Source organism: Vibrio sp. S457-15, from assembly GCF_000960545.1.
In the GTDB taxonomy this organism is placed as follows: Bacteria; Pseudomonadota; Gammaproteobacteria; order Enterobacterales; family Vibrionaceae; genus Vibrio; species Vibrio parahaemolyticus.
In genome coordinates this window covers 115,344-173,014 of record NZ_JYOQ01000121.1, presented here as the reverse complement: position 1 = coordinate 173,014, position 57,671 = coordinate 115,344, and the positions used below count along the sequence as shown (strand labels likewise).

Genomic DNA, 57,671 nt, shown 5'->3' with positions numbered 1-57,671 from the left:
AACATGAAGATGGCGCTAAACGGTGCCCTAACTATCGGTACGATGGATGGTGCGAACGTTGAAATTCGTGAAGAAGTGGGCGATGAAAACATCTACATCTTCGGTCTAGATGTTGAAGGTGTGAAAGCGCTGAAAGCTCAAGGTTACAACCCATTTGATTACTACAATGCGGATCACTTACTCAAAGCGTCCATGGACCTACTACTGGGTGAAGAATTCACTCCAGGTCAACCGGGCCTACTACGTGCAACGTACGATAGCCTACTGGATGGCGGTGACCCATACCTATGTCTTGCGGACTTCGCATCGTATGTGAAAGCGCACGAAGAGATGGGCAAACAATATAAAGACCAAGCTGGCTGGGCGAAGAAAGCCATTCTTAATACCGCCCTTGTTGGTAAGTTCACCTCAGACCGCTCAATTCGCGACTACGTGAACAATATCTGGAAACTAGAAGCGGTTCACCGTTAATAGAACAGAGTTAAGACCAAGGTAGCCAAGCGCTACCTTTGGTCATTTGCAAACTTACGTTATTGATAACAATAAAACCCTACATGGAAGGTGTTGGTATTACCTTCGGAGAAAGCGATGAAAGAACAAACAGCATTAAAGAAAGTCGCGGAAATGGCGAGATTGGCTGATAGCTATGTCAGCGCGTGGGGAGACGAGGCAAAAGTTTCTGACGAGACTCTACGCCGCTTGCTCACTTCACTAGGCTACGATACTAGCAGCGATGAAAAACTATTGGCTTCTGCTGAAAAGAAACATAAGAAAGACGTACTAGCCCCTGTTCTTGTTTTACGCGACGGCGAACCAGTCGAAGTGGAACTAAACCTAGGTACGAGTGCTCGTGAGAGTGAATTCAGCTGGCGTTTAGAAACAGAACAAGGAGAGGTACTTGAAGGCTATCTTCAGTCTCAAATTGTTCGTGATGAGCGTGCTGAGGGTGGCCCTCTAGTGTTTGCATTGCCAAAGAACTTGGCATGGGGTTACCACAAACTGATCATCAGTCGTAAGCGTCGTAAAACGCCTTACGAGATGTCATTGATCATCACACCGAAAGCGTGTTTCAAACAAGAAGACCTAAACCAACACAAAAAACTGTGGGGTCCAAGCATTCAGCTTTACACACTGCGTACTCAGCATAACTGGGGCATCGGTGATTTTGGTGACCTAAAACAGTTGGTGAGTGACATTGCCTCTCGTGGTGGTGACTTCATTGGCTTGAACCCAATTCACTCACTTTTCCCAGCAAACCCAGAAGGTGCGAGCCCATACAGCCCGTCTTCTCGTCGCTGGCTGAACATCATGTACATCGACGTAAGCTCTGTACCTGAGTTTGCGCTAAGTGCAGAAGCACAACAGCGAGTGGGCAGCGCAGAGTTCCAACAACGTCTACAAAAAGCGCGTGACTCACATTGGGTGAACTACACCGAAGTTTCTCAACTAAAAATGAGCGTATTGCCGCTGCTGTTTAGTGAGTTCAAGGCTCGTCATCTCGATAAAAACACGGACCGCGCTCGCGCATTCTTAGATTTCGTAGAGAAGGGCGGCGAAAGTTTATTGCACCAAGCGGCATTTGATGCGCTTCACGCAGATTTGCACGCTGAAGATTCTGGCGTTTGGGGTTGGCCTGTATTCCCTGAGAAATACCGCACATTCGACGCGGCTGGCACTCAGAAATACATCAAAGACAACCAAGATCGCGTTCACTTGTACATGTACCTACAATGGATCGCAGACGATCAAATCAAAGAAGCGCAAGCCCTAGCTGAAGAAAAAGGCATGGCTGTGGGTCTGTACCGCGACCTTGCTGTAGGTGTTGCAGATTCTGGCAGTGAAACATGGGCGGATGAAGGCAACCTAGTGCTGGATGCAAGCATCGGTGCGCCACCAGATATTCTTGGCCCTCTAGGTCAAAACTGGGGTCTGCCACCGCTTAACCCTCAAGTGTTGGAAGCGACAGGCTACGATGCGTATATCAAGTTGCTACGTGCCAACATGAAGCATTGTGGCGCACTGCGTATCGACCACGTACTTGGCCTATTGCGTCTATGGTGGATTCCAAAAGGCGAGAAAGCGACAGAAGGCGCGTACTTGTACTACCCAGTGGAAGACATGCTCGCAATCCTAGCGCTTGAGTCGCACCGTCATCAGTGCTCTGTGATTGGTGAAGACTTAGGTACTGTACCAGATGAAATCGTTGATATCCTACGTGATGCGGGCGTGCATTCGTACAAAGTCTTCTTCTTCGAAACCTCAAAAGAGGACGGCGGCTTTATTTCTCCGAAGCATTACGCAGAGCAGTCTATGGCGGCATTGTGTACGCACGACATGCCAACCCTACGCGGTTTCTGGCACTGCGATGACTTGAAAATGGGTCGTGAGATTGGTTTGTACCCAGATGAAAAACAGTTGGAAGGCTTATTCGCTGACCGTTTGAAGTGCAAACAAGGCATCCTAGACAGCGTTCGTTGGCACGGTTACTTGCCAGAAGGCATTGGCCATGATGCGCAGTTCGTACCAATGGATTCATACCTAAGCGAAGCGCTTCAATTGCACGTTGCTGCGGGTGATTCTGCACTGCTTAGCGTTCAGCTTGAAGACTGGCTAGAAATGGATCAACCGGTCAACATTCCTGGCACGGTTGATGAGTATCCAAACTGGCGTCGTAAGCTGTCGATGAACCTAGATGAAATCTTCAGTCGTGAAGACGTGAATCGCATTTCTAAACGCCTTACAGAAGTTCGCGCACAGGCGAGCAAATAAGATGCGTAGAGTGACGTAGATGAATGAGCGGATTACTAATTTTGTTAGCTCAGAGGTACGAAAGTTCCGTCTAGGTCACTCATTCAACCCACACAATCCGTTAGGATGAAGTACCGTTATTATGCCCGCGACAATAGCGGGCATTTTTGTATTTTGACGCCGTTTACGCGACGAACGTGAGAAGCGGAGTCTTTTGTGAGTTCACAACGTTGGCTGTGGAGAAACCAACATTCGGTTCAAACGAATATTGGCTCTAGGGAGAAAGATTTGAAAATCACCAAAACAAAGAAAATAAAGAAAAAACACGAACGCGCGTACGAACTGCTTGCTGAGGCGGCTTACTCAGATCCATTTGCGGCGTTGGGCCCATTCATTGATGACGGCGAAGGTTCGCTGCGAGTGTGGATGCCGGGCGCAAACAAGGTTGAACTGCTTGTTAATGGTGAACCTCGCGTGGCGCTTGAACGCGATGGCGACAGCGGTTTTATCTTAAAAGAGCAACGCGATTTACACCTGACCCACTACCGTTTAGCGGTCGATTGGAATGGTGTTGAACAAATTATTGATGACCCGTACCAGTACCACAATATCTACCAAGAGTACGAGCATCTGCATACGCCAAAAGACATGTATCACTACATGGGCGCACACTTTGTCACGCTAGAACGTGGCGGTGAAAGCATTTCCGGTGTTCGTTTCCTTGTCTACGCTCCGCATGCATCGGCTGTTAGCCTTGTGGGTTGCTTTAACCAATGGGATGGTCGTCGTCACCCAATGCAACGTTTAGATTATGGCATTTGGGGTTTGTTCATTCCTGGCTTAGAAGAAGGCGTTCAGTACAAATTTGAGCTCAAAGGGCCAAATGGGGAAGGGCTGCCACACAAACAAGACCCTTGGGGTTTCTATTCTGAGCAATACCCATCGTTCGCATCCATCACTTACGATCACAAGCGTTACCAATGGCAAGATGCGAAATGGCAAAACCGCGCAGTGACACAAAAGCGTGATGAAGCGTTATCGTTTTATGAGCTGCATGCTGGATCATGGAAGCGCGACGGGAAAGGTGATTTCCTCAACTACCGCGAACTCGCGGAGCAGTTGGTGCCATACCTTGTGGATATGGGCTACACCCATGTTGAGCTGATGCCTGTGTCTGAGCATCCATTCTATGGTTCATGGGGCTATCAACCCGTTGGCTTATTTGCTCCAACTAGCCGTTACGGCTCTCCGGATGATTTCAAATTCTTCGTGGATGCGTGTCACCAAGCAGGTATCGGTGTGGTGCTGGATTGGGTTCCGGCGCATTTCCCATCGGATGACCACGGTTTAGCAAACTTTGACGGCACACCGTTGTTCCACGACCCGGACCCGCGTCGCGGTTGGCACCAAGATTGGAACTCATACATCTATGATTTAGGCCGTGAACATGTGCGTCGCTTCCTTGTATCGAATGCGCTGTACTGGTTTGAACAATTCCATATTGATGGCATTCGCGTGGACGCAGTCGCATCGATGCTTTACCTCGACTACTCACGTAGCCACGATCAGTGGGTACCGAACGTCGACGGTGGCAATGAAAACTACGACGCAATCGCAACCTTAAAATGGATGAACGAAGAAGTGTACAAGCACTTCCCGAATGCGATGACGATTGCGGAAGAGTCAACGGCGTTTCCGGGGGTGTCTGCGCCAACCTTTATGGGTGGTTTAGGTTTTGGCTTCAAGTGGAATATGGGGTGGATGCACGACAGTCTTTCATACATCAAAGAAGATCCTGTTCACCGCAAATACCACCACAATACCATCACATTCCCGCTGGTTTATGCGCACAGCGAGAACTACGTCTTGTCTCTCTCTCACGATGAGGTGGTGTACGGCAAAGGCTCTATCCATAACAAGATGCCGGGTGATGAATGGCAGCAAACCGCAAACCTACGTGCATACTACGGTTACATGTATGGTCAACCGGGCAAAAAGCTGAACTTCATGGGCGCGGAAATCGGCCAAACGGCGGAGTGGAACCACGATGATCAGTTGCAATGGTTCTTGCTGGAATATGAGCGTCATCAAGGTGTCCAAAAGCTGATGCGAGATTTGAACCATTTGTACCGAAATGAAGCGGCGATGCACGATCAAGATTGTGTTCCTGCTGGTTTTGAGTGGCGTCTACAAGACGAAGCGGATGCGAGTATCCTAGCGCACGAGCGTATCAGTAAAGAAGGTGAGCGTATTCTCATCATCACCAACTTTACGCCCGTACCACACGAGCGTTTCCGTTTAGGCGTTCCAAATGCAGGTCAATACGAACTGCTGCTGAACACGGACGACAGCAAATACGGCGGCAGCGATTTTAAAGTGCTGACCAGTGTGAAAACGGAAAAAGTCGAAAGTGAAGCACTGCCTCAATCACTTGAGCTTCGTTTACCACCACTTTCAACCGTGTTCTACAAGCTGAATAAATAATTCAGTCTAATCAAATTCTAAGCCCGTTTTACATTGTAAATCGGGCTTTTTTTGACCTGTTTTTTACCTCAAAAACTTGTTGTTCCTGATTGAATCAGGCAAGCTCGCTGGTTTGTTTATCATCAATCGCTAATGCATTGGGGAACCACTCATGTTGAAAAGGCTTAAGTCATTTCTATTTAAAATGGTGTTGATATTACTGACCGCCCCAGTCGTTTTGGTGGGTGTGGTGAAATATGTCGATCCTCCAATATGGGGATGGAAGTTAAGCCGCATGGTTGCGCCACCAAAGAACTATCCAGACAGCAGTCAACACGAATGGGTATCCTTGTCGCGTATTTCAAAAAATATGCAGTTAGCGGTGATTGCGACCGAAGACCAAAAATTCCCTCATCATTATGGTGTCGATTTCGAGTCGCTATTCGACGTGATTTCCGAGGCTGGTGATAATGGTCCGTCGAGAGGCGCGAGCACCATTACCCAACAAGCCGCGAAAAATGTGTTTTTGTTTCCTTCTCACTCCTACGTTCGCAAGGCTTATGAGCTTTACTTTGCCTTGCTGATGGAGCTGATGTGGAGTAAAGAGCGCATTCTCGAAGTGTATCTAAATGTGGTTGAATTTGGTCCCGGTATTTACGGCGCTGAAGCGGCGGCGCAGAATTATTTTGGTGTCAGTGCAAAGCAACTCTCGAAGTGGCAAGCAGCGCGTTTAGCCGTGGTGTTGCCAAACCCATATCGAATCAAAGTCTACCCACAAAGTGAGTACACTGCTCGCCGCACAAGATGGGCGATGAATCAAATGAGCAATCTTGGCAGCGTGCAACTTTAACTCCCTCAATCTATTGCGCTTAAATAGAACTACGCCCCTATATCAATAAAATGTGAAGCGTCACGACCTTTGGGGCGTAGGCAGTTAGAATGATGTGTTCAGTTTCTTATCTAGGCACAATTAGTGTGAATAAAACTAATAAATGTGCATGGTTACCATGTGCTGCCAATGGACTGAACGATGAAACTGAACCTGATTACCACTACTTTATTGCTTGCGTCGGCAAGTGCCATCGCCGAGCCTAACATCACCATTTCTACCACGACCAACAGCCGTGACTTCCCGCTAAGTGCAGAGCAGCCTTTGGTTGTGCCTCTAACCAAAGACGGATATACGCTTAAAATCACGGGCGTTGAAGGCGACTGCGTTGCACCCGATGGTCAGAAAGTGAAGTTCAACAAACCTATCGCGCTAAATTGTGGCAAGCCGACCGAACTGCCACTCAAAGTTCGCTTTACTGGCGACTATTCCTTCGCGTATGACGACGCGGCTAAGACGTTGCTGTTTAAGCGAGAGCCAAAAAAAGCAGCAAAAACCGAATTTAAACGCCCGATCCCGCAAGTGCAATGTGAGGTTTACCAAGGCGGAGAAGTGACGATCGCTCTGGGGGATAGCTTTCCTGAAGGCACCAAGTTACGCGATGCTTATTCAGGTCAAATGGTTGAAGTGAAAGAGCAGAAAGTATCACTGACGCCAAGTAAAGACTCAGGCGGCCTAGTGCTGCTAGAGCCTGTGCAGAAAACCAAAGAGGCGGTGCCATTTGATTACCGAAACGCGAACATTTACTTCGTGATGGTTGACCGTTTCAACAACGCAGACGCAAGTAACGACAACAGTTATGGTCGTAAAAAAGACGGCAAAGATGAAGTTGGCACGTTCCATGGCGGTGACCTTAAAGGTGTAATTGAGAAATTGGATTATATCAAGAGCCTAGGTACAGACGCGATTTGGTTGTCGCCAATCGTTGAACAAGTGCACGGCTTTGTCGGTGGTGGCGATAGTGGCTCATTCCCGTTTTATGCTTACCATGGCTACTGGACGCGCGATTTCACCAAGATTGATGAGAACTTCGGTAACGAAGAAGATTTAAAAACGCTGGTGGAAGAGGCGCACAAGCGTGGCCTCAAAGTCTTGATGGATGCGGTTATCAACCATTCTGGTTACTCAACATTGGCGGATCTACAGTTTGATGGTATCGATGTGTTAAAGCCTAATGCCGAACTGCCCAAGAAATGGGGCGACTGGCAACCAAAAGCAGGCGAAAATTGGCATAGCTACCACCAGAACATTGATTATCAGAGTCCGAACTGGGCGAAGTGGTGGGGCGGCGATTGGGTAAGAACCGGCTTGCCGGGTTACCCAGCTCCGGGCAGTAGCGACATTACGATGTCTCTTGCTGGCTTGCCAGATTTCATCACTGAATCAGACAAAGCAGTGAAGCCCGCGCAGTGGCTATTGGATAACCCTGGTACTCGCGTTGAGGCGCGTGACAATTACACCGTCTCGGATTACTTGATTGAATGGCAAACTGACTGGGTGAAACGCTTCGGCATTGATGGTTATCGCGTCGACACGGTGAAACACGTCGAAGGTGAAGTTTGGAAGCGTCTAAAAGAGGAAGCATCGAACAGCCTAGAACAGTGGCGTAAAGAAAATGGCAAATCAGGCCAGCCGTTCTGGATGATGGGCGAAGTCTGGGGACACACCGCGTATCGCAGCCCTTATTTCGATGATGGTTTTGACGCGTTGATCAACTTCGATATGCAGAAGAAGCTAGACAAAGGCGCGGCTTGCTTTAGCCAAATGGCAGACACTTACCAAAGCTATGCGGACACTATCGCGAACGAGAAAGACTTCAACCCAGTCAGTTACATGTCTTCTCACGATACGGAGTTGTTCTTCTCACGTTTTAAAGATTACGGCATGCAACGTAACGCCGCGAACGCATTGCTCCTTAGCCCAGGAGCGGTTCAGGTTTATTATGGCGATGAAGTAGGCCGTAACATTGGCCCTTACGCGGATGATTTCCACCAAGGCACACGTTCAGACATGGTTTGGAAGCTATCGGATGACAAACAAGCTTTGCTGAAACACTGGCAAACCCTTGGTCAGTTCCGTCAAGCACACCCTGCCATTGGCGCAGGTCAGCATCAAGTGATTGAACAGGAAGGCGCGTACGTTTTCTCCCGTTCGCTTGGCAATGACAAAGTCGTCGTGGCGTTTGTAGGACGTGATAAGTAACTAAACGCTCTTTATATCGACAAATATAAAGCCCTTCCTTGAGTTATCAGGGAAGGGCTTTATTGTTTTAGTTCGCCAGTTCTTGGTCGATGACTTTTTCTAGCTCGTCAAACGGCACATAGCCAGGAATGACCTGATCATTAATGATCAACGCGGGCGTACCGCGTAAACCAAGTTGCGTGAAATACTGATAGTTTTTATCAAGCAGCGCTTTGGTCTCTTTGTCGTCGACAAGCTGCGCTTCTGTCCCCGTTTTCTTCGCGATCTGTTTTAACGAACGTGCATCATGTGCGCCCGGTTTTTTCACCAATAACTCATGCACTTGTTCGTACTTATCTCGCTGGTTTTGCCAAACATTTAATGCGTAACTTGCCGAGTTGTAGCCGTTTTTCTCGTATTGTTCTTTAAAAGAGACATTGAGGTTAAGCACTTTTATCTGCGGATATTCCTTACCAACTTTGACCAGTTCGCCTTCTAAACGTTTACAAAAAGGGCAACTGTAGTCCGTTACGTTAATAATGGTTAACTCAGGGGTTTCAGCACCAAAAGAGGAATGTTTACCATCATTTAGATAGTGACGAACCTCCTTCAAGGTGTCGCCAAATGACTGTTGATACGCAATGTACTCTTGCAGGTTTTGGTGCAATGAATCAAGAATTTGAGGGTTCTCTTTTAGTATCTGAGTAATTTCCTCTAGCTTTTGTTCTGAGGTCTTTTCTGATGCGAAAGATACGGCAGGTACGATAGCCATCGTTAACGCCAAAAGTGTACGAGTGAATGTCATAATATTTCCTAAAACTTTTAGATTTCGTTGTTTGTTATGTGAAGTGAATAAAATACGTACAAAAGTCAGGCGAGCGGGTTTCTCGCCTTGCTGGGTTTATTCTCTAAACACGCAAAGTTTTAGGTGAACCCGATACTTTTCCCGTATCGGTTCTGTGTATTCCAGATAACGAATTGCTGTGGATGCCATCGGCAGCGCCACAATCAAAGCAAACAGAAAAAATGGAATAAGAATATGATCAAACTGGTGTTGGTACGCTTGAACCAGCTTCTCTGAAAGGTCGCAAGATGGTGATAAATTCACGCTTTCATCTTGCTGACTCTGTATTTGGTGAGCCTTAGGGCAGCTTTTCGAGAAGCCGGAGTTTTGGCTTAAACATACCATCACCACCCAAAACACGAGGGCGAGTGTCCACTTGGCTATTTTAGGTTGTGAGCGTAACAATGGGCTGCCTAGTCCTGTCGATTCTGGTTTATGCCGTTTGCATATGACCGGACAATCCTAACCTAAATTTCATTATGGAATGTTACTTTCGAGTTAATCGATATCGCCTCAATGCCAAAGTATGAAGTACGTCATAAATGTTGTAGAAAGCAATATTCGTTGGAATCATTGGTCGGATTGATGAAGAAGTCCTGAGGTATCGATATAGATTAATATACCTAATTGTTAGCGCAAATTTTTATTATCTTTCAAATGTGATTAAAATCATAAAACAAAACTTCATAACTGAGTCGCCAGAATGTTCGGCAGGCGGATTGATTTTGATCATCTCTCTAGCACATTATTCGGGTGAACATATGTGTCCTGTCCCACATGTGTAGGTAATGTTATGAAAAATCCTGTTCAAACCGAGCGCAAGGTTACGCTGGGGTGCTACGTTGCACTGGCGTTTGCGGTCGTCTTCTTTTCTGGTCTCATGCAATCGAACGAATGGTATGGCGTATTTGATTTCACCACGTTGAATGGCTCTTTTGGCAAGGTGGCTTATGGTGTCACCGAAACGGCTGACGGTGTGCAAGTTGCAACAACGTCGCTTCGTGGTACTGGTGGTAGCGGTGCACGTGACGGTTTCATTTTTGCACTTACTTTGATTCCTACCGTTATGTTCGCACTGGGTATGATCAATGTACTTGAGCACTATGGCGCACTAGAAGCAGCACGCAAACTGTTAACGCCGCTTCTTCGTCCAATTATGGGTATTCCGGGTAACTCTGGTTTGGCTCTTATCGCTTCGCTGCAAAGTACCGACGCGGGCGCTGCGATGACTCGTCAGCTTAAAGATGAAGGCCATCTTACCAAACGCGAAACCGATGTGTTCACTATGTTCCAGTTCACCGCTGGTGCCACCATTGTTAACTTTTTCTCCTCAGGGGCGGTGCTGTTTACGTTGACGATGGCGGATGGCTCGCTTGCCGTAACGTCTTCTATTGGTTTGGCGGTTGTGGTGATGTTCTTGTTTAAAATCGTGGGTGCGAACTTATTCCGTATCTATCTAAACATCACAGAAGGTAAAGAAGACAAGCAAGAGCAAAGCAAATCTGAGAACTTAAAAGAGGAGACGGCGTAATGAGTGACGTAAAAGTAAGTAAGCCGATGGTGACGGATATTTTCGTTGAAGGCGCTAAAAAAGGCTGGGTTATTGCGACAACATCAACCGTGCCTAACGTTCTTATGGCGTTTGTCATCATTAAGGCGTTGCAGATCACTGGCACGTTGGATTTGATGGGCTCGGTGTTTTCTCCAGTAATGGCGGTTTTTGGTTTGCCAGGTGAAGCAGCTGCGGTGTTGATTGGTGCTTGGATGTCGATGGGCGGCGCAGTTGGCGTGGTTATCACATTGTTTGACCAAGGCATCTTGAATGGTACGCACATCGCGATTCTTGCACCTGCAATTTACCTAATGGGCTCACAGGTTCAGTACATGGGGCGAATTATGGGACCTATCGGTACTGAAGGTCGTTACATCCCAATCATGATTGCGATTTCCGTATTGAACGCATTTGGCGCAATGCTAGTCATGAACTTATTTGTTTAGGGGGCAATCATGCAGTTTTCTCTCAATGAATATCTCGAAGAACTTCGTCCTCTCATCAATGTCGATTGTGGCACGTACACCACTGATGGCATTGAGTTCATCGCTTCTCAATTTGAAGAGAAGTACCAAGCGATGTCTGGTTGGAGCGTAAAACGCATCGACTGTGGCAGAGCGGGCATCGGTCTTGAAGTTCGAAACAAGCCTGAGGCTGAGCAAGTTGACGTGATGCTGATTGGTCACATGGATACAGTGTTCCCTGTCGGCACCGCTGGATTACGTCCTATGTCTCAAGACGCTGAAAAAGCGTACGGTCCGGGTGTCTCGGACATGAAATCTGGCTTGCTGAATATTGTGTACGCGATGCGTAACCTCGACCAAGCGGTGTTGGATAAACTGTCAATTTGTATCTGCATGAACCCAGACGAAGAAACCGGATCGTTAGATTCGGTCGACTGGATTCAATCTGTTGCAAAAAACGCGAAAAACGTATTGGTGGCAGAAGCAGCACGTGCAGACGGTGGTTTAGTCAAAGCGCGCAAAGGCATGGCGCGTTATAAAATCACGTTTAATGGCATTGCAGCTCACGCTGGCAACGAGCCAGAAAATGGCCGCAGTGCAATTACCGAGATGGCGAACTGGATTCTCGCAATCAATGCTATGACGAACTTCGAATCTGGCACCACATTAAACGTGGGTATTGTGTCTGGCGGTAACGGCGCAAACATCGTCCCTGAGCACGCTGAAGCGATCGTGGATGTGCGTTTCTGGAGTAATGAAGAATACGATGATGTCGATAGCAAGCTAAACGGCATGCTGGAAACACCATTCGTTGATGGCGTTAGCATCGAGTTGGTTCGTGAAGCTTACAAACCTTCTATGGTGCCAAGCGCGCAAACTGAAAGCTTGATGGCATTAGTTGAAGAAGCAGCAAGTGAACTGTCTATCGACATCAACTGGAAAGAAGTAGGTGGCGGCTCTGATGCAAACAATACGGCAATTCTTGGAGTTCCAACTTTGGATGGTCTAGGACCTATCGGTGCAGGTTTCCACAGTGACCAAGAGTACTTGTTGCTTGAATCTATCGAACCACGTATCAAAATGCTGATGCGTGTACTGGAGAAGATAGCTCAGTAGCGCACTCGACAACTTAGTTCCCAACATCACGATCCCCAGACTTCGGTTTGGGGATTTTTCTATCTGTGTTTTTGTTTCACTTTACTATCATTTCTTGTTATTAATCTTGCGTTCAGGTTCGATTTATTAATATGTTGGCCACAGTCATAAATTTCGGAGGCAACGATGACCACAACAATGTCTGTAAAATCGGCGCCGAAAGACGCCAAAGATCAAACGATGCAAGCGCCAGATGAGAAAACCTTCTGGCGCAAAATGAAAGGGTCGGTTAAGAAAGCGGGTGAAGAAATTGCCGTTATGGGCATCAAATCATGGCTCGCGATGACAGATTCCAACACCGCCATTCGGCATAAGGCGATTTTAGGTGGCGCGTTGGCTTACTTCGTATTACCAACTGATATGGTGCCTGACGTACTAGCAGGCGTCGGCTTTACCGATGACATGGCAGCGCTTACCTTAGCCGCTAACTCTGTCGGCAATGCCATCACTAAAGAACACGAAGCACAAGCTAGAGAAAAACTGAATTCGATGGCGGATTAGAAAGAGCATTTCTAGACGCGGAGAAAACAAAAGCCCCGATGTTTCCATCGGGGCTTTCTTTTAGACAGGACTATATAATTTCAGAATGGTAATCGTAGAACGATTTAGGCGTCAGCGCGTTTAAGATGCACTTCTTCTTCGGCAACGCCTGCCATTGGGTCGTTGAAGCGAGCTTCATCCAATGCACCTTCTGATTTCGCAACGATGACGGTTACTGCACTGTCACCAGTGATGTTTACCGCGGTACGAATCATATCAAGAAGACGGTCAACACCCATGATGAGCGCGATACCTTCAAGCGGCAGACCAACTTGGTTCAATACCATAGCAAGCATGACAAGACCTACCCCAGGAACACCCGCAGTACCAATAGACGCAAGTGTTGCGGTCATGATAACCATCATGTAATCGCCCATGCTCAAATCAATATTGAATGCTTGAGCAATAAATGCGGTTGCGACACCTTGCATGATGGCTGTGCCGTCCATATTCACGGTTGCACCTAGAGGAACAGTGAATGATGAAATACGGTTATCTACGCCCATGCGGTGTTTTGCTGTTTCCATTGTCACTGGAATGGTCGCGTTTGATGATGCCGTTGAGAAGGCAAACATGATTGCGTCTTCCATCTTACGTAGGAACGTAATTGGGCTAAGGCCAGTAAAGCCTTTTAGCATTAGACTGTAAGTCACTAGGCCGTGAAGCAATAGTGTGCCCGCTAACACAACAAAGTACTCGGCTAGGTTGACGATGGCACTTAAGCCAAGACCAGTAAACAACTTCGCCATCAAGAAGAACACGCCATATGGAGCTAGGTTCATCAAAATTGCTACAAGCTTCATGATCACTTCGTTTAGATCAGAGAAGAATGCAGCAATTCGTTCACCAGGCTTACCTGCTGCGCTGATCGCGACACCAAACAGAACCGCAAACACGATCACTTGCAGGGTTTTACCTTCTGCCATCGCGCTGATTGGGTTGGTTGGGAACATATCGATGATCACTTGACCCAAAGAAGGCGCCTCTGCCGACTTAAATGAGCTTGCTGCTGTCAGATCAGCGCCAGCTCCCGGTTGGAATAGCGTGCCCATTGTAAGCGCAAGTGTGATAGCGATAGCGGTCGTTGCTATATAGAAAGCAAGGGTTTTACCACCCATGCGACCCAATGTAGAAAGGTCTTTTAGAGAGCTCGTGCCGCAAACCAGTGAAACAAACACTAGTGGTACGACAAGCATTTTTAAGCTGGCGACGAAGATCTGCCCACCAACTTCAAATAATCCATTAACGATGTATGCGTCGACAAATCCGTTGTAGGCAAAAAGTGTGCGAATTGCAAATCCTGTCAAGATACCCGCTACCATACCTAAAATTACTCGGCTGGTGAGCGACATCGGTTTCTTGGTATTCATGAGAACACTCCTTATAGTTATGCACCTTGAGTTCACTTCAAAGCGGCGAGCAGAGTAGCAGTGGAGTGAGAAAATACGAAAGAATAATCCTCTGATTGATTAATAGATGTGAACCTTGTCACTATAAAAAATAGAACTTTAACTAAATTGCAACGAAATGGCTGGTTGAAAACTTCAAGTTTTAACACTTTTATCGAACATACAACCGATAGAAATGAATTCTTACATTTCGGTTAAATAAGGAATGATGTGCATATCTTCGAGGCGGAAACTGATTTTTGCATAAATAGTTACGGTTTATGCAGTGTGAAATAGGTGATAGGTCGTAATAGGATTTGGATCCAGACGGCGATGCTAATGCTCAATACAGTCAATAGCATCACAGCTCAAGGTTGCGTAATTACGATTTTTTGTAGTGAGATAGTGAGGAGATGCGTTGGTGATCCCAACGCCAATGATTATGTTCGTTTATTCGCATTCCGCCCACCCAGTAACATTGCTTTGCTCGCTTTTGGCCTGCTAAACACGCTTTGCCAAATTCGGTCAGCGTAACTTTTTGTTCCCACCAATTTTTCTCTAATGAGTCGATAGCGAAAAGCGGCACTTCGGATTGAGTAAGTGGTAACAGTAGGGCGTAAAACATGACATCACCTAAAAAAGGTAGCGGTTCAATTTGCTGATACCGCTTGAACCACTCTGTGACAGAGATGGGTGAACGCTGTGAACTCAATACATTTAAAGCAAGCTGTTGAGTCATGCTCAAACCGCTATTGGTATGAGGCAGTTCTTGCAAGAGACGCCTAAGCACATCGGACATGTTCGGTAAGCAATCCAGTTGATGTTGCTCTATCAAACTGACGATAGCTTTTGGTGAGGAACATGACACTGCTTGCCAACACTGCTTTGCTTGGCTCAATAACTTAGCAGATACGGGTTTACGGTATCGCCAGCAAGAACGAATAGCTTCTTCAGGCAACTGCCCAAAACCAATAAAACGCTCAGTGCCCGGGAACTGGTTCAACTCAATGATCTCTATCACTTTATTCTCTACATTCTCTAACTGTGTTAGAGCACGAATTAGCATCAATTGATCATAGCTGTCATGTTCGACCCAAAAGACGATTCGTTCAAATACATCACTTTGCAACAGATCGAGGTTTGATTGTTCCAATGTGACTATATCTTGCACCGAGTCTTCACGCTTCATCACGGGCAGCAGAGTCTCTACGACATATTGGGCACGAATGGCAAGGAAGTTCTGCGGTGTTGCTGGTATGGGGCCAATACAAAGCGGATCGATCAGGGCTAAAAATGTCCCTTCAAATCCGCTGGCTTTAAGTTGTTGTTGAATGTCGTGGCCACAACGAACGTGTAGCGTTTTTACTTTCGCATCTAGGGGCGGTTTTTGTTCTTTGATGGCTCGTTTGTGCGCTTCTAGCTCTTCGACATGAGCTTTTAGTTTACTCCAACTGGATAAGCCCAGTTCTCTTGCGAGTGCATGTTGAACGTCAGCCAATTGAATTGTATTGGGAGTCAATGACTCTGGTTTGGAGTGACATCGCTTAACTAACTCCAACGTAGCGTCATCGTATAGGCGGATAGCTTTGAGCCTTTTTTTAGCAATGGATTTTTGCTGATTGATATTGATCGAGAAGCTATTTGTAGAGTTCATATTTCACCTTTCTTATTTCTTCCACACTCGCCTAAATAGAAGCTAAAAAGAAGGTAAAAACAGATTGTGCCTGCTAAACCAAGCAGGTGAGGATATTGCCGTGAACCGAGTTCTTTCCGCGAGTGTTGGGTGCTTTAGGCATGAGCAGAGTGATAGTAGGTGGTCGCTATCCTTCGTGCAACCTTTTGTGAGAGTGTAGCGTCACAAAATGGCCGTTTCTCTATACTTAGGGAGAATCAATAGGCGATAACACTAGCGATTCAACTCAATACCACTGTCGCTAGGCTCGAGTTTCTACACTTTTGAGTAAAGTACGATAAAGCGCTTGAGTCGCAGGACCACTTTTGGCTCCTTTGGGCAAAGTGAGGTGCAGCGCAACTTGATATTGATGGGAGTGTTCGATCTCCAATACTTTAATTTTATCGCTCTTGCGGGCTGCGACTAAGTGCGCTGGTAGCCGACAAAATCCAGCGCCTTGCTCTACGGCGTGAAAAGCGTGGTCGAAGTTATCGACGGTAATACGCTGACGTGCGCGTAACCAACCCACATCTCTTTTCGTTTTGTCTGAATTGCCTAAGTCACGGATGACAATTTGGCTGGTGGTTGCAAAATCGTCGATGGAAACATGCGGCTTTTTAGCGAGTGGATGGTGTGCTGCTATTACAGGCAGCATGGTTGTTACGCCAAACGCTTCGGCAGGGTAGTTGGTTATCGGTAAGTTGATGATTGCGATGTCAGCAATCTCATTTACGACCATTTCGGTTGTTTTGCTCAGTGACGTTTCAACCACTTGAACGGAGGTCGTGTTGTTGTCCTCCAAAAATTGACTGAGTGGTGCATAAAGCCAACAAGGGTCACAAAGATGATCTACTGCGACCGTGATTTGAGATTCCACCCCACTTTTTAACTGCTCGCTGATGACTTCCAGTTCCCGCGCTTGTTCAAGCATGGATTGTGCACGACGCAGTATGGTTTTGCCGTGCTCAGTCAAACCTGCTTTGCGCCCTCGTACTTCGATAAGTTGAATACCAAGTTGGTCTTCTAACTTCCTCACCGAGTAGATCAATGTGGTATGGCTCTTGTTGAGCAGCAAAGCTGCAGATTGAATGCTGCCTTCTTGATCAATCGCTTGTAGCGTTTGCCATTGTTCTAAGGTCGTTTTTAGTCTCATGAGTCAATTTTTTAAACAGTTAATGGCAAAATTATGAACTTTTTTGTCAGTTTTATAAAGGCAATAATCTTGTCATCGAAAGCGAGTCAATTAAGAAGAGGAGACTCAAGATGGCGAAATTATTGCAAGTTGATTTTGAATTTCATGGTCCGTTTGGTGAAGAGATGTCGAATACTTTGGTCGACTTAGCTAAGTCAATTAATCAAGAGCCGGGCATGATTTGGAAAATTTGGACGGAAAGCGAACAAGACAAACTTGGCGGTGGCATCTATCTTTTTGAAGATGAAGCAACGGCGCAAGATTATCTCAAAATGCATGCCGCACGCTTACGAAAAATGGGCGTAGTCGAAGTACGAGGTCAAATCTTCGATATCAATGTGCCGTTAACGACGATCAATCAAGGGCCTATTAGAGGATAAGGAGATGATGACCAACCGCACTTTTCTAACCGTTCATGGTGTCATATATACGGTATTCGCTTTTGCGTTGTTTTTTGTACCAACCATGATGTGGCCGATGTATGGCGTACAAATTAACGACCAATACGCGCTGTTTTTATCGCAACATACGTCGATCTTTTTAGGTGGAATCGCTGCGGTGAGTTTGATGCTACGTGATGTGGAATCTGGTAAGACTGCGAAACAGCTGTTTAAGGCATTATTGATTACTAATGGGTTAGGGGCAGTGATTACTACCTATGCCAGCATTACAGGAGTATTTTTCGGTTTTGGTTGGAGTGACCCAATATTCTTTGTCTCGCTCAGTTTGTTGACGTACAAGCAATTAAGAATGCAATAGAAAAAGCCCTGCTGTTTCTAGCAGGGCTTTGTAATATTTGGTCAAATTAGCGATCTAGATTAATTCATGATTCGCTTTTGTACGCGTAGTTGTAGTAGCCGTATCCATAGCCGTATGAGTTAGATGCTTTTTTCTCAACCGCATTGAGAATCACACCTTTAACTTCTACACCTGATTGCTCGAAGCGACCACGTGCTACCTCAATTTCTTTCAATGTCGTTTGGTCGAAGCGAGCTACCATCAATGTGGTGCCAGCAAGTGCACCAACGATGCTTGGATCCGTTACTGCAAGTACAGGCGGTGTATCGATGATGACTAGATCGTACTCAGCGGACATATCATCAATAAAGCTCTTAAAGCGAGGGTGCATAAGAAGCTCGGAAGGGTTTGGTGGAACCTGACCGCGAGTAACTACATTTAGATTGTCTATTGACGTCGATTTAATGATGTTGCTAGGTGCTACTTTACCGCTCAGGTATTCTGAAAGACCATTATCCCAACGTAGGCCGAAGCATTGTTGTAGGTAACCCTTACGCATATCTGCATCAATAAGAAGCACTTTTTGACCTGTTTTCGCAGCAACGGCTGCAAAGTTGGTCGAGACAAATGTCTTACCAATAGAAGGCGCTGGACCGGAAATCATAAGCACGTTGTTTTTCGCTTCCATCATTGCGAAGTGCAAACTGGTACGTAGGCTTCGAAGAGCTTCGATAGATAAATCTGCAGGGTTCGCTTCAGCAAGTAAAACCAACTCATTGTTGCCTTTACTTTTATTGCGCTTCAGTTTGCTTGCAAACTCTAGCTGCTGAATAGATTTAGGGACGCTTGCATATACCGGAATGCCCATTTGCTCGATTTGGTCAGGCGTTTCTACACCACGGTGGAAGGCTGCGCGAATCAATACGAATGCAACGCCAGCCATACCGCCTAGCAACGTCGCCAAAACAACGATGAGTGCTTTTTTCGGTTTTATTGGTTTAGAAAATGACTGAGCACTATCAAGAATACGAACGTTACCAACGGTTCCTGCTTTGATAATGTTGAGTTCTTGCACCTTGTTCAATAGCTGGATGTAGATTTGTTGGTTAACTTCTACATCACGTGTCATACGCAATACTTCACGTTGAGTTTTAGGTAGTTTTTGAACTTGTTTGTTTAGGCGCTCTTTTTCTTTAAGCAAGGTTTGACGCTTATCAAGCAGCGATTTGTATGCCGGGTGATCCTGAGTGAAGCGTTGGCTGATCTCACTTTCTTTGAATGTCAGCTCGTTCAACTGCGCTTCTAATTCAACCATCACTTTCAATGTTGATTGAGCTTCTAAGCCTAAATCGATGGATTCATTTTCTTGACGGAATCGATTAAGTACATCTTCAGATGCCGTCAGTTTAATTTTGATATCTGGTAGATGGCCTTTCAAAAACTCAAGACTTTGTTCTGCTTCTGCGGAATTACGTTGTACATTTTGTAAGAAGTAGTTTTGGCTAATATCGTTCAGGATGGCTTGAATTTTAGTACGATCTTCGCCAGAGAAGCTTAAAGAGATAATTCCCGTTTGCTTGCCACGCTCGCTGATTGAAAGGTTTTCTTGAAGTTTGTTAATTGCATCTAGTTTGCTGATTTTGCTGACCGTGAATGAGTCACCAGTTTGAGCCACTAATTCAGTTGCTAAAAATTGGTATCCATTCTTCTCAAGCAGTTCACCAACTTTTCCTTCAAGTACGACACTGCCATTATCCTCAGTTAGCTTGAATGCTTTCTGCTCTGCATCTACAACTTCTAATGTTAGAGGAATTCCGACCGCATAGGATGGAGCGTTAAAACGAGTAACGTTAATGCTAATTTGCTCGCCTTGGATTCGTGCTAAGCCTTTGCCAATGATAGGCATATAGTTAGGAGATGCAACGGTTGTTAAGTTGAACTTATCTACAGTGCCACCCAAGATCATACGAGATTTAATGATTTCAATTTCAGTAGTGGCAGATGATTCGGCGGAGAACAATTCTCCCATATCACCAACCATTGCAGAAATACCACCTGAACTCTTACTTTCAATTTGAATCAGAGCATCAGCTTTGTAGATAGGTGTAGATAGAATGGCAACACCGACACCTACAATAGAAAATAGGACGACGGTACATAAAATGAGCCACTTAGCATCAAGAATGATACCAAAGAGCTTCCCCAAATCGATTTCATCGTCGACTTGACGTGATTGTTTAATAGTTTGTGTTGTCATTACTTTAACTTCTTGAATACCTTGCCATTAGCGTTTGTGTATAGTCTTTCGACTTATAGTTTTTTTGACCATGCCAATGCCGCTTTTTCTATCAGCGCATAAGCATGCTCGAATGCTTCCCTGCTTTGTCTGTATGGGTCAGGGATATTTTTTTCTTCGATCCATTGTCCAAATAGCATGGTTTTACCACGAGCCTCCGGAGCAATTTTTGTTAAGGCTTCTACATGGCCTTTTTCCATTACCAGTATAAGATCGTACTGAGCACAGAGCTCTGGTGTTAATTGCTGTGCTTCATGCCCGTCTAAACTAATACCGTGTTCACTGGCGAGGTTTGCAGCCATTTGATCTGCGGGCTTTCCTGATAGATGACTTTTGTGGACAGCTAAGCCTGCTGAAGCCACTTGCTTATTAGGAAGCAAAGATTGTAAAAGTCTTTCCCCGGTCGGGGAGCGGCAAATATTGCCTACACAGACAACGAGAATATTAGAAAACAAGTTCTCACCCTATTTAAGCTATTGCTAAATAATCGAATCTACATGCTCTATCTTGTTCTGAAGAGCAACAACGGTTCTTTTGGTATTAGAAAAGAGCACAAGGTTCAACTCTTGTGCTCATGTTAATTCTATGGCCAAGTGCGAATGCGTAGCACACCTTCTGTTAGCTCATTAAAGCCTGAAATCGTAGGCACTAGCTGTGTAATTACACGATTCCAACGGCTAATCGGAGCGGTGGTAACATACACAATATCATATGGATTTAGATCAAACTCGGTACCAATAACGAGTGCAGACGCATCAGACACATCTAACTGGTAGATGTCTGCCATTTTAGATTCTTCTTTTGAACGTCTAATGACAAAAACACCCGTGGCGTCTGCCGAAATTTGATTAATACCACCGACGTTACTCAGTGCTTCAGTAAGGCTCATGCCACTGCGATCAATTTTCAGCAGTTTTGGATCATTGACTTCACCCATCACGAATACCTTTTGTGCGTCATTACGTGGGATGTGGACAATGTCCCCCGGTTTTAGAAGACGGTTTTGAGTGAGATCACCTTGTTGCATTAGTGCATAAAGCGAGATGTTTTCAACCACCCCATTGCGTGTAAGAGTTGCATTGCGCCAGTCTGCCTCTTGAGCAAGTCCACCTGCGCGGTTTACTGCGTCTAGAAGTGTTAGTGGAATGTTAGTGATCGCTTGTTGGCCTGGCTTGTTCACTTCACCTGTAACATAGGTTTTTTTAGAGCGAAAAGCTGCGACGCTAACGTCTACTTGAGGACTTTCGATGTATTTTGCTAAACGGCTTGCTATATCAGAACGAATTTGTCGAACGTTTTTGCCTTCCACTTTTACAACGCCAATGTATGGGTAAAAAATGGTGCCGTCAGAATGCACCCAGTTCCCAGCTTCCGCAGAACTACGGTACGAACCCGCAGGAATAGTGAGCTCTGGATGATCCCAAATCGTGATGTTCAGAATATCACCGGGGCCAACCTCATACTCATATTTGGCTATTTCCACATCTAGCTCTGGGTTTGGTTTCGAGAAAGGCTCAATAGAGTTTAAAGAAGTGACTCGCTCCAAAGTTAGGGGATAAACGGTAACTTGAGACTCTATGTCACTGGATTCGGTAGTCATTACCGTTTTATCGCTGATAGAAAGATGGCTACCAGGAAGTGTACAGCCTGAAAGGACGATAGGAAGTACAGTTATCCCCAAAAATTTATTAAGTGTATTCATTGGTTTATAGCTACCGAAAGAAATTTGCCGACTGAAATTGAATCATTCTAGTTGAGCTGCATGTCATCAATATTGATGTTTTACTGCAGTTTAAGCCTGTAGAAAACGAGTCCATTCAGAATTATTTATGTAATAAGCACTCCAAATGGCTGCTTGCGACTTAGAGCTTTAGTTTTATTAATGAAGGTTGAAAACTGACCCACAAAAAATAGACAACTATTATCCATCTGGTTGCAATAAAGGCAACTAGATACTTAAAAAAATACTGACAAATATATGACAAAAATGTGTCTATCTAGAGTTATTGAGACGAATGCATGATTTTGCACAGGTAAGCAGAGATTAATGTGAAAAAACTCATGCCAAAGTTGTATGCATCCTATTTACACCATATGCAACTGCCGTTATGCTTCCTGTTGCGGTCGGATATAACAACAAATTATTGGAGCTAATTTTGAAAATCAAACTTTTAACGGCAAGTGTGGCTGCGGTTCTGCTGGCAGGTTGTGGTAGTGACAGTGACCCAGTAGTGAAAACTTACTCAGTTCAGGCTTATGATCCAGCTGTTATTGGCATGAAAGTTACCTACACGTGTGGTGACTTGACAGGTGAAGCTGACGAGTTAACAACTAATTACGAGACGATGGTTGGTTATGCTCGTATTAGTCATATTGATGTGGTTAGTGCACCACAAGATTGTGAGTTTGTACTAAGCCCAACAGCAACAAGTCGTGATGCATCTAATAGTAAACCTATTACAACGACGTACAAAATCCCTAAAGGCCTTGCACAGGCAGATTCTCGTGTAACAGGTTCTCCGTTCACGACTCTTGTGGCGGATTCTTTGGAAGAAGGTGGGGTTTACTCTCCGGAAGTTGCAGAGCAAGTTTTTGCTGACTTGGGTATTGATATTAATGCGATCGGTGTATCAGTAGACGATTTACTACGTAATACTGAAAATGTCGTAAAAGAGCTAGATAAGAGCACTGATGCTGCGACTAAAGCGTTGGCCACTAAGCTTGTGGCAACTGCAAACGTAGTTTCTGATGTAATCAAAGCGAACCCAACAGCGACGCCTAAGTCGATTTCAGTAGCTGCTAAAGCGATCACTGAAGAAGTCATTGTGAAAAACCCGCACTACCCGAAAGCGGGTGCTGATTCTGAAGATGTTATCTATGTAGAGATCTCTGCTGAAGATACGAAGAATGTTGTTGACCAAGTTGAGAAAGACGTTGCAGCAGGTAAGCCTGTTGACGAAATCAAACCAACTGTTCCAACAATTCCTGATGCAAAACCTGGCAAACCAGTCAAGCCTGATCCACTTCCGGGTGGCGGTACTGGTGCTACGGGCGGTAACTAGTAGTTAAGTTATCTCTGTATAGTTTATAAGGCCTCTAATGAGGCCTTTTTTGATCCAGTTGATGACAACTGGATTTTATCTTCGCGCTAACCCTTTCCCATTCAAATACGGAAGAATATGCGGACGAGACTCACCAGCTAGCTTGCTCGTAACTTCTTGTGACCACGTACTTTGTTTTTTATTGCTTGAGCGGTTTGCATAGTAGTTCTGCATCGTTTGGTCGTATGCTTGAATGTCATCTAAGTTGAGATCTTGGTACTGGTTCTCGTGCACCACCACGTGCGCAGGTAGGCGAGGCTTAACTTCTGGGTTTTGATCTGGGTGGCCCAAACACATACCAAATAGGATGGCGGTATTCTGGGGTAGCCCCAGTAGCTCATCCACTTGCTGAGCATTATTTCTTAAACCGCCAATGTATACGCCTCCCAAGCCCATCGATTCTGCTGCCAATAAGCAGTTTTGAGCCATGATTCCAGAGTCTACGGCACCTATTAGCGTTAACTCTGTGAAATCGGCTTGAACATCAGGATTAATACTGGTGTGACGCTGGTAGTCGATACAGAACACCAAGAACTCTGCCGCGCTTTCAACGTATGCTTGATTCCCTGCAAATTTCGCTAGTTGTGATCTCTTCTCTGTGTCCGTGACTCTAACAATTGATACTACCTGCAACATACTAGATGAGGATGCGGCAAGACCCGCTTGAAGGATGGTTTCCAGTTGCTCTTTATCGATAGGCTGTGAGGTAAATTTACGAATGGAACGGTGGCCAAGAATGGTTTGGATCGTACTGTTCATGATGACTTAACATCCTTTGTTCTATTTTTAGGCTGAGCGTTCACCTTAGCGGTATTTAATGAATGGGTAAACTATCGCGAAAGAAAAACTGTGCCTTAGAGCATAAGTTTGAGTTCAGACTGGGGAAACGGCGCGCATTCTGTTTGTGAAGGTATATACTGTTTTTAGAATCAATAGTTTATCTACGTTGGAAAGATGAAAGAGCTGATACTTCATACCGTCACAGTGTTCATGGGGTTCTTTGCGATCATGAATCCCATTGCCAATATTCCTATCTTTTTGAGCCTCACGGCGGATGAAGATAAAGAGACCGTTAGATCAATAGCACTTCGCTCGGTGTTTATTGCTTTTGTCATCGTGGCTATTTTTGCCATCGCAGGAAAAGTGATTTTCGACCTCTTTGGTATCACCCTTTATGCGCTGCGCATTACTGGGGGGATCTTAGTCTTCATGATTGGTTTTAATATGTTGCAAGGAGATTCCACGCATCAAAAAACCAAGGAAAAAGCGTATTCGCCTGCGCAGCAACAGGCAGCCTTGAGTATTGCCGTATCACCGTTGGCGATGCCAATACTCGCGGGGCCGGGTACGATTGCGACAGCGATGAACTTTGCGACCACAGGTGGTTTTGACCAAACCATTATTACCATCGTTTCATTTGCGGTTCTTTGTATCATCACCTACATATTGTTCCTGTTTGGGGACAAACTGGTCAAAGCGGTAGGGCCTAGTGCTTTGAATGTGGTGACAAAAATGATGGGCCTGATTTTGGCAGTTATCGGCACCCAAATGTTCATCGATGGTGCTGGCGAAGCCTACAAAACCGTATTTGCCTAACCCTTCCTATATTTCCCAAATCCACACTTGTGTTGCGTCACAAGTGTGGATTTTTTGATCTTTAGTTTTCATTTTCTAAGCTCGAAATACATAGACTTCACCTATCTCAATAATAAGAATAACCAATTGTTGCTAATGCACGAATTTCATTACTCTTTTCCGAGAAATTAATGGGGGAAACATGGCAACGAAAGCAATTGTAGTGGAAGGTGGAGCGATGCGCGGCGTCTTTGCCAGTGGCGTGTTAGACGCATTTCTAGAGCGAGATTATAAGCCATTTGATTTTGCGATTGGCGTATCGGCAGGCGCATCTAATTTGATTGGTTATCTGACCGATTACCCGCACCGCAGTATAAATGTGATTACAAAGCTCGCGACCAGCAAGCGCTTTTTCGACCCGACCCGTTTCCTCAAAGGTGGCGATTTGATTGATGTAAAATGGCTGTTTGAAGAGTCCAACCGTTTGTATCCCGTCGATGAGAAAAAGCTTTTTGAAGGCATTCCTTTTTTTGCGGCCACCACTAATGTGGACACAGGTAAAGCGGACTACTATCGAGTGACGCGAGAAAATTTCCCTCATGCGATAGAAGCGACAACAGCATTGCCGATTGCTTACAAACATACTCCGTGTTTTTCTGGTGGTTGTTATACCGATGGTGGTGTGGCGGATTCTATTCCGGTTCGAGAAGCTTACCGAAGAGGAGCGCGAGACATCACGGTTGTGCTATCACACCCGCTGAATTACTCCAAAAAACCAGTAAAAAATACTTGGTTAATGAACAAGTTGTTTGCTGAACATCCCAAAATGGCAGAAGCGATGTTGCATCGTTCAGAGAACTACAATGAGTCCTTGGAATTTATCCGCAATCCACCACAAGGAACCCGCGTGAGAGTGATTGCACCGCCGGATGAATTTCATGTGCAACGCTTGTCGATGCGCCAATCCGTTCTACTCGAAGGGTATGAAATGGGGCTTCAAGAAGGCAGAACTCATATCACCAATCTGTCTGGTGGTCATGGTTTAAGTCGAGAAAACTGCCACTTTTGTCTTTAACTCGCAGTGATTGATAAAGTAAAAAGAACCCCGCGATTTGCGGGGTTCTTTACGTCTATCGTCTGCGAGATTAGTTCAGTTTATCCCAAGCCATTTCCCAGTGTGAGCCTGTCGCTGGCTCAAATTGTGTTGCACTCTCACTCCACTGTACGCAGTAGCCAGAGTAAGGGAATGGTTTACATTGATAAATCGCGCCGTCGCTTGCTAACACTTTTGTACCTGCTGTGTAGCTAGAAAGCCCCTCAGGGAATACAAAGTCGTATTCGCCTGATGGTGGTGGGGTGACTTCCTCACTTTTTAGATGGAAATCCAGAGTTTGCTGATCGACAAGGTTGCCATCGGTATCTTTAATGCGGGTCACTAACATGTGGTGCCCCGGTTCTGATTTGCTCAGCGTGAGTTCTACTTGTTCGCTTGCACCATCTTGAATTGAACCCGTCCAACTTGCTAGTGGTTCGCGATGATGATTGTAAACCGTTAACTCGGCGGTTAAGTCGCCCTCTGCGGTAAGAGTGAGGTCTAAAGAGGTTGGTTCTGTAGCAATTATGTACTCACTGGCAAGACCATCAACCGTGAGTGAATAGTCAGGTACTGGCGTTTCAATATTGTAGCCAATTTCAACACGCTCAAGGCCACTGTTTGATTGCAGGTAAATTGGGTTCGTGCCGTACACTGGCGTGAACTTGTCTTCCGAATATTGACCAGCTTGAAGCTTAGTTTGCTCTTGGTTGACTTTACTCGCCAAGGCGTAAGACCAGTTTTTCGCTTGAGTGAGTGCGTCGTTACTAATTGCTAGTTCAGTGCGGTATGCAACGTTCTCTCCAGATTGATCAAACACGCGAGTGTAAACCGAATCGCCAACCTTTAGATTCATAGTAGGGATGATTTGGCCACCTTGAGTCCACTCAGGAATCACAGGGTCGTCACCATCAAATTTGACATCGATAACGTTGTAGAATGATGCTGCGGTATCACCCACATCCCATACCGCAAGGATGACATGGTGCCCTTCGCGTTCAGGCACGTTACATTGGTGGCTCATCTGTTTTGGTGGTTGAACCATATTGCCGTCAACTACACAGAAAGGGTTGAGATCGAACGAGTCGCGTGACAATGAAGCGTTCGGGTTCCAATTCGGTTTTGTGATGTAGTATTTCCAATCACGAGTCACGTGGTTTGCTGTAAAAGTCCATTCAAACGTTTGTGTACCAGATTTTATCGGACGTTTTACCCAGCGGTCGGCGGTTTGTTCGTCTAGTGCAGCTGCTAGAGCCGTTTCTGCGCTGGCAATTTTACCGTCGCGAGGGCCAGTCTCTGGGAAGCCATCAGGGCCTTCGACGCTTTGTGGTTCATATTGAATTGCGCCGCAGTTAGTGTTTCTTTCATTGGTATCCGATGTTGGGTACTTACACAGCGCTGCACGACTTGCTGCGACGCCATCGTTGGATTCCGATACGTAACCGTGTGCTAAGACACCAGAGCTCATGCTTGCGATAGCAAGGGCAACGAGCGATTTATTAGGGAATGATTTCATTACACGTCCTCTTGTTTGGCTGACAAATGAATGCCACAACTCGGCGCATGCAGAGCACTCTCATCCATATCTGATTGGAACTCATTAGATACAGATAGAAAGTGGCAACCCCGCTATCTTAAGCACTAGTGTTGACTAGTTAAGCAGTGCTGGAAGACCGGAAGCTTTGCGTCCCATCCTTTCGAATGGTTTGCCGAAATGTGATTGAGCACTCGGAATGTAGCGTATGAATATGCGCAAATAAAAATAATTCATCTCCTTGTGGAATCGTTCTCGCAATTTAATATCTATTTGCTAAATAAACGAATGACCTTTGTAATTGTGTGTAATTTAACTATCTGAAAATATTTGTTTTTAGGTGTTTTTGATTGATTTTGTGAATGAAATTCTGGGCGTTCTATTGGTATGATTTTTGAGTTTTTTTGCTGCTAACACTGATGAGGGGGGAGTGCTCAGGGCTATGTGCGACTGTGCTCTTGGTGAGGTTTTTTAGGTGCGTTTACTGTTGTCGAGTTCGATTTGAAACGTAAATGTTTTGCTTGAATGTTAGTGGGGAAGTGAATAAATAGTGATTGTAAAAAAAAGAGGGCGAGCCGTATGGGTTACGGCCCGCCGAAAGCCTATTGAGTCACTTAAGCTTGTTTACGTTGAGCTGCTTTTTTCGCTAGCTTTGCTTCGCGTCGCTGCGCACGTTGCTTAGCACTTTCACCACCAACGTGCTGCTCGCCTCGTTGATCGGCTAATGAAACTTGCTTTTCGCGCTCGCGGAATCGCGCAACTTGCTCTTCTGAATGTTTGCCGTGACATTTCGGGCAGCTCACGCCTTGCTCAAACAATTCAGACTGCTTGTCTTCTTCTGTGATCGGTAATCGACAAGCGTTACACAAATCGTAATCGGCTTTCTCAAGCTGGTGGTTGACAGCCACACGACCGTCAAACACGTAACAATCGCCTTCCCACATGCTCTCTTCTTGTGGAACTTCTTCAAGGTATTTAAGAATGCCGCCTTCTAGGTGGTAAACTTCTTCAAAGCCTTGCTCTTTCATGTAAGCGGTTGATTTCTCACATCGGATACCACCTGTACAGAACATCGCAACTTTCTTGTGTTTTGCCGGATCCATGTTTTCTTTCACATAGTCTGGGAACTCTCGGAACGTTTCAGTATTTGGGTTTACAGCCCCTTTGAAGGTGCCGATTTCGATTTCGTAATCGTTGCGAGTATCCACCACAAACACTTCTGGATCGGCGATCAAATCGTTCCAATCTTGAGGTTTCACATACGTACCCACCACATGGCGAGGGTCGATGCCTTCAACACCCAATGTCACGATCTCTTTTTTCAGTTTCACTTTGGTGCGGTTGAATGGTTGCGTTTCAGAGTAAGATTCTTTGTAGACCGTGCCCGTTAAACGAGGCTCAGTATTTAGCCACTCAAGCAGCGTATCAATACCCGCGCGGTCAGAGGCGACCGTACCATTAATACCTTCCCCAGCCAGCAGTAACGTGCCGCGAATATGGTGTTTTTCCATCAACGCAAGTAATGGCTCGCGTAGCTCTTGATAGTTATTCAGCTCCACAAACTTGTACAGCGCACAGACTACATACTGACTCATGAGATTTCCTTTATAAAAACAGGTGGTCGATGACCTTTAAATTTTAGCGGCTCGGAGTATACCTGAGTAAATTAGTCGGAAATACGGACAAAATTTACGGATATTCTTGTCAGAAGAGAGGCGATGCTGGATGGGTAATCGCTCGGCAGCGAGACAAATCCGGTATGTGTTCAAACTCTTGGCAAAAACAAAAGGAGGAAAGGGAAATCAAACTCGACATGGTTGGTTGAAATTTGTACTGTGGCTAGGCTTTATATTTCTACCTAAATAGGTGATGAGCGAAAGCCAAAATGACAATAAAACCATCAGTTAGCAGGAAAAGGACATGCAGCAGTTTCACATCAGAAGGCTGAGAGAAGAAGATATCCCTTTACTCAAAGGATTATTGGTAGAGCTCGATACCTCTCACTATGAAGCCGAGCCTAACTTCTACCGATCACCCGAGGAAATGGCGCAGCTAAGGGAAGAACGTGGCGTCTTTGACAAGTATTTCGATGACAGCATGATCGCCTTTATCGCTTGCTCACATCGACAAGTCGTTGGATTTATCTCTGGTACCGTTCGAGATATTGACTCGATGGTTTCTGTTGCAAAGCGCGTTGGCTTCGTTAACGAGTTGGTGGTCTCGGAAAGTCACCGCAACTTAGGAATAGGCTTGTCGCTCATGGATAAAATCGAAAGCGATTTGTGCAATCAAGGTATTGAAGAAATTGGTTTAACCGTCGCATCGTTTAATCATGAAGGTGAAGATTTCTATCATAAGATGGGTTATCGCGTGATGACCAAAATGATGAGCAAAAGAGTGAAAGACTGATCGCTATAGTTCATAAGCCTCTATAAACGCCTTTTCACCAAATACTGAAAAGGCGCATTTCTAACGTCTGCCGTGCTTACTTCAACGTAGCTGCGGTCTGTTTACCCATGGCAATGAGTCTGTCGAGAATGCGTTCACCGTCGGCACGCAAACCGTTGTGCTCGTACTCGTTGGTGATCCACGCTTTTGAATTTGGGATTAACGCGAGCGTCTCTCGGCTGATATCCATTTCAACAAACATATCATCGGCGTAAACGGCGCAACTGACAGGCACTTTATTTTGAGCCAGTTGAGTTTGATCGTACAGCGCAGCCCAATCGTCTTTCGCGGCCAATATTTCTGCGGCGTCTTTTAGTGGTTTAAGGTTGACGTATTGGTCGAACATCCACGGGAAGACCATTTCCCCCGTAAAGTAAAATGGCTGGTCAGGTTCATAATTAAACTCTGGTCGGGTTTGGCGAACACGGTGTGCACTCCAATTCGACGCAAAGCCTTGGCAGTAAATCGATTCATGCAAAATGGCGTAGATCGGGTTGGTTTGGAAGTTTTGCTGCGCCAACATATCGTTCAAGAACTCATAACGAAGTTGTGGTTTGCCGTTCACTTCAATCAACGCGCTTTCTAGCCAATAGTAAGTTGGCAAGAAAGTATCACTCACACCAAAGTTGATGCCGATTTGTTGAAATTGCTCCACCGTGAAGCGTTGACCATTTGGTAGGTACTCTTCGTTTTCCAGCAAGTGATTCGCAATGTTTTGGCAAAGTTGTTGCGCACTTGGAAATTGTTGGAAGAACGCTTGGTTTTTCTCCATGGTGCGTTTGAAGGTGGCTTCATACACATCGTCGGCATGACGCGAGACTGATGGCACGCCACCTGTGATGTAGCTTTGTAGCAAGCTGTCTGGGAACAAAGACAAATAGGTGAGGGAGCAAAAACCACCAAAGCTTTGACCTAAGATCGCCCATTTTTCGACGCCAAATTGCTTACGAATGTATTCCGCGTCGCGCACGATGTTATCCGCTCGGAAGTGGCTCAAGTAGTCTGCTTGTTGCTGCGGTGTGAAATGAGCCAGAGTCTGATGATTAATCACCGAACTATTGCCCGTACCGCGCTGGTCGAGGAGCAAAACTCGGTACTCTTGCAGCGCGCGCTTTACCCAGCCGCTATTGCCGTTTTGACGCGGAGAGGGAAAGCCCGGCCCGCCCTGAAAGTAAACCAACCAAGGTTTGGTCGATTCTTCATCGCCGACTAGGCAAACCGCACGGGCGAAGACTTCAATGGTGCCTTTACTCGCGTCTTGGTAATCCAGAGGAACGGTAAAGCTGTGGGGAGTGTAATGCAATCCTGCGTCGATAAATGATTGAGCGTTCATTGTTATCTTTATTTCCTTATTGAGGGGTAGCGCTACTTTACTGCGAATGGCATGAAGAACCAATGCTATTTCCCAATCGCCTCTTCAGTTCTATACCTTGGTCAAATCAATGTAAGTTCAAGAAAATGAAACGATTAGCGACTGGTGCAACTGGTTGAGTGAGCTATGCTCAATAGAGTTGCGACAAAGTGAGAGCATGGAGGAAGTCGGATGAAAGTGTCACTGGCTCGATGGATTATTGTGACTTGTTTAATAAGCGTACCTACTTTTGCCGTTGTTACGCCCAACCCACCTCAATTAAAGGCGAAAGGTTACGTATTAATGGACTTTCAATCCGGTGCCATTATTGCCGAGCATAACGGGCGAGCAGGCCTTGCTCCGGCGAGTTTAACCAAGTTGATGACCGCTTATGTAGTTGGACAAGAAATCAAAGCGGGGCGTTTGAAATGGGATGACGTTGTCACCGTGAGCGAAAACGCGTGGTCGGCCAAGTTTCCCGGTTCTTCTAAAATGTTCATCAAACCGAAAGATGAAATTAGTGTTGCGAACTTAATGCGCGGCGTGATCATCCAATCAGGAAATGACGCGTGCGTTGCACTGGCTGAGCACGTTGCAGGCAGTGAACGCGGCTTTGTCGCCTTGATGAATGGTTGGGCGGAGAAATTAGGACTGCAAGACACCTATTTTGTGAACTCCCATGGTCTTGATAGTGATGGCATCCAAACCTCACCAACCGATATGGCAAAACTCATGCAGTCGATCATCAGCGATGTTCCTGATGTGTACGCGCTATACAGTGAGAAAGTCTTCAAGTGGAACGACATTACGCAGTACAACCGCAATAAGTTGTTGTGGGACAATTCCATTGATGTCGACGGGGGAAAAACCGGCTACACCAGCAATGCCGGATACAGCTTGGTGAGCTCGGCCAAAGAAGGAAGAATGCGACTTATCTCGGTGGTGATGGGTACGCCAAGTAAACAGGCTCGGATCAGCCAATCGAAGAATCTACTCAGCTATGGTTTTCGCTTTTATGACACCAAGCAAGTTGCTAAGCAAGGCCAAGTTGAGTCTAAAGTTCGCGTTTGGAAGGGAAATACCAATCAAGTTGAGGCGATCTTTGCTAAAGATGCCTATCTCACTCTGCCTCGTTCAATGACGGCTGGGCTTGAAAAGAGTGTGGTGTTAAATGAACCGTTGATTGCGCCGATCGCGCAAGGGGATGAGATTGGCAAGGTCGTTTGGAAAAGCGATGACAGTACCGTGGCGAGTTATCCCTTGGTCAGCAGCCAAGCGGTAGAAGAGGGCTCGTGGTTCGGTCAGCTTTGGGACAGTCTGGTGCTGTGGGTGAAATCGTTCTTTAACTAGAATAAAAACGAGCAGAAGTGTCTTTCTGCATTCTTTTGTTGATGGCCGCCCAGCTAAACGCTGGGCGGTGTCTTATTTTACGGTTTATTCCGACAAGGTGATGATTGGTAAATCGTCCCAAATCTTACTTTCATCCGATGCGCCACCGGAGAAGTTCCAAGGGCCTTTGTCTTGTTCTAGCGGACGGTAAGTTGCCGAAAGGCCGTCTAAGTCCCAAGTCGTGACATAGAATCGGATTCCATCGAGCGACTCTGGGTGGCCTAGTGCATCGCTAGCAAAGTCCATCGAAATGGTGTTGCTGGCTTTGTCTACCGTGACCATTGGTGCTGGTGTTACGGCTTCTCCCCATGTCGTCGCATTTGCTCCTTTGGTGTTGTAAATCGAGCTTTGCCAGCCAAAAACAACCGCATTGCGACTCCAGGTTCCGCTTGGCATAGAAGCGTTGATCTTCGGTAGCTCAGACAAGTTGGTTGCGGCTTCTTCCGGTAAATCAATAAAGATAGTGAAACCCACGTGGTCGAAGCCGTTTGGTGGCAACCAAGTGTCGGTGATTTTGTCCATGGTGAAGGTCAAGCGTACGTTACTGCCAACGGTAAACACTTCTGCTTTATTGATTGCGAGTTGGCTGCTGTCTTTGTCGAACGTTGGATCAGTTGGTAGCGAGTAATTACCGTTAGGACCGCCTGTGCCGTCTTGCGCATCACCTGTATCATCAATGGTGTCATCCGGCGTGTTTGACCAGCTTAGGTTCGAGACAAAATTCACGTCCTCGATGCCTGCTTTTTTCTCGGTGGAATAAATCGCGAAGCGGTGCTGTTGTTCGCCAATAGCAAAGTGACGAGTCGACAGCGTGACGCTAAACTGACCATCAGCGCCTACATTAATGGCTTGCGCTGTTTCCAAGTTACCATCGACGACGAGGTTCAACTTCTCGTTGGCGTTCGCACTACCCGCGATAACAATATCACCAGTGATGGTTTGTCCTTCCCAATCTTGCGCCAATTGGATGTTGAGGTCTGGGGTATCTACAGATTGATTGCTGCTTGTTTTTGAGTAAATCACTGCAGACTTGGCTGGTAGCTCAAGGGTTACGTGACCGTTTTCATCGGCGATTAACTGTTCTGGAGCGTCTGCCCAGTTCGACATGATTTGTTGTTGGAAGACGGTGCCGCCAACTTGTTCTACATCGAGTTGGTTCATCAACATCGGCGAGTTGGATGTGTTCATCACGACCAAGACTTCGTCGTTATCCAACGTTCGAGTAAAGGCGAAGACGCCCGCGCCCGCTTTATCGCTGCCAATCACTTTCATTTCGCCACGTGTCATGACTTTGTTTTCGGTACGTAACTTAGCAAGCTCTTGGATGAACAAGTACATCTCGCTGTTTTGGTCGAACGAGTCTACGTAGTTGCCGTCTTCACGGTAACCGCCAGCAAACATCGCATCACGCGCCGCTGACATCGCCTGTTCAGTACCTTGGTAAATCACAGGAATACCCGGCACGCTCATCATGGTGATCAGTGCTTGTTTCATGTCATTCACGCTACCTTGCGACAGAAAACGCGGCATGTCGTGATTATCAATGAAGTTCGGCATGATGTATGGATTTGGGAACATCTCCATCATTTTCTCAAGACGGAAACGTAAATAGTCGGTCGGTTGCCCTGATGCAAATACGCGCGTCATGGTCGCTTGCAATGGGAAGTTCAGTACCGAGGTTAGCTGTTTCGGCGAGCCACTTTCACCGATGTAAGTCAGCATCTTCTCTTCGCCTTCGGTGTGGTAAGGCGTAGATGTTTCGAATACTTCACCAAAAGTGAGGAAGTTGTCACGACCGGTATCAACCGCTTGCGTCATCACACCATCGTCGGCGTGTAGGAAGTCGTTCCAGAAATCGTGTTCAACAAACTTCACTGTATCGATACGGAATCCGTCGACGCCGACTTCGCGAATCCATTTTCGGTAGCTCTCTTTTAGATAAGCGCGTACTTCAGGATCGGACGTATTAAGGTCATCCAAATCAGAGAGTTGCCAGGTTTTTTCTTGTACCAGATCGTTGTGGTCGGTGATGGTTGGCGTCCAGTGGTAACTACCTGTGCCGTCTGTTTTACACTCGTTCATGTTGAGCGGGTATGGCAGTTCTTGCCCGGCGGGTAGTGCATTTTTAATCAAACGGAAGCCTTGGCAAGGCAGGCTTGGATCATAACTGTAAGGATCATCGTAGGTAAAGAAGTTGCCTACATGGTTGGTCACGATGTCCTGAATTAAGAACATGTTACGCGCATGCACTTCGCGTGCTAAGGCTTGGTAGCTTTCCATGTCACCAAAGTGTTCATCCACTTTTTGGAAATCGCGCGCCCAGTACCCGTGGTAGCCGCCGTAGTTTTGCTCTGCATCCCACCATTGGTTAGCAACTGGCGGAGTAATCCAGATCGATGTGGCACCGAGATCTTCGATGTAGCTTAACTTATCACTCACACCAACGAGGTCGCCGCCGCTGAATTTTTTATCCGAAGTCGGATCAAATTCGTTTTGCCCTTGATCATTAAGAGCACTGTCGCCGTCGTTAAAACGGTCGATCATTAGGAAGTAAATGATCTGGTCTTGCCAATCAGGAGATGCCACGTGGCTGCCTGTATCGACTGGTGTGGTTTCGTCGCTTCCACAGCCAGAAAGAGCAAGAGCGATCGCTAAAGGAAGTATTTTTATTTTATTCATTGGGTTAGATAGAGTTTCAAACACGGTTTTTGCCTCCGTTATGCAGCAATGCAGAAACGATAAAGCAAAGGTTTGAAATTGAGAGTGTCATTTCACGCCAAAAAAGACGTGAAATGATGTCACGAAGAGATGATTTTGATCTGACCGACAGTTTTAATTGAGCGGTTGCACAATAGGATATTGTATCGGGTAATGCTCTTTCGCGAGCTCGTTGTCGGATTCATCATAAAGACGGAAACGGCACTGTTTTGCAGTTTGAGTGAGCGATAATTGTAGCACCCAACAAGCATAATGTAGCGAGTGTTTGGTTAAGCGCATTGCGTGAGGTGTGGGGTCATCATCGACGTAACAGTCAATCCTCACAACGTTTTCAAGTCGGCATGCCAGTTCGACAAAGAGCGTGTATTGCGCCCCGATATTAATCAGCTGCCGAGTCGGGACAATGTATTCCGTTGCGCCAATTAAAAGCCCCTTAGAAACCACATAATCACGCTGGTGGTTATTATCAATGTAACGCTCCCCATCGACTTCATAACACAGGCGAAAGGTCAGGGGATGCGCCACCGGAAGTTCGGTCGTTGCCCAGAGTTCGGTGCCATGACTTAAAAAACGCTCGAAGAAGGCGGGGTAGCGCCGCCATGCGCCATCACGGTCACGGCATTCTACTGAGACCACTTTTTCAAACGCAATATTGTCCACTTCCATCCAGATTTTGCCGACAGGTTGGTCGATGTGATTATCGTCGAAGGTATTGGCTTTGGCGTAGTACAAGCGGATCGGTTGCTGATTTAGCTGAGTTCGGTTATCCAAACATTGTTGGCGATACTGCATGGGTGAAAACGGATACCAACGACGAAAAGTGCGGTGAAAGTTCGATGGTTCTTCATAACCGAGTTGATAGGCGATTTGCTGCGTTGTGAGTTGGGTGTCGGCAAGCAAAGTGAGTGCTTGCTTTCTTTTAGCGAAATCAACGCATTGAGAGTAGCTCATTTGCTTTTCTTGCAGTCGACGTTGCAAGGTGCGTTTGGAGACGCCCAGTTGCCTTGCCGCTTGCTCTAATTTGAGCGCGTAATTACTGTTTTTGATGAACAAGGCGTTCAAAACACTCAGCAATTCGGGTTGCTCAATGGGCTGGTGAGAAAGCAGCAAATAAACATGTTTCACCAGTTCAAACACGCTTGAACTCGTTTTAGAATCTCGCGTTTCCCCTAGAAAAATATCGGCCGCGAGTGGATTGCTGGCTTGAATTTGTACCTGTATTGATTCGCTTAGCTCAAGCATTTCCAATTGCATTTTGAGCAAGCCAAACACCGACTCCGCCCAATTTGGCATATCGGCCGTTCTGCATTCGACTTGCAGATGGATTTGGGCATCACCATGTTGCAATGTGACGTACAAACGGCGGTCGAATAATGAAACACTTTTACTCCACCAAAGCAGCCCTTCTTGGAGGTTAGGCGCTTCTTTCAACATCATGCATTGCAAGGCCACCAACTTCTCAATGTGCCAATATTCGCCGGCAATTCTCAGATGATTGTGATCGAGCTTTTTGCACAGAAAGGATGTAATAACGTTATCTTGAGGCAGCATGAGTTGAGTTTGGTTGCGAGCAAACATGCATTATTGCTGAAAAGATGAAGAAGTTCAGTGAGAACGCTCAAAGCCTTTCTTATCGTTTTATTTTCAAATTTATTTTGAAAATGTTTTTAATCGAAATCGGTTTTTCCCTTTATCTCATGAGGTTATGCTGTTACACAGCTTAAATTCATTAATTGGAGAACCTCTTGGATATCGTACAAGCTGCAAAATCTCGTTACTCAACGAAAGTGTTTGACCCAACGCGCAAGCTACCTCAAGAAAAAATCGACGCAGTTAAAGAGCTGATTCGTTTTAGTCCATCGAGTGTGAACTCCCAGCCTTGGCATTTCATTCTGGCAAGCACAGAAGAAGGCAAACAGCGCATCGCTAAAGCGGCGCAAGAGAACTACGCGTTTAACGCGGCGAAGATTCTCAACGCTTCTCACGTATTGGTGTTTTGTGCAAAAACAGGCATCGATAACGACTACATTGAAGCGCTAATGGTGCAAGAAGAAAAAGATGGTCGATTCCCAACTGAAGAAGCGAAAGCGGCTGTGCGCGGTGGTCGTAGCTACTTTGTAAACATGCACCGTTTTGATCTGAAAGATGCGAACCATTGGATGGAGAAACAAGTTTACCTCAACGTGGGTACGTTGCTGCTGGGAGCTTCGACGCTAGAAATTGATGCAGTGCCAATTGAAGGGTTTGATCCCAAAGTACTGGATGAAGAATTTGGCTTGCGTGAAAAAGGTTACACCAGCGTTGTGATCGTGCCGCTTGGCTACCACGCGGAAGATGACTTCAACGCGAAAACGCCAAAGTCTCGCTGGGACGCAGAAACCGTATTCACCGAGATCTAATTCGAGCTTACTTGCAGGTTACGTAGAACCTCGCAATCAATATATAAATCGCAAAAGAGTGATAAAACGATGATCCACTTAGTTGCAGAAGTGAAAGCCTACCCAGACAGCAAGGATCAGGTGGTGAATTTGCTTGCTGGTTTACTAGAGCCAACTCGTCAAGAAGAAGGCTGTTGCCAATACGAGTTGTATCTCGACGAAAAAGTTGAAGGCCTATTCATGTTCCAAGAGATTTGGGCATCGCAAGAGGCCTTGGATAAGCATTTGCAAAGCCCGCACATGGCGACGTTTCTTGAAACATTGGAAGAGAACGACTGGGTTGAATATACCCAGATTCGTCCTCTTCGATTTATCGCCTAATGACAGAAGGTTGCCAGCACGTTGGCGCGTTGTTGGCAGCATTTTTGTTGGATAAAGTCGCGGAAAGTCCGAATCGTTGGCGTTAGTAAGCGACGATCGGCGCACACCATGTAAAGCGGTACTGGGCCGCAATCCCACTCTGGTAACACTCGCACCAATCTTCCCTCGATTAAGTCTCGGCTGATGTCCATCAACGATTTATTCGCAATGCCTTTGCCTTTGATCGCTAACCGGTGTGGCAAGTCACTATCGTTGCTCATCAAGTTACCGCTGACCACGATTTGTTCTTTCTCGCCGTCACGCGTGAGCGTCCATTTGTTGTAGACCGAATCCGCGACCATGTAGCACAAACAGTTGTGTTGCGTTAAATCGGCAGGAGAGGTGAGTTCTGGATGTGTGGCTACGTACTCTGGCGATGCACATAAGATCCGTTCGTTTGCCCCACACAAAGCCAACACGACCAGATTGGAGTCGGCCGGCTCGCCGTAGCGAATCGCAATATCGACAGGCTTGGTGTACATATCCGTCAAGCTATCGGACAGCTCTAGTTTTATGGAAACATTTGGGTAGAGATCGATGAACTCATCCACCCAATCGAGCAACATATTGCGACCAAAATCGGAGGGCGCAGTAATGTGCAGTTGACCAGATAACTCGCCACGTGCACTTGAGATCTGATCCAACCCCTCTTGCAATGTTGCCAACGCTTGCGTGGTTTTGTCTAAAAACAGTTCGCCCTCTGAGGTTAAACGCAGGCTTCGGGTGGAACGCACAAACAGCGGGAAACCGATTTGCCCTTCAAGACGCTTAATCGATGCGCTAATGGCGGCAGGTGTCATGTCCATGCTGTTAGCGGCTTTTGAAAAGCTGCCTTGGCGCGCGGTTTCGACAAAAATATTGAGGTCGTTGAGGGCTTTCATCGTGAAAAGGATGTTTGTGAAGTTTGAGCTACTATAGGGGAGATGAGCAAAGTAATTCAAGCTAAACGCCTTTGAAGGTGAAAACATTAGGTTAAGTGGTCACTTTGAGTTAGATTAGCCCGCCACTTACATCGTTACTGGATCAACAACATGAGCAACGAACAGCCGAATAACCCTCTGCATGGGTTGAGTTTAGAAAAAATCGTCACCCGACTAGTTGAACACTTTGGTTGGAATGGCCTGTATGAGCGCGTTCGAGTGAACTGTTTTAAGAAAGATCCGTCGATCAAATCTTCTCTGAAGTTTTTGCGTAAAACGCAATGGGCGCGAGACAAAGTCGAAGCGCTGTATATCGAGACGTTTTGCTAAGCGTTACGCTTTCAGCTAAAAAATCCGAATCAAAAAAGGTGGCCATGAGCCACCTTTTTGTTTTCTTACTGTACTTGTTTCTTCGCTGACTTTTTACTGTCCGCTGCCGATTTATTCCAAATGATGCGTACTGCCAACCGTGCTTTCTAACTCAAGAATGGATTGGCGCACATGGTCAGGAATAGCCGCTTTCTCGTTGTTTTTAAAATCGAACATCACGCCTGTCGCGGTTGAGACCGTCGTAATCTTGCCCCATTTTTTACTCAATACTTGATATTCCATAGTGATGCGATCTTCTTGCATGTCGATCACGCGCGAGCCGACCAGCAACGTGTCTGGGTAAGTTACAGGCAGTTTGTAGCGACATTGCGTCTCGCTGAGTACTGGCCCAATTTGCGAGGTTTGCAGGTCGACCAGCAGATTAATTTTGTTGAAGTAATCTAAACGCGCCGTCTCAAAGTAGCGAAAATAGACCACGTTATTGACGTGTTACAGAGCATCCATTTCACCCCATGCGACTTTGATCTCTGTGATAACGGGAAAGTCTTTTAACAGTGTGTCCATTTTTAGTGCTCCTTTTTTATCTGCATTGCCACAAATTGCGACGCGACTTATCACTTTGAGCATTTATTCTAGATGTAAGCATTTAATGTGTAATAAAATTGTTTTTAAAATGTGAAATAAAATGGCAATATTATTATGTAAACTAGAAACTTTACATAATCGAGCTGAAGGCGTAAGTTTAACTAAGAGTAACCAAATAGGAGGTGTCTCATGACTGAGCTGAAAGGTTTCAATCTAGCCAAGGTGGAAAAACGCATTGACTGGACTGGCGAACTGTTCAGTTTAAGGGTTTCAGGCGCGCCTCTTTCCTTCAAAGCTGGTCAGTTCACCAAGCTTGCTTTGCTTGATGATGAGGGCAAGTCTATCAGCCGTGCTTACTCTGTGGTTAATGCGCCAAGCGAGCAACACGAGTGGCTCGAATTCCTCATTGTGGCAGATCCTCAAGGGCAACTTTCTCCAAGGTTGCAAAAGCTAAAAGCGGGTGACCCGATTTATGTGGGTGAAACCGCGCATGGCGATCTCATTCACGACACTATTCCTAAGCAAGCGAGTGATCTATGGTTGCTTTCGACGGGGACTGGCATTGGCCCGTTTTTATCTTTGCTGGATGACATTAACCTGCTTCCTCACAATGATCGTATCGTGCTGGTGCATGGTGTTCGCTACGAAAAAGATTTGGTCTACAAATACCTGATTGAGCATCTTCAATTCCGATATGAAGGACGCTTAAAGTACGTGCCAATCGTGAGTCGTGAATTGTCACTCGGAAAACTGCAAGGTCGAATCCCAGAATTGATTGCGTCTGGTGAGCTTGCCAATAAAGTGGATGTGCCTTTCTCTCCGCAAAGCAGCTTTGTGATGCTGTGTGGTAACCCAGAGATGATTAAAGATACCTTGCCTGTGCTGCAAGAATTAGGGTTAGAAAAGTATCGAACTCGAACAGGCGGTCACGTTATCTATGAGCGTTATTGGTAAGTATCCACCCATCGCTGAAACCGAGATAACTAAGTTATATCGGTGTAAATTAAAAATCACTTTTGAGACATGATACGAATTTATAGACTTATCAATTGAGCACATATACAACAATGCCTAGACTGCGTTCACTGTTGTTGTAGGTGGTTATATGTACTCTTCAATTGCGAGCAAAATGCAGCGGCTTATAGGCGGTTTCGTTGATCTGTTCGTCGTCATTAGCGTTGTCGTTGTTATCGCGTTGGGTATCAATTTTTGGCTCTATGACTTCCGTTTATCCCTGCAAGAAAACTTCACGCTTGTTTACGACACCCACGCGGTGTACCTCCTCACTGTTCCCATTCTTCTCGTGATTAACTGGTATTGGTTGAAGGAAGGGCAAACCATCGGCATGCGTTTTGTTGGTATCAAAGTGGTGATGAAAAATGGTCGTGCCGCGACCAAAGTGACGGTTTCCATCCGGCTTGGCATTAGCTATCTACTCGAAATGTTTATTCCTGGCGTTCCGTTGGTGAACCTTGTGCTGCTTGTTTTTCATCCAGAGCGACGTTTGTTGCATGATTTCCTTACCAAGACCAAAGTCGTGCAAGCACCTGACTTGCTACTGTCTATTTTGCATGATCAAAAAAAGCCACATTAAGTGGCTTTTTAAATCAGGTCAGTCAATCAATGGTTATTGCTGATTGATGTACGCTTTAAAGCGCGCTTTTGTTTCTGCGTCTGCTTTTTGATACCAGAAGTGCAGCATTTCTTCTGCCGTAGAATCTGCTTTCACTGCGGTTGCACGCGCTTGTTTCATGTCTTCAGGAATCTTTGCAGGAAGCGTGACTGGTTGCATGGTCGCTGCGCCAGCAAAAGCGACGGCTGCTGTACCGCCAGCGCGGTTGTAATCTTCGATTTCACGCACGTAATCACGGCCGATTTGCATACCCGGTTTGATCAGCTTGTCTTGGTCAACTGCGACTGCTTTGCCTGAACCATCAACCAGTTTCCAATCGAGATCTTTGATGTTTTCTTCCGCGTCACGCATGTTGCGGTATTTTGGAACTTCAATCGTCAACTCTGCATTTGCAGTATCGAAGCGTGCCACGATAGCGTCACTTTCTACGCTTAGACGGTCATTACCTTGGTTGAAGTAAGGTGCGTAGCGGAAAACGACTTGGTTTACGCCATCGGGTAGCGTCAATGTTTTTTCAGAAGCAAAAAAGCCGCCAGAAAGTTTCGCTTTTTCACCGTTTGCTGCCAATACTGAAACGTCGTCAGGAACGCTAACCGTAACGTCTGCGAATGCCATGCCACTCATTGCTAGAGCAAGCGCGCAAGTTAAAGGCTTGATCAATTTCATTGTTTTTATCCTAAGCTTTGTAATTGTCCCAATTAGTCAAGATCGGTCGCTCAAATGTAGGGGGATCTTGGAATTCTTTGGGTATAGCGATCAACGAGATTGCATCGTTAAGTGCTTGATTGCAACTCTCAAGTGTAAGAAGTATGAAAATTTAACAAGAACGTCATTTTTATCTCATCCGTTGCGATGAAACTGTGAGCTAAGGTTAAATAGAAACAAACCGCTGCAGGGCAACGGTTTGTTTTATTCGGTCAATGAGAAGGTATTACCTTGGTAATTTAAATACCGGCACCATGTCCAGATTCTGTTTGTTCCTCTTCTTCTTTGAGTTCAGCCATTTCTTCTTGCTGCTGTGCTTTCTCGATGCTCAACCACCAAACGAACAACTCATACCAAATCGCCAGAATAACCGCACCTAGGAACAGGCCAACGATGCCGTAGAAAAGCATACCGCCGATGGCCCCAAGCAGAATCACAGGCATTGGTACGTCTACACCACGGCCCATGAACATTGGTTTTAGTAAGTTCTCAGACAGCGCACCGACAACCGCCCACACGGTAAACATGGTCGCGGTTGTGCTGTCTTGCGTCATGTACATGTAGCCAATCACCGGCAATACGGCAAGCAGCGCAGGAAGCTGAGCGATACACAAAATCATCAGAATCAGAGTGAGCAAACCAGCAGCAGGAACGCCAAACACAAAGAAGCCAGCACCGATCAATAGCGCTTGAATCGCAGCCACACCAACTACGCCCAGCAGCACGCTTTTAATGGTCGCGGCGATAAGCGTTGTCCAGCTTTTCGCGTTTTCGCCAGCGGTACGGATCGCGATAGTTTGCAGGCCTGATGCCAACGACTCTGAATACGTCATAAAGCCAGCAGCGATAGCCAGTGACAAGATAGACAGCAACAAGCTACCTAACACGCCGCCAACCATGCCAAGCAAAGAGGTTAATGCTGACTTGATTTGTGGCATAAAGGTTTGTATTGCTTGCTCTAAGTTAGTCGCAAAGAGCGTCCATACTTCATAAAGTTTGTCACCCACAAGAGGCCAATCAGCAACAGAAGCTTTAGGTCCAGGGATTTTCACCTGACCATTTTGCAGTACGTCCAACGCGTGTGTTGCACCATCCACGATAGAGCCCGACACCATCACTAGTGGCGTTACCAGCAGTGCGATACCCAGCAGTGCGATTGTCGTGGCAGCCAAGCCGCGTCTGCCGCCGTAAGCGCGTTGCAGTTTTTTGGTCAGTGGTAGTAGCGCTACCGCGATGATGGCACCCCAAATCACTGGAAGGATGAAAGGCCTGATGATGTCGTACGTAAACATCAGCAATACGAAGATCAAGCCAATACGTATCGCTGATTCCACCATGTTACTGATGAAAAGCTTACTTTCATTTCTTTCCGATTGTTTATCCATTTTTGTTTACCTGATGATCAATGTTGGAACTGACGAGACTTGAAACAACAATCGCCATATAAAACACACCTGTAATGGCCTCTAAATACACCACGACTTGAGCCAGTGGCGTTAGAGGGCTGATGTCGCCATAACCGAGCGTGGTTAAGGTGACGAAACTGAAATACGCCGCATTGGAGAAGTTCTGCCCCCAAGAAATCGCTTCCATACCGGTAAAGGCTTCAGGCGAGAACTCAAGCAGAATGAGGTAGGCAATCGCCCACATCAGACCAAGCAGCAAGAAAAGCGCGACCGAGCCAATCACTTTGTTGCTGTTGACGTGGCCAGTGAAAAGAATCTGTCTTGCGATGGATTTAAAAGTGCCGAAAAAGAATGCGAAGGTGAGGGCAAGCATCACCACATTCATCTCGCGGATGTTAAAAACGGTCTTGATCACAATCACCAGTACCCAAACACCAAACAGGGTATAGAGGAATCGAGACCACGTTTTGTCAAAGCGAAGGCTGGCAAAACAGACAATGAACGTGAGAACTGTGAACGCCTGCAGTATGTGTTCAATTGTCCCTTCACCCACCACTTGTGCCATCGCACTCCCTAGCAACAAAATCACCAGCGCTAAGGTTAGATAGAAGAAGTTGTTTTCTTCATTAATGTTTTTGAGTTTTTTACCAATGACCATGGTTCTTCTCACTTAGTTACTGTTCATTTTCTGCCGATGAATCTTTCATCACCATAATGGACGCAGAAAGCCCGAATCGAAGATCAACATCTTCAGGAAGCTCTTGGATGGAGATTCGTACCGGAATACGTTGTGCTAAGCGAATCCACTGAAAAACAGGGTTCACGTTTGGAAGAAGGTTGTAACCGACCGTGCCGTCTTTTGGCGCAATACCCCAACCGATAGAGTCAACGGTTGCGTCGATAGGCGTGTCTGGGTGAGACATCAAGGTGACACGTGCTTGGCTACCCGGTTCGATTTGCGCGAGTTGGTTTTCGCGGAAGAAGCCAAATACCCAGAAACTGTTTTTGTCGATCAGTGCTAGCAGCGGTTGGTTTGCGACCGCTTGTGTACCGTTTCGAATATCGAGGTTAGACACAAAACCATCGACGGTCGCATAAACTTTGGTGAAACTGAGGTTAAGGCGCGCTGACTTTAATTGCTCTTCTGCAGATTTGATTTGCAGTAGCGATTCCTCGTAAGCGATTTCACGACGAATCAGATCCTTGTGAGAAACAGCGCCGCGGTCTTTCGCGCGAATGTCTTTAAGGCGATCGTATTCGATTTTTTTACCGCGAGAGCTCACGATGGATTTTTCCAACGCCACTTCGGCTTGAGATAGTGCGACTTCGTAAGTGGTTGGGTCGATTTCAAACAGTAAATCGCCCGTTTTCACTTCTTGGTTGTCTTGCACCGAAACATTCACAATTGGGCCAGACACTCGCGGTGCTACCTTGATGACGTTCGCGCGTACTTGGCCATCGCGTGTCCATGGGTTATTAAAATACTCTTCAAATTTTTGATAGCCGAGCCAAGCTGCGCCACCAAGAATGACAAGATTGAGTGCGATTACGAATAGTTTTTTCATCTTGTTTGGCACCTAAAATTGAATATAAAAGCTGTCGATGGCCACCACATAACCGACCATGATGGCAATAAACGTCAGGGACGGAAAAGCGATGAAGCGAGACAAACGTGTCTTGTTCAATATCATCACCGTTATCCACGTTGCCGTGACGGCGAGAAAGAGCACCAGTAGTGTGGGAGAAAAGTAAATGTCTCCCCAAGAGAGTTCATGAGGCATTAGAGATCCTCCGTTTTGTTCTTATCGCCGTTTTCCGTCGGTGTTTCGATAGGCAAAGGTGGCAACGTGCGGTTTTCTTCATCCAGATAACCGTCCCAATCGGTACGATCTTGCATCTGCTTGGCGATGGATTCTTCAAGGAATGGTTTCCCCGTTTGTGCCTGCCAGCCGCCACCCAACGCTTTGTACAGCGCGATTACTTGGTTCGCGACATTGCCTTTAATTTGCGCGTAACTGTCTTCCGCGCGGGTCATTTTTTCGACTGAGTTGAGCAGTCGCTCAAAAGAAATTTGGCCGTTTTCGTATTGCGTCATGGAGATGTTGAACGCACGAATGGAAGAGTTGACCGATTGCAAACGTAAATCTTTTTGCTGCAAATACAGGTCATACGCTTCGATCGCATTGGTCACTTCGTTCACGGCTTGTAGCACTTTTTTGTTGTAGTTGGTCAGCGTTTCTTGGAAGCGAGCATCTTCGAAGCGAATGTTATTTTTCACGCGTCCATATTGGAAAATGTTCCAACTGAACGTTGGGCCAACCACCATGGTGAGCGAATCACTAAAACTGAAACTGCTGCCATCGGGAACTGTACTGTCGATACCGATGGAACCGAACAGCGAAAAGCTTGGGTACAGAGCGGTTTCCGCCACGCCAATTTGCGCACTCTGCGCGCGAGCTTGCATCTCAGAGACTTGCAAATCCGGACGTCGCATCACTAAGTTTGCGTCCACTTGGGTATCCAACAGAGGTGGACGCGGCACAATGGAGCGCTCGTCGGTGCCCGATAACGCCGATTTTCTGCCTGTCGATTTGAACTGCGCTTCATAATCAGCAATTTTCTGCGTCAAACCGTCCGATTGCAGCAATTTCTCTACTTCTTCAGGCAGTACGCCCAGTAACAAAGCTAGTGCTGTGCGCGATTGCTTCATCGCGACTTCGAGGCTTGGTTGCGCGGCTTTTGTGGTGTAAAGCTGGTTTTTCGCTTGCTGTACGTCTAGCTCTGTTACGTTGCCGGAATCAAACTGAACTTGGGTGATGTGCACAACGCGTTCTTGAATCTCGATATTGCGGCGAGACAGCAAAATACGTTCTTGGAATGTGCGATAGTTGATGTAATTGCGTGCTACTTCGGCGGTGATGGTGACCATGATGTCGTGATACGACGCGATGGATGCGTAATAACCAGCTTCTGCAGATTCGATACCACGAGCGTATTTGCCCCAAATATCCATTTCCCACGCAGCATCAAACGACAGAGCGGCGTTGTTTACACCCTGATCGTTCACGTAGGCACGCGCTAGATTTCCTGATAAGGTTTGAACTTGCGGGTATTGCAAGCCGGTCGAAATGCCAAGTAATGAACGAGCTTGGACAATGCGCAGCCCCGCGGCTTCTATGTCTAGGTTTTGCTCATTCGCCAACTCGACTAATCGATTGAGCGTCGGGTCGTTAAACTGCTGCCACCACTGTTGTAATTGTTGCTCGGATTGCTGCGTATCTTTGGCTGCTTTTTGCACCGACCAATCGCTTGGCAATGACGCTTGCGGTGGGTGGACATAGTCTGGCCCCACAGTGGTACACGCACTGAGCCCGAGCAGGGAAAGTATGGCGAGGCTTGGTTTGGTTAGTTTTGGAAGCATCATATCCCCACCTTTAAAACCGCTTCTGTTGTAAGTTCACCCAATCGATATCCTCGTAGGTTTGCTTGCAATGCTTGATTGCTTCGAACACGTTCCGTTTTAAATTCAGCAAGATATAAAAACCGGCTATCTCAGAATAAGCGTAGTCAGATAAATCCAACTCACTAAAAAAATCTTCCAGTTTATCTTCGAATGTTTGGTAATCCTGACTGTATTGGTCGAATACGGAGTCGAGTTCTTGTGTTGCTTGGTGGCTGGCTAAAGCGCCCGCCATCAAAGGAATGATGGAATCGCGGTGTTGTTGGCGAAGCTGAGTGATCAGCGGATTGGTCATCAACTTTTTCTCGGCGGCCATTAAGATGTTGATGTGATTACTGAGTACATCACACGCTTTGCTAAACGCGCCAATCGCTTCTGGCGTGGTTTTGTCAAAGTGTTTGTGGTTGATTTTCGAACCCCACACCTTGAGCTTTGTCGATGAAACGTTGAGCGTCACCAAATGCAAGGCCCGTTTGAGCGGCGTAATAATAGAGCTGGATTGCTTCTGATAGGAGTCAAACAGCTCTCGAGTGTGCCTAAAATAGCGCTCTTTTATGGTCAAAAAGAGGTGTTCTGGTCGTGAGCTAAACGGGAAGTAGTGCGCGAAAATGATCATGAACACCACCATGTAGAACAGCAGCATGATCGTCATGAGGATCCCGAAGTGATAGAACATGTTGTTGTCTAAACCGAGAACAAACAAGCCCACCATGTAGAAAATCGTCACTGGCCCGTTAAACAGATAAAAGCCGATAAAGGTGTAGATAAAGATGAACAGGCCAAGTTCTAACCCGAGATCCAATTGCGGCAGAATAAAAACGTAAGAAGGCACCGCGAACAAGAAGCCGAAAGTGAACAGCACTAGCAACAAAATCGGGTGCACAGGCACGAACGACAGCAAAGACATAAACATGGTCGAGAAGACCACGAACGAGTAGCCGCCTGGCGGATTGAAATAAATCCAAATAAGTCCTGCAACCCAATAAGTGACAAAAGTTTTGACCGCGGTTTTAAAGTTTTCTGCGTCCCACCATAGAAACTTGCCTTTCGGTTTCGGCAGCGGCACGTCAAAGGAGACATTGTTCGTCACAGAGTCAATGCAGCTAATGCTCTCCGCTAAACGCGACAAGTTTTGATGCATGAGCCCCAAGAGGTGCCCAAGCATAAGCGCAGAGCCTTTCTCTAGGTGCGCTGCGTCTTCAAGCAACGCTTGGTTGTATTCGACTTTGAACTCTTGAGCACGAAAAGCAGGCTCCTTTTCGTCCCAGACTTGTTGACAGGTATCAAATAGCGCGTCAATTTCCGCAACGGCTTGATCAAAGTTGCTTATGCTTTCACGGTCTTGCTGGTGGCTAAAGTGGCTGTGCGCCGCAACGGTCAATTGTTGCGTTACCTGCTTGTTCAAATGAACCGCCAAGCGCCACTCTTTCATGTAGGCCGACACGTCGCTGCATTCCACACTGACTGTGGCAAAACGCTGTTCGAGCGCATTTTGGGCGGCAAACATCTGTTCGATAAGAGAATCCACGCTAGGTTGTGGCTCTTCAGCTTCTGGATTTTCTACTCCCTCTTCTTGAGGAGAGACTTGCCCTGCCGATTTTTGCTCGAAATTTTGCAAGATAGTGGTGAACAACGCGCGTTGTGCTTGGTTGAGTTGTTCGATGAGCTGTCTTAGGTTTTGTTCTGTTTTGGTCGGGAATAAGAAAGTCCCCACGAGTGTGTAAACCACCACCCCAAACACCGTCATATAAGCGCGGTCAACGCCATAAAGAAACGCACCTTCTGCGTCACCGCCATTGGACATCATCAGCGTCATGACGCCGGTCAGCATGAGTAGCGTTGGATCTTTTTGGTAGGCATTACGGAAGTAAAAAATGAAAGAGACCACAACCGACACGCTCAGCATGTACAGCAAGCGGTCTTGAGCAAATAATCCCACCAGTAACAAGCCAACGACGGCGCCAACCAACGTACCGAACACACGTAAGGTACCTTTGGCGAGGGATTCACGACGACTGCCTGTGGATGCAATCAGCATCACTGTGGTTGCGGCCGTCGATGCTTGCGGCCAACCCATGGCAAACGGGATTAGATAAGCCAGAGTCAGGCTAAGCGATACTTTAATAGCGAATTTTATTTTGTCGTTCATAGTGTCAAAGTTTGCTCAGGCTTATCGTTATAAGTTGATGAATTTCTTATGTGAATAATCAGAATCTTGTTCTGAATAAATTCGGGGGGCGGAATATAGCGGATAAAAAAGTGTGCTTTGTAAACCCTTTGTCAAAACACAAAGTGCGTATTTGGCTCGATCTCGCGCTTGCCCTTGGCGTTATTGACGAAACGCCTAAAACGAGCAAAATCGCGATCTGTGATGATTCTTACTTTTGAAACAAAATCGTCGTGTTGTGTGAGCCAATTCTCACCTTATATCCTTCGCCTAATACTAAAGCAGGTCACTCGTACCATCTGCGATGAGCTTTGCTGCTTTAAAAAGCATAGATGATGAATGGGTATTTGAGAGGGAAAGTTATTATTTTTTATCAGCTTGCCGATTGTTCGCTTGTTTTTTTGGATCGAGATAAAAAAACCAAAGCGATACCACCAAGAATGATGCCACTGGTTAAAAGTGTATGCAGTGAAAGAGACTCGTGAAGTACGACGGTACCTAGTAGCAAAGCAATGGCTGGCACGGAAAGTTGGCTGACGGCGGCTTGAAGTAAAGAGAGCTTACGCATGACTTGATACCAAAGCGTATACCCAAGGCCAGATGCAATGGCGCCAGACGTGATAGCGAGCAAAATTCCGCTCAGAGAGAGATGGATTGAGGACAGCATCAACGGCGATAGCAGTATGCCAATTATAGATGCAGCGATAAAACCCCATGTGATGCCACTACTTGGAGAAGGCGCTTGTTTGCCGAGCGCAGTAAACGCAGCCCAACAAACGCCAGAAATCAACATGAGAAGTGCAGAACTGATGTCGGGGCGAGTGGCTGATGGCAACATTAACCAAACAAAGCCAACAATTGAAAGGCCGATACCGATGATTTCGAGAAATTGAAAGCGCTCACCTTGCCACCAATAGATGGCCAGTAACGTCAGTTGCACGGCACCAAACAAAAGCAAAGCACCGGTTCCTGTCGCCAGTTGTAAGTACGCGAAAGAGAAAAGGGCAGCGTAACCAAATAAAGCCACGCCAGCAAAAAAGCGAAAGCGAGAAGTTGGCCGATCGGTTTTCCACTGACCTCTCACGACAAGCAATGCGATTAAGGTAATCGCGCCAGATATCAATCGGACGAGAGTGAAGCTTCCTGCATCAATTAACCCTTCGGCCAATGCAAGTCGGCACAATAATGAATTGGCGGCGAACGCCAGCATCGTAATAGCAGTGAGTAAAAAGGTCGACATCCTTGGCCCTTAACGCAGAAATATGGATTGAGTGTAGCGTCAAACGACCTTTTTCATTAGTTGATAAAGTGATTAGTTATAGCTGTCAGAGCGAGAAAATCATCAAAAATCACCAGAGAAAACCTGACCTTAGCCTAAGTGTTACTGTGGTAGGGAAGGTTGTTCATACAATGACTTGATGGTGTTTTTCAACCATAGCAATTTGGGATTGTACGCATTGCGTTTATGCCAAATCATGGTAAATGGAATCAGTAACTTGTCTTGTTGAGTTTGGTCTAACGGAATTGGCAAGCACACCAAATCGAGATGCAGCTTTTCTGTGTAGCTTTTGCAATAGTGCGGCGCGGTGGTGATCATGCCATGCGTCGGCTGCGCTGCCATAAAAAGGGATTGCTCAAAGTTGGACATCGTCAGCCCGATAGAGCGCTGTAGGCCTAGTTCCGTTAACACTTCATCCAACGCCCAAGTTTCACTTTTTTCCCAAACAATATTGATGTGTTGGTAGCTCAGAAAGGTCTCGAGATTCCACTCTTGCTGTAACGCCGGATGATTTTTATGCAAATACACCATTGGCAGGTCATAAAATAGAATCTCAAAATCCAAGAAATACGGCAGAAGATCCAACGACTCTTTCGATCTCGGGTGACTTTCTCGGCCGGTAAAACCGATATCCGCCTCGCCTCGAATGATGGCGTCGAGTGAATCGTAATCCCAGTTACTGGTTTTTACTTTCGCTTCAGGGTATCGCTGGTGGATAGCGACGATGAGTCTGTCCAGCACCGTGAGTACTAATGGCGACTCAATCGTGATATCAAAACGCACTCCTTTCGGCGTAATATCGCTGCGTTTTTCTGCAATTTGGCTGCCAATTTGCAGCCATTCTGCAAGATCTTGCTCCATGCTTTGTGCCAAAGGCGTTGGCGCAAGACCTTTAGGTGTTTTGACGAACAAAGGATCATCGAACCAATGACGAAGTTTGTTGAGCGACTTACTTACGGTAGAGGGCGTAACGTTCAGCTTTTTCGAGGCTTTCGAGACGCTTTGCTCTTGCAGCAATAATTGCAGAGTGAACAGTAAGTTTAAATCAAGTCGCGCTAGGGATTTCTTCATAATGGGTATCGTGAACAGGCTTTGGAATCAATAGTATTAGAGCAAGGCTGATTACGCTACCTAACACTAAGATAAACACCAACATATTCAGTGCACTAACGCCGATGAAACCCATAAACCAAATATAGAACGCTGAACTACAAACTTGAGCAATGCCCAGTAGTGAGCTCGCCACGCCAGCTTGTTGAGAGAATGGGCTGAGCGCTTGGCTCATGGCCACGCCAAAGCCACAAGCGAAGCCAGCGCAAATCAGCCCAAGTCCGAACACATAGTAATGAGATTGTCCATCATGGAAATGGGCAGCACTGAGCACGATGGCTGCACAAGCGAGCAATACTTGAGAGGTCATCATTAAGGTTCGCTGCTTAAAAATCCCCAATGCCAATGGCGCCGAGAACGAAATCAACATACTGATCGTCGCAGTCCCAGCCATGATGGAAGAATAGCCACCGCGATCAAAACCAAGCATGCCCATCACGACAATTGGTGAAGCGTTAACAAAGGTCAGAATGGTGGTCACTCCAAGTGCAGTAATGATCAGCCTACTGATAAAAAATCGCTCGAAGAAAGTCTCTTGATGGCTCTCTGGCGCTGTCTGCTCTTCACCTTGTTGGCTGGGTAGTGATTCCTTGAGAACAAAAATGGCCAATACACTGACGAGAATGCCCATTCCTGCCATTGTGGTAAACAAACTCGGCCAAGGAAATTTCAGCATAATCAAGTGACCAATCACGGGTGCGATCACTGGAATGATACAGGTGATGCCATTGAGCATCGACAATACTTTCGCGCGGCGTTCATCGTCTAACGTGTCGCGTAAAATCGCGAACGCGACGACATAGCAAGATCCAGCCCCGATGCCTTGGCAAAAGCGAGCAATCAAAAAAGTGTTTGGTTGCTCAGCCATCCCGCCGAGAAAAGACGCGAGCACGAAGATCATCGCGCCGACGACGGCAACAGGCTTTCGTCCCACAGAGTCTGCAATTTTCCCCGCGAATAACATGGTGGTAGCCATGCCAGCTAAATAGATCGAAAACGCAATATGCAACTGAGATTCACTGGCGTTGAGATCTGACGCAATTTGAGGCAAACCAACAAGATACAAATCAATGGCAGTAGGGTAGAGTAAAACGAGTGCAAAACTACAAAGTAAAAAACGGGACATGGAAACCTCTCTATCGAATGGCGAGGATAATAGAGTGCTAAACGTTTGCCTGCGAGTGGGAAATACGACACTAGGTATTTCTATTTACGACATACCCTGTATGAATTGAGCATAAAAACAACAAGGAAGATTATGATTACCATTGAAAAGTATTCGCCTGAGCGACATGAACAAACTTGCGAACTTAGCGTGCTAGAAGAGCAATCGCAGTTTACGGTCGCGGATGTGGGTGAAATGCTGACACGTCTTAAACCTACAGAACTTCCGCATCTGATTTTGGCAGACGATGACGTTGTTGGTTTTTTTCTGTTCGATGCTGCTTACAGCGAGAAATACGATTTTTGCCCGAAAAACAGCTTAGGCGTACGTGCTTTGCTGGTGGATCACCGTCATCAAGGCAAAGGCATCGCCAAGCAAGCCATTCAACAGTTTGCCGATTTCGCCAAACGCCATTATCCCGAGTTTGATGCGCTTTATCTCACCGTGAATTGCCGCAACATACCTGCTTATCAGTGCTATTTAAAATCAGGGTTTGAAGATACCAATGAGCTTTACCACGGCGGCCCCGTTGGACCGCAGCACATTATGAAACAGCCGCTTTAAGTTCGCTGTTGGGTGAGTGTTTGCATATGGCATTCAAACTTTTAACTACACAACATTTTAAGATACCAGTGTCATATATACTTTAAGTGTTTAAATGAACAATATGATGGAGTGTCTTATGGATTTTATAGAACGAGTTCAAGCTCTTTCCAAAAAAATTCCCCAAGTATCAGCGAGTTTAGCTACAGAAGAAGCAACAAAAAACGCATTAGTAATGCCATTTTTGCACTCTGTATTAGGTTATGATGTCTTTAATCCAAATGAGGTTATCCCTGAGTTTACTGCTGACATTGCTACGAAGAAGGGAGAAAAAGTAGATTACGCACTCATTAAAGATGGGGTTGTACAAATTCTTATCGAGTGTAAAAAATTTGGTGAGCCATTGGCCACTAAACATGCTAATCAATTGTTTCGGTATTTTTCAGTAACCAATGCTCGTATTGCGATTTTAACTAATGGATCTGAATATCAGTTTTTTACGGACTTAGACGCTCCAAATAAAATGGATGAAAAGCCGTTTTTGACTTTGGATCTTGCCAATCTTGATGAGCACGTAATTCCCGAAGTGAAAAAGCTTACCAAGTCTTCTTTTGATGTTGATTCTGTAGTTGATGCTGCCGGCGAGCTCAAGTACCTCAATCAAATTAAAAAAGCACTTCATGAACAGTTTCAGAACCCTGAAGAGGAGTTTGTAAAATTCTTTACTTCAAAAGTGTACGATGGCGTCCAAACCGCAAAAGTCAAAGCACAGTTCATGGATATTACAACGAAGGCTCTAAAACAATTCTTGAACGACAGCATTAATGCTCGATTGAAATCTGCAATTGGTGGAGATGATAAAGCACCGATCAAGGTTGACGATAGCGTTAACACCTTTGAAGAATCTGTTGAACCCGTTCAAGATAAACCCAAAGTTCAAACGACAGATGAAGAGATCGAGGGTTTTAATGTCGTTAAAGCGATATTACGACAACAAGTTGATGTACAGCGAGTGTGTGCCCGTGATACGCAAAGTTATTTTGGTATCCTGCTTGATGACAACAATAGGAAGCCATTATGTCGCCTTTGGTTCAATACCAAACAAAAGTACATTGGCCTCTTTGATGAAGCTAAAACAGAAACCCGTCATCCAATCGACTCGATTGATGATATTTTCAAATTTAGCGAGCAATTACAAAGTACGCCAGCACTTTACGAATAGACTTACATAGAAATGCAAAGGAAGCTCCAACACATGATTTTTCTGATGTTTGTGTTGGGGCTTTTTTATTATTCAATCATCTTAGTTTCGTGCAAACCTAGGTATCTTTGAGGTTTGGATGGACATTTAACTTTAAAACATATAGTTAAGGTGACTTGGATAGTAAAAACACCAAGGATGGATATATGAGAATTGAAATCGACGATTTAGAACGGCCGCAGGTGCTTGCGTTGTTGGAAGAGCATTTACAGGACATGTACGCTACATCGCCACCAGAGAGCGTGCATGCGTTAGATGTAAGCAAGTTGAAGCTGCCTCCAATCACGTTTTGGACGGGGTGGGATGGTGAGCAGCTATTGGGATGTGTGGCAATGAGCCAACTAGAAGATGGTCACGCAGAGTTGAAATCGATGCGTACGACGCCGTCGGCGAGAAAACAGGGCGTGGCATCCCGCTTACTCAATCACGTGATTGAGCAAGCAAAACATCAGGGGATACAACGTTTAAGTTTGGAAACTGGGTCGATGGCATTTTTTGAACCCGCGCATCGCCTATATGAAAAACATGGCTTCGCGTACTGCGAGCCGTTTGGTGACTATCAACCTGATCCAAACAGCCGCTTTATGACCCTAGCGTTGTAGCCCGTCGCGACTAAAAGTTAAAGTAGTAATTAGCTCCTGGCGAGATGAGTGATGCACGCTCACGCGCCAGTTGTTTTCTTCTCTCTCTAATACGCTTCGCGTTGTCTTTATCTAAGTTTGCATCCAATTGATGATCAAGGCGTGATATCTCCGCATCTAACGCGTTAATGCGTTGTTGACGCTGATATTCTTGATGGCCTAACTGATAGTTTTTAAGGAAAAGATCGTTAGAGCAAACGCCATAGTAGGTTTTTCCTTCTACACCCACCGTGTAACCATTGTCTGGCGAACAGTAAAGAATAGTGCCTTTATCAAAACCGTCTTGCCACTCAACGTGATTTGGCGTTACGCCTGCTTCGCGACAGTCTTTAATGTATTCGTACAAAATGTTTGGGTTGTTGCCTGAGCGGCCATCTTGGTAGCCGACGCGATACCAATCTGCGGTTTGGCATTGTTCTGGCGACATGCTGCTACAACCAGAAAGTAATGCAAACATGGCAAAGAGAAGCGCAATGCGTTTCATGAAGTGGATTCCTTGTTACTGCGTTAGGTTCGCTGATTATAAATGAACAGTGTTCATTTCCAATAGATAAAATTAATAATTACCGACTTATTGATGCGTTGTGCTTGTGAGTTTGTCGGCTTGAAGCAAAATTTTTTGCTTGTGGAACGAGCGTTTTTCGTCAGTAGTGATGTTACGAATAGAGTAGTTTGCGTGAAGGTTGAGGCGAGATTAGTGGGGTGGGAATCTCTTCGTAAGCCGCATCTATAAACAGTTGCCTGCGCGAATGTTACTTTTTCTCAGAGATTCCCATATCAAAAGCCCCTCGATCGAGGAGGAACGGGACTTTCGATAATTTTATGTTTAACTTTCAAATGAAAGCTTGTTGCCAAACGTCGATTTCCAGTCTTTGTCAAATTGATCGACAGCCGGCTGAACTGCTGGATGAGAAAACATCTGCGCGGCCACATCGACAGGTAAGGTGATCGCTTCAATACCTAACTTCATCACTTCCATCGCTTGTTGGGTATTCTTAAAACTCGCTGCCAAAATTTTTGCAGGCAGTTGGTTTTGATCCAGTAGCAATTGTAGGTCTGCGACCACTTCTACACCGTTTCCGTTCATCGCATCAATACGGTTCACATAAGGCGCAAGATAGTCAGCGCCACACAATGCCGCAAGGAAACCTTGCTGAGCAGAGTAAATAGCAGTGGCGAGCACTTGAATTCCCTCTTTTTTCATTAACTTAATTGCCGCTAAGCCCGTTTCGGTTGCTGGCACTTTGACGACCATATCATAGGGTAATTCATGGATTTGGCGCGCTTCTTCTACCATGCCTTCTACAGTTGTGCTCACCACTTGAGCATGGAAACGGGGTGTGCCCCCTAACGCTTCTTGCATGCCAGCTAAGGTTTGGTTCAAGCCTTGTTTTGACTTCGCCAAAATACTTGGATTTGTGGTCACCCCTTTCAGAGGTAGGCATTGGTTAAAGCGTTTTACTTCTGCCACGTCAGCAGTATCTAAATAGAGTTCGATCATGGGTTCTACCTTATACAAAATCTTCGTTTTGATGATGGGATCACTATAGATCTGACAATCCGCCGAGATCTTGATTTTGATCAATTGAAATTTCAATTGAAACTATAATAATTTCACAAAACGAAAGTTAAGTGCCAATATTTCATTATCAAATGAAGTTTTCAGCAAAAGAAAAGCGTGAAAAGTAGAAGAGCAAACCAAGAGGCGGACAGCAATGTATTTCAATATTCAGAGGTTCTCGACCCACGATGGTGATGGTATTCGCACCATTCTGTTTCTGAAGGGATGTAGTCTGTCCTGTCCTTGGTGCCAAAACCCAGAAAGCCGCAGTGAAAAGCACTCTCTGCTGTTTGATGAGCGCAGTTGTATGGCGGGCTGCCAGCTTTGTATATCGGCTTATAAACAAACCGTAAACGGCGACATGGCGAGCGATGGTATCCGACGCATTGACGATCAAATCATCATCAATCGAAAAGCCATGAGCGAAGCGCAGATCATAGCGCTGCGAAACGTATGTCCAACACAAGCGCTCAGCATATGTGGAGAAGCGGCGAAATCGGACGACTTGTTTGAAGTGTTGATGAAAGACAAGCCTTTTTACGATCAAAGCCAAGGTGGCGTGACGTTTTCTGGTGGTGAGCCGCTGATGCAGCCAAATCTTGTGGCAGAACTTGCCGAACGTTTGCATCAAAACCACGTGTCTACGGCGGTGGAGTCGTGCATGCATGTTCCGTGGAAAAACGTAGAAAAAGTCGCGCCATATATTGATTGCTGGTTAGCGGATCTTAAACACACCGACGACGAAAAGTTTCTCTGCTGGGCGAAGGGATCGTTAA

52 protein-coding genes, 1 pseudogene and 1 riboswitch (2 of these 54 cut by a window edge) are annotated in these 57,671 nt (G+C 46.0%); of the genes and pseudogenes, 25 read left to right on the top strand and 28 right to left on the bottom strand.

What is annotated here, in order from left to right:
• The 5 genes from UF05_RS11895 to UF05_RS11875 all read left to right on the top strand — a co-directional run.
• A protein-coding gene (locus UF05_RS11895) for a glycogen/starch/alpha-glucan phosphorylase (RefSeq protein WP_045545559.1) crosses the window boundary here: on the top strand, positions 1-471 show its final stretch. It extends 1,983 nt beyond the left edge of the window; 471 of the gene's 2,454 nt are visible here — the last part of the coding sequence; the start codon falls outside the window, past its left edge; it ends in the stop codon at positions 469-471.
• Positions 472-588: 117 nt separating this feature from the next.
• The gene (gene malQ / locus UF05_RS11890; RefSeq protein WP_005480181.1) at positions 589-2,769 is read left to right on the top strand and encodes a 4-alpha-glucanotransferase; all 2,181 of its coding nucleotides are present in this window, start codon (positions 589-591) and stop codon (positions 2,767-2,769) included.
• Between the two features lie 267 nt (positions 2,770-3,036).
• Complete coding sequence (gene glgB / locus UF05_RS11885) at positions 3,037-5,232, top strand: 1,4-alpha-glucan branching protein GlgB (protein WP_443083228.1); 2,196 nt, start codon at positions 3,037-3,039, stop codon at positions 5,230-5,232.
• 151 nt (positions 5,233-5,383) lie between these two features.
• Positions 5,384-6,061, top strand: coding sequence for a monofunctional biosynthetic peptidoglycan transglycosylase (mtgA, locus tag UF05_RS11880; RefSeq protein ID WP_045545558.1), 678 nt, complete (start codon positions 5,384-5,386; stop codon positions 6,059-6,061).
• 180 nt (positions 6,062-6,241) lie between these two features.
• Entirely contained in the window at positions 6,242-8,302 is a 2,061-nt protein-coding gene (locus UF05_RS11875) for an alpha-amylase (RefSeq protein WP_025552196.1), read from the top strand.
• A gap of 67 nt (positions 8,303-8,369) precedes the next feature.
• Here UF05_RS11875 and UF05_RS11870 read toward each other — a convergent pair whose 3' ends face one another.
• Together UF05_RS11870 and UF05_RS24605 are read right to left on the bottom strand one after the other, a co-directional pair.
• Entirely contained in the window at positions 8,370-9,086 is a 717-nt protein-coding gene (locus UF05_RS11870) for a DsbA family protein (protein ID WP_025540966.1), read from the bottom strand.
• A gap of 96 nt (positions 9,087-9,182) precedes the next feature.
• On the bottom strand, positions 9,183-9,470 hold the full coding sequence (locus tag UF05_RS24605) for a hypothetical protein (protein ID WP_015313644.1): 288 nt from the start codon (positions 9,468-9,470) through the stop codon (positions 9,183-9,185).
• A 448-nt stretch (positions 9,471-9,918) separates the two neighbouring features.
• Here UF05_RS24605 and UF05_RS11865 point away from each other — a divergent pair, with 448 nt between their 5' ends.
• The 4 genes from UF05_RS11865 to UF05_RS11850 all read left to right on the top strand — a co-directional run bounded on the left by UF05_RS11865 (position 9,919) and on the right by UF05_RS11850 (position 12,797).
• Positions 9,919-10,656, top strand: coding sequence for a nucleoside recognition domain-containing protein (locus UF05_RS11865; protein ID WP_005480162.1), 738 nt, complete (start codon positions 9,919-9,921; stop codon positions 10,654-10,656).
• Complete coding sequence (locus UF05_RS11860) at positions 10,656-11,123, top strand: YjiG family protein (protein WP_045545557.1); 468 nt, start codon at positions 10,656-10,658, stop codon at positions 11,121-11,123. Before UF05_RS11865 ends, UF05_RS11860 begins: the two co-directional genes overlap by 1 nt.
• A 9-nt stretch (positions 11,124-11,132) precedes the next feature.
• The gene (locus UF05_RS11855) at positions 11,133-12,257 is read left to right on the top strand and encodes a M20 family metallopeptidase (RefSeq protein ID WP_045545556.1); all 1,125 of its coding nucleotides are present in this window, start codon (positions 11,133-11,135) and stop codon (positions 12,255-12,257) included.
• 165 nt (positions 12,258-12,422) lie between these two features.
• Positions 12,423-12,797, top strand: coding sequence for a YkvA family protein (locus UF05_RS11850; protein WP_015313642.1), 375 nt, complete (start codon positions 12,423-12,425; stop codon positions 12,795-12,797).
• Between the two features lie 104 nt (positions 12,798-12,901).
• On the opposite strand, the gene UF05_RS11845 is transcribed toward UF05_RS11850, so the two are convergent.
• The 3 genes from UF05_RS11845 to UF05_RS11835 form a co-directional block, all read right to left on the bottom strand.
• A complete protein-coding gene (locus tag UF05_RS11845; RefSeq protein ID WP_045545555.1) occupies positions 12,902-14,206 on the bottom strand; it encodes a dicarboxylate/amino acid:cation symporter in 1,305 nt (434 codons plus the stop codon).
• 400 nt (positions 14,207-14,606) lie between these two features.
• Complete coding sequence (locus UF05_RS11840; RefSeq protein ID WP_045545554.1) at positions 14,607-15,878, bottom strand: DUF1835 domain-containing protein; 1,272 nt, start codon at positions 15,876-15,878, stop codon at positions 14,607-14,609.
• 280 nt (positions 15,879-16,158) lie between these two features.
• Positions 16,159-17,049 (bottom strand): LysR family transcriptional regulator, encoded by an 891-nt coding sequence (locus UF05_RS11835; protein ID WP_017447197.1) that lies wholly within the window; start codon positions 17,047-17,049, stop codon positions 16,159-16,161.
• Positions 17,050-17,159: 110 nt separating this feature from the next.
• Here UF05_RS11835 and UF05_RS11830 point away from each other — a divergent pair, with 110 nt between their 5' ends.
• Positions 17,160-17,468 (top strand): monooxygenase, encoded by a 309-nt coding sequence (locus tag UF05_RS11830; protein ID WP_045545553.1) that lies wholly within the window; start codon positions 17,160-17,162, stop codon positions 17,466-17,468.
• A 7-nt stretch (positions 17,469-17,475) separates the two neighbouring features.
• Complete coding sequence (locus UF05_RS11825) at positions 17,476-17,847, top strand: hypothetical protein (RefSeq protein WP_024701001.1); 372 nt, start codon at positions 17,476-17,478, stop codon at positions 17,845-17,847.
• A gap of 64 nt (positions 17,848-17,911) precedes the next feature.
• Here the strand turns inward: UF05_RS11825 and UF05_RS11820 are convergent, their stop codons facing one another.
• From UF05_RS11820 to UF05_RS11810, 3 genes are all read right to left on the bottom strand, one after another.
• Complete coding sequence (locus UF05_RS11820; protein WP_025500838.1) at positions 17,912-20,083, bottom strand: polysaccharide biosynthesis tyrosine autokinase; 2,172 nt, start codon at positions 20,081-20,083, stop codon at positions 17,912-17,914.
• 53 nt (positions 20,084-20,136) lie between these two features.
• Positions 20,137-20,577, bottom strand: a complete 441-nt coding sequence (locus UF05_RS11815) for an arsenate reductase/protein-tyrosine-phosphatase family protein (RefSeq protein ID WP_025793681.1) — start codon at positions 20,575-20,577, stop codon at positions 20,137-20,139.
• A gap of 128 nt (positions 20,578-20,705) precedes the next feature.
• Positions 20,706-21,824 carry a polysaccharide export protein gene (locus UF05_RS11810; protein WP_023584498.1) on the bottom strand — a complete coding sequence of 373 codons (1,119 nt, stop codon included), beginning with the start codon at positions 21,822-21,824 and terminating at the stop codon, positions 20,706-20,708.
• 454 nt (positions 21,825-22,278) lie between these two features.
• Between UF05_RS11810 and UF05_RS11805 the strand changes: the two genes are divergently transcribed.
• Positions 22,279-23,184, top strand: a complete 906-nt coding sequence (locus tag UF05_RS11805) for a hypothetical protein (protein WP_045545659.1) — start codon at positions 22,279-22,281, stop codon at positions 23,182-23,184.
• A gap of 75 nt (positions 23,185-23,259) precedes the next feature.
• On the opposite strand, the gene nfsA is transcribed toward UF05_RS11805, so the two are convergent.
• Entirely contained in the window at positions 23,260-23,982 is a 723-nt protein-coding gene (gene nfsA, locus UF05_RS11800) for an oxygen-insensitive NADPH nitroreductase (RefSeq protein ID WP_045545552.1), read from the bottom strand.
• A gap of 195 nt (positions 23,983-24,177) precedes the next feature.
• Here nfsA and UF05_RS11795 point away from each other — a divergent pair, with 195 nt between their 5' ends.
• Both UF05_RS11795 and UF05_RS11790 read left to right on the top strand, forming a co-directional pair.
• Positions 24,178-24,819 (top strand): MarC family protein, encoded by a 642-nt coding sequence (locus tag UF05_RS11795; RefSeq protein WP_005458325.1) that lies wholly within the window; start codon positions 24,178-24,180, stop codon positions 24,817-24,819.
• A gap of 181 nt (positions 24,820-25,000) precedes the next feature.
• Positions 25,001-25,873 (top strand): patatin-like phospholipase family protein, encoded by an 873-nt coding sequence (locus tag UF05_RS11790; protein ID WP_031818450.1) that lies wholly within the window; start codon positions 25,001-25,003, stop codon positions 25,871-25,873.
• 70 nt (positions 25,874-25,943) lie between these two features.
• On the opposite strand, the gene gbpA is transcribed toward UF05_RS11790, so the two are convergent.
• Entirely contained in the window at positions 25,944-27,407 is a 1,464-nt protein-coding gene (gbpA, locus tag UF05_RS11785) for an N-acetylglucosamine-binding protein GbpA (protein ID WP_045545551.1), read from the bottom strand.
• A 100-nt stretch (positions 27,408-27,507) separates the two neighbouring features.
• Positions 27,508-27,612: riboswitch (cyclic di-GMP riboswitch) on the bottom strand.
• A gap of 427 nt (positions 27,613-28,039) precedes the next feature.
• Positions 28,040-29,020, bottom strand: coding sequence for an oxygen-dependent tRNA uridine(34) hydroxylase TrhO (trhO, locus tag UF05_RS11780; protein WP_005484186.1), 981 nt, complete (start codon positions 29,018-29,020; stop codon positions 28,040-28,042).
• A 325-nt stretch (positions 29,021-29,345) separates the two neighbouring features.
• Here trhO and UF05_RS11775 point away from each other — a divergent pair, with 325 nt between their 5' ends.
• A complete protein-coding gene (locus UF05_RS11775) occupies positions 29,346-29,834 on the top strand; it encodes a GNAT family N-acetyltransferase (protein WP_005462686.1) in 489 nt (162 codons plus the stop codon).
• Between the two features lie 76 nt (positions 29,835-29,910).
• On the opposite strand, the gene UF05_RS11770 is transcribed toward UF05_RS11775, so the two are convergent.
• Positions 29,911-31,206, bottom strand: coding sequence for an alpha/beta fold hydrolase (locus tag UF05_RS11770; protein ID WP_045545550.1), 1,296 nt, complete (start codon positions 31,204-31,206; stop codon positions 29,911-29,913).
• Positions 31,207-31,416: 210 nt separating this feature from the next.
• Between UF05_RS11770 and UF05_RS11765 the strand changes: the two genes are divergently transcribed.
• A complete protein-coding gene (locus tag UF05_RS11765) occupies positions 31,417-32,574 on the top strand; it encodes a D-alanyl-D-alanine carboxypeptidase family protein (protein WP_020841498.1) in 1,158 nt (385 codons plus the stop codon).
• An 84-nt stretch (positions 32,575-32,658) separates the two neighbouring features.
• Here the strand turns inward: UF05_RS11765 and UF05_RS11760 are convergent, their stop codons facing one another.
• The gene (locus tag UF05_RS11760) at positions 32,659-35,316 is read right to left on the bottom strand and encodes an alpha-amylase family glycosyl hydrolase (protein ID WP_045545549.1); all 2,658 of its coding nucleotides are present in this window, start codon (positions 35,314-35,316) and stop codon (positions 32,659-32,661) included.
• A gap of 129 nt (positions 35,317-35,445) precedes the next feature.
• Positions 35,446-36,909: a helix-turn-helix transcriptional regulator gene (locus UF05_RS11755; RefSeq protein ID WP_197065582.1), complete on the bottom strand. Its 1,464-nt coding sequence runs from the start codon at positions 36,907-36,909 to the stop codon at positions 35,446-35,448.
• Positions 36,910-37,076: 167 nt separating this feature from the next.
• Between UF05_RS11755 and UF05_RS11750 the strand changes: the two genes are divergently transcribed.
• Together UF05_RS11750 and UF05_RS11745 are read left to right on the top strand one after the other, a co-directional pair.
• Positions 37,077-37,730, top strand: a complete 654-nt coding sequence (locus UF05_RS11750) for an oxygen-insensitive NAD(P)H-dependent nitroreductase NfsB (protein ID WP_005374924.1) — start codon at positions 37,077-37,079, stop codon at positions 37,728-37,730.
• A 69-nt stretch (positions 37,731-37,799) separates the two neighbouring features.
• Positions 37,800-38,090: a putative quinol monooxygenase gene (locus tag UF05_RS11745; RefSeq protein ID WP_005480132.1), complete on the top strand. Its 291-nt coding sequence runs from the start codon at positions 37,800-37,802 to the stop codon at positions 38,088-38,090.
• On the opposite strand, the gene UF05_RS11740 is transcribed toward UF05_RS11745, so the two are convergent.
• Positions 38,087-39,010, bottom strand: coding sequence for a LysR family transcriptional regulator (locus tag UF05_RS11740; RefSeq protein WP_031820837.1), 924 nt, complete (start codon positions 39,008-39,010; stop codon positions 38,087-38,089). The two genes, UF05_RS11745 and UF05_RS11740, sit on opposite strands and share 4 nt — an antisense overlap.
• Positions 39,011-39,160: 150 nt before the next feature.
• Between UF05_RS11740 and UF05_RS11735 the strand changes: the two genes are divergently transcribed.
• On the top strand, positions 39,161-39,379 hold the full coding sequence (locus tag UF05_RS11735) for a VF530 family DNA-binding protein (RefSeq protein ID WP_005396617.1): 219 nt from the start codon (positions 39,161-39,163) through the stop codon (positions 39,377-39,379).
• Between the two features lie 111 nt (positions 39,380-39,490).
• On the opposite strand, the pseudogene UF05_RS11730 reads toward UF05_RS11735, so the two are convergent.
• Positions 39,491-39,943, bottom strand: a pseudogene (locus tag UF05_RS11730) (acyl-CoA thioesterase).
• A 210-nt stretch (positions 39,944-40,153) separates the two neighbouring features.
• On the opposite strand from UF05_RS11730, the gene UF05_RS11725 reads away from it, so the two are divergent.
• Together UF05_RS11725 and UF05_RS11720 are read left to right on the top strand one after the other, a co-directional pair.
• The gene (locus tag UF05_RS11725) at positions 40,154-40,918 is read left to right on the top strand and encodes a ferredoxin--NADP reductase (RefSeq protein WP_029803154.1); all 765 of its coding nucleotides are present in this window, start codon (positions 40,154-40,156) and stop codon (positions 40,916-40,918) included.
• Positions 40,919-41,069: 151 nt separating this feature from the next.
• Complete coding sequence (locus UF05_RS11720; protein WP_005462711.1) at positions 41,070-41,558, top strand: RDD family protein; 489 nt, start codon at positions 41,070-41,072, stop codon at positions 41,556-41,558.
• 33 nt (positions 41,559-41,591) lie between these two features.
• On the opposite strand, the gene UF05_RS11715 is transcribed toward UF05_RS11720, so the two are convergent.
• From UF05_RS11715 to UF05_RS11670, 10 genes are all read right to left on the bottom strand, one after another.
• Positions 41,592-42,263: a DUF2057 domain-containing protein gene (locus UF05_RS11715; protein WP_005499910.1), complete on the bottom strand. Its 672-nt coding sequence runs from the start codon at positions 42,261-42,263 to the stop codon at positions 41,592-41,594.
• A 278-nt stretch (positions 42,264-42,541) separates the two neighbouring features.
• Positions 42,542-43,687 (bottom strand): AI-2E family transporter, encoded by a 1,146-nt coding sequence (locus UF05_RS11710; protein ID WP_005484213.1) that lies wholly within the window; start codon positions 43,685-43,687, stop codon positions 42,542-42,544.
• Complete coding sequence (locus tag UF05_RS11705; protein ID WP_005462716.1) at positions 43,680-44,366, bottom strand: potassium channel family protein; 687 nt, start codon at positions 44,364-44,366, stop codon at positions 43,680-43,682. Before UF05_RS11705 ends, UF05_RS11710 begins: the two co-directional genes overlap by 8 nt.
• A 16-nt stretch (positions 44,367-44,382) precedes the next feature.
• On the bottom strand, positions 44,383-45,273 hold the full coding sequence (locus UF05_RS11700) for an HlyD family secretion protein (RefSeq protein ID WP_005499907.1): 891 nt from the start codon (positions 45,271-45,273) through the stop codon (positions 44,383-44,385).
• 12 nt (positions 45,274-45,285) lie between these two features.
• Positions 45,286-45,489, bottom strand: coding sequence for a DUF1656 domain-containing protein (locus tag UF05_RS11695; RefSeq protein WP_005462724.1), 204 nt, complete (start codon positions 45,487-45,489; stop codon positions 45,286-45,288).
• Positions 45,489-47,132, bottom strand: coding sequence for an efflux transporter outer membrane subunit (locus UF05_RS11690; protein ID WP_031818459.1), 1,644 nt, complete (start codon positions 47,130-47,132; stop codon positions 45,489-45,491). Before UF05_RS11690 ends, UF05_RS11695 begins: the two co-directional genes overlap by 1 nt.
• 10 nt (positions 47,133-47,142) lie before the next feature.
• Positions 47,143-49,317 (bottom strand): FUSC family protein, encoded by a 2,175-nt coding sequence (locus UF05_RS11685; protein ID WP_031818460.1) that lies wholly within the window; start codon positions 49,315-49,317, stop codon positions 47,143-47,145.
• A gap of 391 nt (positions 49,318-49,708) precedes the next feature.
• Positions 49,709-50,575, bottom strand: a complete 867-nt coding sequence (locus UF05_RS11680; protein WP_045545548.1) for a DMT family transporter — start codon at positions 50,573-50,575, stop codon at positions 49,709-49,711.
• Positions 50,576-50,716: 141 nt separating this feature from the next.
• On the bottom strand, positions 50,717-51,685 hold the full coding sequence (gene yidZ / locus UF05_RS11675) for an HTH-type transcriptional regulator YidZ (protein ID WP_045545547.1): 969 nt from the start codon (positions 51,683-51,685) through the stop codon (positions 50,717-50,719).
• The gene (locus UF05_RS11670) at positions 51,660-52,850 is read right to left on the bottom strand and encodes an MFS transporter (protein WP_045545546.1); all 1,191 of its coding nucleotides are present in this window, start codon (positions 52,848-52,850) and stop codon (positions 51,660-51,662) included. Before UF05_RS11670 ends, yidZ begins: the two co-directional genes overlap by 26 nt.
• 132 nt (positions 52,851-52,982) lie before the next feature.
• Between UF05_RS11670 and UF05_RS11665 the strand changes: the two genes are divergently transcribed.
• The 3 genes from UF05_RS11665 to UF05_RS11655 all read left to right on the top strand — a co-directional run bounded on the left by UF05_RS11665 (position 52,983) and on the right by UF05_RS11655 (position 55,295).
• The gene (locus tag UF05_RS11665) at positions 52,983-53,453 is read left to right on the top strand and encodes a GNAT family N-acetyltransferase (protein WP_045545545.1); all 471 of its coding nucleotides are present in this window, start codon (positions 52,983-52,985) and stop codon (positions 53,451-53,453) included.
• A gap of 118 nt (positions 53,454-53,571) precedes the next feature.
• Positions 53,572-54,654, top strand: a complete 1,083-nt coding sequence (locus UF05_RS11660; RefSeq protein WP_005462737.1) for a type I restriction endonuclease — start codon at positions 53,572-53,574, stop codon at positions 54,652-54,654.
• A gap of 185 nt (positions 54,655-54,839) precedes the next feature.
• A complete protein-coding gene (locus tag UF05_RS11655; RefSeq protein ID WP_045545544.1) occupies positions 54,840-55,295 on the top strand; it encodes a GNAT family N-acetyltransferase in 456 nt (151 codons plus the stop codon).
• Positions 55,296-55,305: 10 nt separating this feature from the next.
• Here the strand turns inward: UF05_RS11655 and UF05_RS11650 are convergent, their stop codons facing one another.
• A complete protein-coding gene (locus UF05_RS11650) occupies positions 55,306-55,818 on the bottom strand; it encodes a DUF2799 domain-containing protein (RefSeq protein ID WP_005484189.1) in 513 nt (170 codons plus the stop codon).
• Between the two features lie 342 nt (positions 55,819-56,160).
• Complete coding sequence (locus UF05_RS11645; RefSeq protein ID WP_020841484.1) at positions 56,161-56,835, bottom strand: fructose-6-phosphate aldolase; 675 nt, start codon at positions 56,833-56,835, stop codon at positions 56,161-56,163.
• Positions 56,836-57,049: 214 nt separating this feature from the next.
• On the opposite strand from UF05_RS11645, the gene UF05_RS11640 reads away from it, so the two are divergent.
• A protein-coding gene (locus tag UF05_RS11640) for a glycyl-radical enzyme activating protein (protein ID WP_045545543.1) crosses the window boundary here: on the top strand, positions 57,050-57,671 show its 5' portion. The gene runs 308 nt beyond the window's last position; only the first 622 of its 930 coding nucleotides appear in the window; it begins with the start codon at positions 57,050-57,052; its stop codon lies beyond the right edge, outside the window.

Coding starts and splice junctions, on each gene's coding strand:
- UF05_RS11650 (WP_005484189.1), bottom strand. CDS start 55,818: ATGAAACGCATTGCGCTTCTCTTTGCCATGTTTGCATTACTTTCTGGT.
- UF05_RS11725 (WP_029803154.1), top strand. CDS start 40,154: ATGACTGAGCTGAAAGGTTTCAATCTAGCCAAGGTGGAAAAACGCATT.
- trhO (WP_005484186.1), bottom strand. CDS start 29,020: ATGAGTCAGTATGTAGTCTGTGCGCTGTACAAGTTTGTGGAGCTGAAT.
- UF05_RS11755 (WP_197065582.1), bottom strand. CDS start 36,909: ATGTTTGCTCGCAACCAAACTCAACTCATGCTGCCTCAAGATAACGTT.
- UF05_RS11820 (WP_025500838.1), bottom strand. CDS start 20,083: ATGACAACACAAACTATTAAACAATCACGTCAAGTCGACGATGAAATC.
- UF05_RS11840 (WP_045545554.1), bottom strand. CDS start 15,878: ATGAACTCTACAAATAGCTTCTCGATCAATATCAATCAGCAAAAATCC.
- UF05_RS11670 (WP_045545546.1), bottom strand. CDS start 52,850: ATGTCCCGTTTTTTACTTTGTAGTTTTGCACTCGTTTTACTCTACCCT.
- UF05_RS11665 (WP_045545545.1), top strand. CDS start 52,983: ATGATTACCATTGAAAAGTATTCGCCTGAGCGACATGAACAAACTTGC.
- UF05_RS11690 (WP_031818459.1), bottom strand. CDS start 47,132: ATGATGCTTCCAAAACTAACCAAACCAAGCCTCGCCATACTTTCCCTG.
- malQ (WP_005480181.1), top strand. CDS start 589: ATGAAAGAACAAACAGCATTAAAGAAAGTCGCGGAAATGGCGAGATTG.
- UF05_RS11795 (WP_005458325.1), top strand. CDS start 24,178: ATGAAAGAGCTGATACTTCATACCGTCACAGTGTTCATGGGGTTCTTT.
- UF05_RS11685 (WP_031818460.1), bottom strand. CDS start 49,317: ATGAACGACAAAATAAAATTCGCTATTAAAGTATCGCTTAGCCTGACT.
- UF05_RS11855 (WP_045545556.1), top strand. CDS start 11,133: ATGCAGTTTTCTCTCAATGAATATCTCGAAGAACTTCGTCCTCTCATC.
- UF05_RS11790 (WP_031818450.1), top strand. CDS start 25,001: ATGGCAACGAAAGCAATTGTAGTGGAAGGTGGAGCGATGCGCGGCGTC.
- mtgA (WP_045545558.1), top strand. CDS start 5,384: ATGTTGAAAAGGCTTAAGTCATTTCTATTTAAAATGGTGTTGATATTA.
- UF05_RS11655 (WP_045545544.1), top strand. CDS start 54,840: ATGAGAATTGAAATCGACGATTTAGAACGGCCGCAGGTGCTTGCGTTG.
- UF05_RS24605 (WP_015313644.1), bottom strand. CDS start 9,470: ATGGTATGTTTAAGCCAAAACTCCGGCTTCTCGAAAAGCTGCCCTAAG.
- UF05_RS11860 (WP_045545557.1), top strand. CDS start 10,656: ATGAGTGACGTAAAAGTAAGTAAGCCGATGGTGACGGATATTTTCGTT.
- gbpA (WP_045545551.1), bottom strand. CDS start 27,407: ATGAAATCATTCCCTAATAAATCGCTCGTTGCCCTTGCTATCGCAAGC.
- UF05_RS11835 (WP_017447197.1), bottom strand. CDS start 17,049: ATGAGACTAAAAACGACCTTAGAACAATGGCAAACGCTACAAGCGATT.
- UF05_RS11775 (WP_005462686.1), top strand. CDS start 29,346: ATGCAGCAGTTTCACATCAGAAGGCTGAGAGAAGAAGATATCCCTTTA.
- UF05_RS11765 (WP_020841498.1), top strand. CDS start 31,417: ATGAAAGTGTCACTGGCTCGATGGATTATTGTGACTTGTTTAATAAGC.
- UF05_RS11680 (WP_045545548.1), bottom strand. CDS start 50,575: ATGTCGACCTTTTTACTCACTGCTATTACGATGCTGGCGTTCGCCGCC.
- nfsA (WP_045545552.1), bottom strand. CDS start 23,982: ATGAACAGTACGATCCAAACCATTCTTGGCCACCGTTCCATTCGTAAA.
- UF05_RS11720 (WP_005462711.1), top strand. CDS start 41,070: ATGTACTCTTCAATTGCGAGCAAAATGCAGCGGCTTATAGGCGGTTTC.
- UF05_RS11865 (WP_005480162.1), top strand. CDS start 9,919: ATGAAAAATCCTGTTCAAACCGAGCGCAAGGTTACGCTGGGGTGCTAC.
- UF05_RS11830 (WP_045545553.1), top strand. CDS start 17,160: ATGGCGAAATTATTGCAAGTTGATTTTGAATTTCATGGTCCGTTTGGT.
- UF05_RS11695 (WP_005462724.1), bottom strand. CDS start 45,489: ATGCCTCATGAACTCTCTTGGGGAGACATTTACTTTTCTCCCACACTA.
- UF05_RS11740 (WP_031820837.1), bottom strand. CDS start 39,010: ATGAAAGCCCTCAACGACCTCAATATTTTTGTCGAAACCGCGCGCCAA.
- UF05_RS11735 (WP_005396617.1), top strand. CDS start 39,161: ATGAGCAACGAACAGCCGAATAACCCTCTGCATGGGTTGAGTTTAGAA.
- UF05_RS11850 (WP_015313642.1), top strand. CDS start 12,423: ATGACCACAACAATGTCTGTAAAATCGGCGCCGAAAGACGCCAAAGAT.
- UF05_RS11845 (WP_045545555.1), bottom strand. CDS start 14,206: ATGAATACCAAGAAACCGATGTCGCTCACCAGCCGAGTAATTTTAGGT.
- UF05_RS11810 (WP_023584498.1), bottom strand. CDS start 21,824: ATGAATACACTTAATAAATTTTTGGGGATAACTGTACTTCCTATCGTC.
- UF05_RS11700 (WP_005499907.1), bottom strand. CDS start 45,273: ATGAAAAAACTATTCGTAATCGCACTCAATCTTGTCATTCTTGGTGGC.
- UF05_RS11705 (WP_005462716.1), bottom strand. CDS start 44,366: ATGGTCATTGGTAAAAAACTCAAAAACATTAATGAAGAAAACAACTTC.
- UF05_RS11770 (WP_045545550.1), bottom strand. CDS start 31,206: ATGAACGCTCAATCATTTATCGACGCAGGATTGCATTACACTCCCCAC.
- UF05_RS11710 (WP_005484213.1), bottom strand. CDS start 43,687: ATGGATAAACAATCGGAAAGAAATGAAAGTAAGCTTTTCATCAGTAAC.
- UF05_RS11660 (WP_005462737.1), top strand. CDS start 53,572: ATGGATTTTATAGAACGAGTTCAAGCTCTTTCCAAAAAAATTCCCCAA.
- UF05_RS11825 (WP_024701001.1), top strand. CDS start 17,476: ATGACCAACCGCACTTTTCTAACCGTTCATGGTGTCATATATACGGTA.
- UF05_RS11715 (WP_005499910.1), bottom strand. CDS start 42,263: ATGAAATTGATCAAGCCTTTAACTTGCGCGCTTGCTCTAGCAATGAGT.
- UF05_RS11870 (WP_025540966.1), bottom strand. CDS start 9,086: ATGACATTCACTCGTACACTTTTGGCGTTAACGATGGCTATCGTACCT.
- UF05_RS11875 (WP_025552196.1), top strand. CDS start 6,242: ATGAAACTGAACCTGATTACCACTACTTTATTGCTTGCGTCGGCAAGT.
- UF05_RS11645 (WP_020841484.1), bottom strand. CDS start 56,835: ATGATCGAACTCTATTTAGATACTGCTGACGTGGCAGAAGTAAAACGC.
- UF05_RS11745 (WP_005480132.1), top strand. CDS start 37,800: ATGATCCACTTAGTTGCAGAAGTGAAAGCCTACCCAGACAGCAAGGAT.
- yidZ (WP_045545547.1), bottom strand. CDS start 51,685: ATGAAGAAATCCCTAGCGCGACTTGATTTAAACTTACTGTTCACTCTG.